Annotated in this window: 48 protein-coding genes (1 of these 48 running past the window's edge); 34 read left to right on the top strand and 14 right to left on the bottom strand. The window is 37.5% G+C overall.

Translation table 11 applies throughout. The features are described 5' to 3' along the window. Positions 1 to 224, top strand: partial view of a DNA polymerase II gene (locus H5084_RS13165; RefSeq protein ID WP_182690762.1) — the 3' end only. It extends 2191 nt beyond the left edge of the window; only the last 224 of its 2415 coding nucleotides appear in the window; its start codon lies off the left edge, out of view; the stop codon is at positions 222 to 224. 264 nt (positions 225 to 488) lie between these two features. On the opposite strand, the gene H5084_RS13160 is transcribed toward H5084_RS13165, so the two are convergent. Continuing rightward, the gene (locus H5084_RS13160; protein ID WP_182690761.1) at positions 489 to 1541 is read right to left on the bottom strand and encodes an aldo/keto reductase; all 1053 of its coding nucleotides are present in this window, start codon (positions 1539 to 1541) and stop codon (positions 489 to 491) included. A 363-nt stretch (positions 1542 to 1904) separates the two neighbouring features. On the opposite strand from H5084_RS13160, the gene H5084_RS13155 reads away from it, so the two are divergent. Both H5084_RS13155 and H5084_RS13150 read left to right on the top strand, forming a co-directional pair. Continuing rightward, the gene (locus H5084_RS13155; protein WP_028870257.1) at positions 1905 to 2141 is read left to right on the top strand and encodes a PA3496 family putative envelope integrity protein; all 237 of its coding nucleotides are present in this window, start codon (positions 1905 to 1907) and stop codon (positions 2139 to 2141) included. A gap of 528 nt (positions 2142 to 2669) precedes the next feature. Beyond that, on the top strand, positions 2670 to 3221 hold the full coding sequence (locus tag H5084_RS13150; protein WP_028870258.1) for an NADPH-dependent FMN reductase: 552 nt from the start codon (positions 2670 to 2672) through the stop codon (positions 3219 to 3221). Between the two features lie 147 nt (positions 3222 to 3368). On the opposite strand, the gene H5084_RS13145 is transcribed toward H5084_RS13150, so the two are convergent. Beyond that, positions 3369 to 3935 carry a hypothetical protein gene (locus H5084_RS13145; RefSeq protein WP_028870259.1) on the bottom strand — a complete coding sequence of 189 codons (567 nt, stop codon included), beginning with the start codon at positions 3933 to 3935 and terminating at the stop codon, positions 3369 to 3371. 279 nt (positions 3936 to 4214) lie between these two features. On the opposite strand from H5084_RS13145, the gene H5084_RS13140 reads away from it, so the two are divergent. After that, entirely contained in the window at positions 4215 to 6173 is a 1959-nt protein-coding gene (locus tag H5084_RS13140) for a DNA topoisomerase III (RefSeq protein ID WP_182690760.1), read from the top strand. 175 nt (positions 6174 to 6348) lie between these two features. Here the strand turns inward: H5084_RS13140 and tcuB are convergent, their stop codons facing one another. After that, the gene (gene tcuB / locus H5084_RS13135; RefSeq protein WP_182690759.1) at positions 6349 to 7536 is read right to left on the bottom strand and encodes a tricarballylate utilization 4Fe-4S protein TcuB; all 1188 of its coding nucleotides are present in this window, start codon (positions 7534 to 7536) and stop codon (positions 6349 to 6351) included. Then, on the bottom strand, positions 7523 to 8908 hold the full coding sequence (gene tcuA, locus H5084_RS13130; protein ID WP_182690758.1) for an FAD-dependent tricarballylate dehydrogenase TcuA: 1386 nt from the start codon (positions 8906 to 8908) through the stop codon (positions 7523 to 7525). The genes tcuB and tcuA overlap by 14 nt, the downstream gene beginning before the upstream one ends. Positions 8909 to 9059: 151 nt before the next feature. Here tcuA and H5084_RS13125 point away from each other — a divergent pair, with 151 nt between their 5' ends. The 9 genes from H5084_RS13125 to H5084_RS13085 all read left to right on the top strand — a co-directional run bounded on the left by H5084_RS13125 (position 9060) and on the right by H5084_RS13085 (position 20003). Further along, a complete protein-coding gene (locus H5084_RS13125) occupies positions 9060 to 9728 on the top strand; it encodes a GntR family transcriptional regulator (protein ID WP_182690757.1) in 669 nt (222 codons plus the stop codon). A 382-nt stretch (positions 9729 to 10110) separates the two neighbouring features. Continuing rightward, a complete protein-coding gene (locus H5084_RS13120; RefSeq protein ID WP_182690756.1) occupies positions 10111 to 10779 on the top strand; it encodes a response regulator transcription factor in 669 nt (222 codons plus the stop codon). Positions 10780 to 10797: 18 nt separating this feature from the next. Then, positions 10798 to 12255, top strand: a complete 1458-nt coding sequence (locus H5084_RS13115) for a sensor histidine kinase (RefSeq protein ID WP_220485963.1) — start codon at positions 10798 to 10800, stop codon at positions 12253 to 12255. Then, positions 12252 to 13349 (top strand): ABC transporter substrate-binding protein, encoded by a 1098-nt coding sequence (locus tag H5084_RS13110; RefSeq protein ID WP_220485962.1) that lies wholly within the window; start codon positions 12252 to 12254, stop codon positions 13347 to 13349. The genes H5084_RS13115 and H5084_RS13110 overlap by 4 nt, the downstream gene beginning before the upstream one ends. A gap of 109 nt (positions 13350 to 13458) precedes the next feature. Next, entirely contained in the window at positions 13459 to 14529 is a 1071-nt protein-coding gene (locus tag H5084_RS13105) for a 4-oxalomesaconate tautomerase (RefSeq protein WP_182690755.1), read from the top strand. Between the two features lie 378 nt (positions 14530 to 14907). Next, positions 14908 to 16032, top strand: a complete 1125-nt coding sequence (locus tag H5084_RS13100; RefSeq protein WP_182690754.1) for a tripartite tricarboxylate transporter substrate binding protein — start codon at positions 14908 to 14910, stop codon at positions 16030 to 16032. Positions 16033 to 16180: 148 nt separating this feature from the next. Beyond that, positions 16181 to 18172 (top strand): tripartite tricarboxylate transporter permease, encoded by a 1992-nt coding sequence (locus tag H5084_RS13095; RefSeq protein ID WP_182690753.1) that lies wholly within the window; start codon positions 16181 to 16183, stop codon positions 18170 to 18172. 15 nt (positions 18173 to 18187) lie between these two features. After that, a complete protein-coding gene (locus tag H5084_RS13090; protein ID WP_182690752.1) occupies positions 18188 to 19039 on the top strand; it encodes a universal stress protein in 852 nt (283 codons plus the stop codon). 181 nt (positions 19040 to 19220) lie between these two features. Further along, the gene (locus tag H5084_RS13085; RefSeq protein WP_182690751.1) at positions 19221 to 20003 is read left to right on the top strand and encodes a TSUP family transporter; all 783 of its coding nucleotides are present in this window, start codon (positions 19221 to 19223) and stop codon (positions 20001 to 20003) included. On the opposite strand, the gene H5084_RS13080 is transcribed toward H5084_RS13085, so the two are convergent. Together H5084_RS13080 and H5084_RS13075 are read right to left on the bottom strand one after the other, a co-directional pair. Next, positions 19954 to 20799 carry a LysR family transcriptional regulator gene (locus H5084_RS13080; protein WP_182690750.1) on the bottom strand — a complete coding sequence of 282 codons (846 nt, stop codon included), beginning with the start codon at positions 20797 to 20799 and terminating at the stop codon, positions 19954 to 19956. The two genes, H5084_RS13085 and H5084_RS13080, sit on opposite strands and share 50 nt — an antisense overlap. A gap of 113 nt (positions 20800 to 20912) precedes the next feature. Next, complete coding sequence (locus tag H5084_RS13075; protein ID WP_182690749.1) at positions 20913 to 21827, bottom strand: LysR family transcriptional regulator; 915 nt, start codon at positions 21825 to 21827, stop codon at positions 20913 to 20915. Between the two features lie 291 nt (positions 21828 to 22118). Here H5084_RS13075 and H5084_RS13070 point away from each other — a divergent pair, with 291 nt between their 5' ends. Both H5084_RS13070 and H5084_RS13065 read left to right on the top strand, forming a co-directional pair. Further along, positions 22119 to 22568 carry a DoxX family protein gene (locus H5084_RS13070; RefSeq protein ID WP_182690748.1) on the top strand — a complete coding sequence of 150 codons (450 nt, stop codon included), beginning with the start codon at positions 22119 to 22121 and terminating at the stop codon, positions 22566 to 22568. A 217-nt stretch (positions 22569 to 22785) separates the two neighbouring features. After that, positions 22786 to 23595, top strand: a complete 810-nt coding sequence (locus H5084_RS13065) for a class III extradiol ring-cleavage dioxygenase (protein ID WP_182690747.1) — start codon at positions 22786 to 22788, stop codon at positions 23593 to 23595. Positions 23596 to 23960: 365 nt separating this feature from the next. Here H5084_RS13065 and H5084_RS13060 read toward each other — a convergent pair whose 3' ends face one another. From H5084_RS13060 to ylqF, 4 genes are all read right to left on the bottom strand, one after another. Further along, positions 23961 to 27572, bottom strand: coding sequence for a PAS domain S-box protein (locus H5084_RS13060; RefSeq protein WP_182690746.1), 3612 nt, complete (start codon positions 27570 to 27572; stop codon positions 23961 to 23963). Beyond that, positions 27569 to 27733, bottom strand: a complete 165-nt coding sequence (locus tag H5084_RS13055; protein ID WP_156916163.1) for a hypothetical protein — start codon at positions 27731 to 27733, stop codon at positions 27569 to 27571. Before H5084_RS13055 ends, H5084_RS13060 begins: the two co-directional genes overlap by 4 nt. Positions 27734 to 28357: 624 nt before the next feature. After that, positions 28358 to 30763, bottom strand: coding sequence for a diguanylate cyclase (locus H5084_RS13050; RefSeq protein WP_182690745.1), 2406 nt, complete (start codon positions 30761 to 30763; stop codon positions 28358 to 28360). A 351-nt stretch (positions 30764 to 31114) separates the two neighbouring features. Continuing rightward, positions 31115 to 32056: a ribosome biogenesis GTPase YlqF gene (gene ylqF / locus H5084_RS13045; RefSeq protein ID WP_182690744.1), complete on the bottom strand. Its 942-nt coding sequence runs from the start codon at positions 32054 to 32056 to the stop codon at positions 31115 to 31117. Between the two features lie 418 nt (positions 32057 to 32474). Here ylqF and H5084_RS13040 point away from each other — a divergent pair, with 418 nt between their 5' ends. The 6 genes from H5084_RS13040 (at position 32475) to cyoE (ending at position 38112) form a co-directional block, all read left to right on the top strand. Then, entirely contained in the window at positions 32475 to 32900 is a 426-nt protein-coding gene (locus tag H5084_RS13040; RefSeq protein ID WP_182690743.1) for a hypothetical protein, read from the top strand. Between the two features lie 316 nt (positions 32901 to 33216). After that, entirely contained in the window at positions 33217 to 34167 is a 951-nt protein-coding gene (gene cyoA / locus H5084_RS13035; RefSeq protein WP_182690742.1) for a ubiquinol oxidase subunit II, read from the top strand. Positions 34168 to 34169: 2 nt separating this feature from the next. Further along, positions 34170 to 36158, top strand: coding sequence for a cytochrome o ubiquinol oxidase subunit I (gene cyoB / locus H5084_RS13030; RefSeq protein ID WP_182690741.1), 1989 nt, complete (start codon positions 34170 to 34172; stop codon positions 36156 to 36158). Continuing rightward, the gene (cyoC, locus tag H5084_RS13025; RefSeq protein WP_028870269.1) at positions 36155 to 36766 is read left to right on the top strand and encodes a cytochrome o ubiquinol oxidase subunit III; all 612 of its coding nucleotides are present in this window, start codon (positions 36155 to 36157) and stop codon (positions 36764 to 36766) included. The genes cyoB and cyoC overlap by 4 nt, the downstream gene beginning before the upstream one ends. Beyond that, positions 36766 to 37095 carry a cytochrome o ubiquinol oxidase subunit IV gene (gene cyoD / locus H5084_RS13020; protein WP_028870270.1) on the top strand — a complete coding sequence of 110 codons (330 nt, stop codon included), beginning with the start codon at positions 36766 to 36768 and terminating at the stop codon, positions 37093 to 37095. The genes cyoC and cyoD overlap by 1 nt, the downstream gene beginning before the upstream one ends. Before the next feature lie 132 nt (positions 37096 to 37227). Continuing rightward, a complete protein-coding gene (cyoE, locus tag H5084_RS13015; protein ID WP_182690740.1) occupies positions 37228 to 38112 on the top strand; it encodes a heme o synthase in 885 nt (294 codons plus the stop codon). 248 nt (positions 38113 to 38360) lie between these two features. On the opposite strand, the gene H5084_RS13010 is transcribed toward cyoE, so the two are convergent. Further along, positions 38361 to 39731: an MFS transporter gene (locus H5084_RS13010; RefSeq protein WP_028870272.1), complete on the bottom strand. Its 1371-nt coding sequence runs from the start codon at positions 39729 to 39731 to the stop codon at positions 38361 to 38363. 320 nt (positions 39732 to 40051) lie between these two features. Between H5084_RS13010 and H5084_RS13005 the strand changes: the two genes are divergently transcribed. The 10 genes from H5084_RS13005 to H5084_RS12960 all read left to right on the top strand — a co-directional run bounded on the left by H5084_RS13005 (position 40052) and on the right by H5084_RS12960 (position 47453). Next, positions 40052 to 40489 carry a GNAT family N-acetyltransferase gene (locus tag H5084_RS13005; protein WP_051369280.1) on the top strand — a complete coding sequence of 146 codons (438 nt, stop codon included), beginning with the start codon at positions 40052 to 40054 and terminating at the stop codon, positions 40487 to 40489. A 107-nt stretch (positions 40490 to 40596) separates the two neighbouring features. Beyond that, on the top strand, positions 40597 to 41043 hold the full coding sequence (locus tag H5084_RS13000) for a GNAT family N-acetyltransferase (RefSeq protein ID WP_028870273.1): 447 nt from the start codon (positions 40597 to 40599) through the stop codon (positions 41041 to 41043). Between the two features lie 183 nt (positions 41044 to 41226). Further along, a complete protein-coding gene (locus tag H5084_RS12995; protein WP_028870274.1) occupies positions 41227 to 42111 on the top strand; it encodes a chemotaxis protein in 885 nt (294 codons plus the stop codon). 127 nt (positions 42112 to 42238) lie between these two features. Beyond that, positions 42239 to 42766: a hypothetical protein gene (locus H5084_RS12990; protein WP_220485960.1), complete on the top strand. Its 528-nt coding sequence runs from the start codon at positions 42239 to 42241 to the stop codon at positions 42764 to 42766. Positions 42767 to 42874: 108 nt separating this feature from the next. Next, positions 42875 to 43621, top strand: a complete 747-nt coding sequence (locus tag H5084_RS12985) for an SDR family oxidoreductase (protein WP_028870275.1) — start codon at positions 42875 to 42877, stop codon at positions 43619 to 43621. Positions 43622 to 43717: 96 nt separating this feature from the next. Continuing rightward, entirely contained in the window at positions 43718 to 44293 is a 576-nt protein-coding gene (locus H5084_RS12980; RefSeq protein ID WP_211235696.1) for a DUF924 family protein, read from the top strand. A 112-nt stretch (positions 44294 to 44405) separates the two neighbouring features. Further along, complete coding sequence (locus H5084_RS12975; protein ID WP_084296346.1) at positions 44406 to 45170, top strand: DUF3047 domain-containing protein; 765 nt, start codon at positions 44406 to 44408, stop codon at positions 45168 to 45170. Positions 45171 to 45320: 150 nt separating this feature from the next. After that, positions 45321 to 46229, top strand: a complete 909-nt coding sequence (locus H5084_RS12970; RefSeq protein WP_182690739.1) for a DUF6279 family lipoprotein — start codon at positions 45321 to 45323, stop codon at positions 46227 to 46229. Positions 46230 to 46316: 87 nt separating this feature from the next. After that, complete coding sequence (locus tag H5084_RS12965) at positions 46317 to 46637, top strand: DUF4144 domain-containing protein (RefSeq protein ID WP_182690738.1); 321 nt, start codon at positions 46317 to 46319, stop codon at positions 46635 to 46637. A 204-nt stretch (positions 46638 to 46841) separates the two neighbouring features. Continuing rightward, on the top strand, positions 46842 to 47453 hold the full coding sequence (locus H5084_RS12960; RefSeq protein ID WP_028870280.1) for a glutathione S-transferase N-terminal domain-containing protein: 612 nt from the start codon (positions 46842 to 46844) through the stop codon (positions 47451 to 47453). 153 nt (positions 47454 to 47606) lie between these two features. Here the strand turns inward: H5084_RS12960 and H5084_RS12955 are convergent, their stop codons facing one another. The 3 genes from H5084_RS12955 to H5084_RS12945 all read right to left on the bottom strand — a co-directional run bounded on the left by H5084_RS12955 (position 47607) and on the right by H5084_RS12945 (position 54061). After that, positions 47607 to 50720: an efflux RND transporter permease subunit gene (locus H5084_RS12955; RefSeq protein ID WP_182690737.1), complete on the bottom strand. Its 3114-nt coding sequence runs from the start codon at positions 50718 to 50720 to the stop codon at positions 47607 to 47609. A gap of 4 nt (positions 50721 to 50724) precedes the next feature. Next, entirely contained in the window at positions 50725 to 51900 is a 1176-nt protein-coding gene (locus tag H5084_RS12950) for an efflux RND transporter periplasmic adaptor subunit (protein ID WP_182690736.1), read from the bottom strand. Between the two features lie 292 nt (positions 51901 to 52192). Beyond that, a complete protein-coding gene (locus H5084_RS12945; RefSeq protein WP_182690735.1) occupies positions 52193 to 54061 on the bottom strand; it encodes a DUF294 nucleotidyltransferase-like domain-containing protein in 1869 nt (622 codons plus the stop codon). Positions 54062 to 54446: 385 nt separating this feature from the next. On the opposite strand from H5084_RS12945, the gene H5084_RS12940 reads away from it, so the two are divergent. The 3 genes from H5084_RS12940 to H5084_RS12930 all read left to right on the top strand — a co-directional run bounded on the left by H5084_RS12940 (position 54447) and on the right by H5084_RS12930 (position 57307). Further along, entirely contained in the window at positions 54447 to 55763 is a 1317-nt protein-coding gene (locus tag H5084_RS12940; RefSeq protein WP_028870284.1) for a CinA family nicotinamide mononucleotide deamidase-related protein, read from the top strand. Positions 55764 to 55799: 36 nt separating this feature from the next. Continuing rightward, the gene (locus H5084_RS12935) at positions 55800 to 56132 is read left to right on the top strand and encodes a hypothetical protein (RefSeq protein ID WP_028870285.1); all 333 of its coding nucleotides are present in this window, start codon (positions 55800 to 55802) and stop codon (positions 56130 to 56132) included. 209 nt (positions 56133 to 56341) lie between these two features. Beyond that, a complete protein-coding gene (locus tag H5084_RS12930; RefSeq protein WP_182690734.1) occupies positions 56342 to 57307 on the top strand; it encodes an endonuclease/exonuclease/phosphatase family protein in 966 nt (321 codons plus the stop codon). The last annotated feature ends 364 nt before the right edge of the window (positions 57308 to 57671 follow it).

Raw genomic sequence — 57671 nt, 5'->3', positions numbered from 1 at the left:
ATCAACAAAATGCAGCGTTAGGGTTACCACTGCGCTATCAGCAACGCGGGCGCATTGGTTATTTATTAACAGTAAATGGGCCAGAACCGCAAGAATATTGTCATTCTGATATTGATTATCAGCAGTACATCGATAAACAACTAAAACCTATTGCAGAGGCAATTTTGCCTGTATTAGGTAAAGATTTTAATATGATAACGTCGGATCAAATGTCTCTATTTTAACCAACGAGAATGATCAGCTATTTAGCTTAAATGGTATTCTTAGGCCTATTAGGTTGTGCTTAACACAACAGTTATCAAGACTAAGTGCCAACGTTAAACATCAAAAGTAGAAGGTGAGCTATCCCGACTATTATCAAATACAGTGAGAAGTGAAGTGATAAAAGTGCCGAAGTGTTTGCGTCAGCTTCGGCACTGATTTAGGCATGTTTAATAGGCTAATTTAGCCTACTTATTTGTTATTATAGAGGCTGGTGTTATTCATTCTTAATAAGGCGCTGGGTACTTTTTAAATACCGCACTGATATCACTTAACGCTTGTTCAGATAAAGGCGCTTTAAATGCTTCGATGTTCTCTTTTAATTGCGTCATTTTAGTCGCGCCAATAATGGTCGACGTTACACCATCTATTTGGTCGCACCATTTCAAGGCCAATTGTGCCGTGGTTATGCCATTCTGATGGGCAATGTCTTGATAAGCTTTCACCGCTGCTTCACTTTCAGGCGTATCTCTAAATAAACCATTACGTTGCTTAATGCTCCAACGGCTGCCTGCTGGACATTGTCCATCTAAATATTTGCCACTTAGCATGCCTGTTGCTAATGGTGACCAAGGTAAGTACGCGATATCTTCATGTACACAGTTTTCGATTAAATATGGCCAATCTTTGGCATGTAATAAATTGAACTCATTTTGAATAGATACCATACGCGGTAAGTTATGTTGCTCACTAAGTTTTAAGAAGCTATTAATGCCCCAAGGTGTATCGTCTGATAAACCGCAGTATCTTATTTTCCCAGCTTTAACACACTTATCTAAACCTTGAAGTATATCGAGCATCGAATCTGTTTGTCGTGCTGTCTCGCTATCAGAGAATTTAAACGTATTAGGTATGTGACGTCCAAAATGAGGAGACTGACGATTTGGCCAATGTAATTGGTAAAGATCAATGTAATCCGTTTGTAAGCGTTTTAAAGAGGCTTCTACTGAACTGATCACTGCTTCACCGGTTATATCGCCGCCATTTCTTACCCAAGGTAGTCCTGATCCGGCAATTTTTGAAGCTAAAATGATATCTTTACGTTGACTGGCATTATTATTTAAATAATGGCCTATGATTGATTCTGTTTTTCCATATGTATCAGCAGAAGGAGGCACTGCGTACATTTCTGCGGTATCGATGAAATTAATACCCTGTGTTAATGCATAGGCTATTTGTTGGTCTGCATCTTGTTGATTATTCTGCAAGCCCCATGTCATGCTTCCTAAACAAATTCGAGAAACTGATTCATCACTACTGCCTAACGTTGAAAACTGCATACTCACCCTTTTATATCTTGAAAAAAACTCTTAATGTAACTGCTTATGAAGCTGTTGTATATTATCGAATAGGTGAAAAATAGAGTGATAATTATTATCGTCAATATTTTTTTATCATTAAATTGACTTAATAATCAAAAAAATGACTGATTAATCTCATATTTTATAGAAAATGATTTTTAATCTTATTTTTTATGTAAATTTTTATCGAATTATTTTAAATAATGAGTTAAAAAGAGTAGGTATGGTTTTTTATTTAATCGTAGATAAAAGTCTCCCGTACTTAATATTTAAAATTAGTTTTTTGTAGTTATAAATAAGCCTATAACGGCATAGCAATACTGTCATGATTGGAGAATTAAAATGGCACACTCAAATAGAAACTCTCTACAAACTGAAGATGAGACTCAAGATATCACTGATTTTTTTCCTGAAGATGATTGGGATGAAGAAAATGCATCGATGAAGAAAAAACAAGCATTATTAAATGATAGAAAAAGAGGCAAAGTTCGCCGTAGTATTGAAGAGTTAAAAGAAAGAAGACGTTTAAAAGAACTATTAGGTGATGATTACGACGACTTAGATTACTTAGATAGTTAACATATTTTTATAGATAAATTAATAATGTTGCTTTGTAACTTGCTTATAAAAAGTTAACTTCATTAAATACTAATGTTAGTGATTTAGCTTAGGTCAAAGTACGGGGCATATTATCCTTTTATCTGTTAAAAAGGGTTGATGGAAACATCAGCCTTTTTTTTACATTTTTCCCACTTGTTATGAGAATCTAGGATTCAATTGATTTCACAAACACCATTCTATGGTATTGAACTATTCCAGCACATTTTTCCATACCGCTTTGTTCTGCTTTGTTCTGTTTTCTTACTATTCATATGATTCTGCAATTGATGTCACTAAACCCGAGAGTAATTAGTATCAATCAGCCATACCAATTTAGCGCTGAATATGATCTAATATTGTTAGGAAAAAAAATCAGTTAGTTATATATGAAAGAATAATTTATTAATAAAATTAATATACCTTAGCCTATTCCATTAATAGAGTCATTTTCGGTGTATTTTAATTATTATCCTCATTTAAAAAGTGATCATCAGTAAGGGATTCCGCATGAAAGTATTAGCATTGGCAGCCAGTAATTCAAAAAACTCAATGAATCGGAAGCTAGCAAACTACACCGCACATTTAATAGAAGGAGCTGAAGTTGAATTATTGGATCTTAATGATTTTGAAATGCCAATTTATAGTATTCAACGAGAAGTAGAGTTAGGAAAACCGCAACAGGCACAGGACTTTTACGACAAAATTACCGAAGCTGACGCCATTGTTATTTCTTATGCAGAGCATAACGGGTCATTCACAGCAGCTTATAAAAATCTTTTTGATTGGACCTCACGTATCGACATTAAAGTGTACCAAAATAAACCGATGTTAATGTTATCCGCTTCTCCTGGTCCTGGTGGAGCGGCATCAGTATTGGCCTCGGCGGTGGGATCTGCTCCTTATTTTGCAGCTGATCTAAAGGGTTCGCTGTCTATGCCAAACTTTTTTGATAACTATAATATTGAAACTCGTTCGGTAAAGAATAAAGAAATTGATGCCAAACTAAGAGACTTAGTCACACTGTTAGTTAATGATATAGGTGTTAGCACAGTAATGTGATTTTTATGTTTTGTTCCTGATAAAGATGCATTAATTTAATGCATCTTTATTGTGCTTATAATCTGAATAAGTACAGGGGTAAGTTATCTGTTTGTTGTGTGATCTTTGGGCTTATTTAAATTTTCGCATCGTAAAATTTTTATATCGTTAAATTTCATCAGACTCAAAAGCTTGATTTGCTTTATCAAAAGCATCACCTTTTTCTGGTGCATCTGACTCTTCAAATAATTTATCTAGCTTTTCACTGCCTTTTTGCCATAACTCTTTACTTGATTCTTTACCATCTTCCCAAAGGCCTTTACTGGTTTCTTTACTTTTATCCCAAATTTCTTTACTTTTTTCTTTGCTAGTTTCCCACATTTCTTGGCTTGATTCAGTGCCTTCTTTCCATGCTTTGCTGGTGGTTTCTTTACCCGTCTCTAATGCATCTTGGCTTATTTTTTTACTTTTATCCCAGATCTCTTCACTGGACTTTTTAACTTCGTCCCAAGATTTAGTGGGCTCAGTTTTTTTGGCTGCAGAAGTTTTATATAGCGTCTCTGCGTCAATTACAGTATCCACCGTTGCTTTTGCGTGGCTTACTTGTTTGGTGCTTAATGGAGCGTCAAGCACTGCTACTGCAGAATCTTGGTTGATTTCATCGGCATTACAGGCTGCAACAAATAACACACTACATAGACATAATGATGATGTTACTTTTTTGGTTAGTTTCATATTTGGTTCTCTCGTTAAATTCGTTATCAAATATACTATTTCAATGTTTTTTAAAAATCTGTTTGGTTCATTCAAACAATGTTATTTAATCAATCTGGTGTTTTATTAAGGTAAGCATATGGCGATAATGCAAAGTAATACCAATATTATAAAAGACACCTAGTTAAAAGTATTGCTTATTAGTCAAGCAATAGTGGACATAGTTGCAAATAAAAGCGACCAAGGCTTGAATTATGGGAACAGATAAAATACTGTCTATAAAAACAGTTGGAGTAAACGTTGAAACTATATATTGCTGAAAAACCTAGCCTAGGGCGTGCGGTTGCAGATGCATTACCTAAACCACATCGTAAAGCTGATGGTTGTATTTATGCTGGTAATGGTGATGTGGTGAGTTGGTGTATCGGGCATTTATTAACTCAAGTAGATCCTGAAGCCTATGACTCGAGCTTTAAGCAATGGAAGTTTGAACATTTACCGATCATTCCTGAACAATGGAAATTGAAGTCTGTTGCCAAAACGAGCAAGCAATTAAGTATTTTAAAAAAGTTAATTAAACAAGCTGACCAACTAGTGCATGTTGGGGACCCTGATAGAGAGGGTCAACTGTTGGTCGATGAAGTGATTCATTTTAGTGGTGTTAAAGGCAATAAATTAAAACAAGTTGAGCGTTGTTTAATAAGCGATTTAACCGTTAATGCGGTGAAACGTTCCATTCAAAATTTACGTTCAAACCAAGATTTTATTCCACTTTCAACTTCGGCATTAGCAAGAACGCGTGCCGACTGGTTGTACGGTTTAAATTTAACCCGTGCTTATACTTTATTAGCCCAAAAATCGGGTTATAAAGGGGTTATTTCAGTGGGGAGAGTACAAACGCCATTGTTAGGGTTAGTGGCAAAGCGTGATAAAGAGATTGAGCAGTTTGTTAGTAAACCTTTTTATGAAGTATTAGCGCATTTGATGGAAAATAAAAATACAGAGCAGGTATTTACGGCTAAATGGCAACCTAGTGAGGCTTGCGCTCCCTACCAAGATCCAGAAGGCCGAGTGCTGATCAAAGCATTGGCTGAAAATGTAGCGACTAGGATCACCGACCAACCTGCCACAGTATTAAGCTTTATTAAGAAAAATAAAAAACAAGTTGCTCCATTGCCTTACAACTTATCTGGATTACAAATTGATGCCGCAAAACGTTTTGGATACAGTGCGCAACAAGTCTTAGATGCAGCGCAAGCTCTCTATGAGCGCCACAAACTAATTACTTATCCGCGTTCAGATTCACGTTATTTACCGCGTAATCATCACCAACAAGCTAAATACGTTACTCAAGCTGTTGCAAATAATGAACCGTTATTGCATCAAGCTGTGCAGGATGCAAATCTGTCGATTAAAGGGCGGGCATGGAATGACAGTAAAGTAGATGCACACCATGCAATTATTCCAACGGATACTAAAAAATCCACTAGTTCGTTAGATATTGTTGCTAAAAATATTTATCAATTGGTTGCTCGTCAGTATCTCAGTCAATTTTATGATGATTATTGTTATGCTGAATGTGTTGCTGAGATTGAGATCAATAAAGGCCTGTTCATTAGTAAAGCCAAATCAAAACAAAGCGATGGTTGGAAGGTATTATTTCCCCAAAAAGAAACGGAAAATTTTTTACCGACATTAAAAAAAGGGCAAATATTATACTGTCAACGTGGTGAAGTCATTGATAAAAATACACAGCCTCCAGCTCATTTCACCGATGCAACTTTATTAGCCGCAATGAGTAATATTGCACGTTTTGTTAAAGATTCAGAACTTAAAAAAGTGCTTAAAGAAACCGATGGATTGGGTACTGAAGCAACAAGAGCTGGGATTATAGAACTATTGTTTAAGCGTCAATTTTTACAGCGAATTGGTAAAACGATTCAGGCAACAGAGGTTGGTCGTAAGTTAATTGAGAGTTTACCGGATAGTTTGACGTTACCCGATATGACTGCGTTATGGGAAATGCAGTTAAATGCAATTAGCCAAAAGCAACAAAGTTATCAAGGGTTTGTCTCTCCATTGCAGGAGCAGCTTGGTGAAATTATTAAAAAGGCGATCAGTGATGGCCCTCAATCACTGGTTAATTTACCGGTAACGGGCCAAAGTGGGTTTAAAAAATCATATACGAAAAGAAAAGCGACGACTAAAAAGCCTGGTTTAGTTAAGAAAGTATCTAAAACTAAAAGAGTAGCAAAATAATTATTGAAGGGCGCCTAGCTTATAGATATGGAGGACTGTTTAGGTAGATGAAATGACCGAGTCGACTTATGGTATTAATATAAGTCGATTGAATGACTGATTAATTCAATACTCAAGGCCCGTTAAGTAGAGACCTTAAGCATGCTTGGTTTATCCAAAATTAAGTAACTGCCTACTAGTTGGGCTTTTGCATCGCTGCGGTGGCTTTTTGTGCCTTTACTGAGGCAGTATCAATATTAACCACGTTAATTGTTTCAACACCAGCTATTGCTTGGTGCTTATCTTTTTCAATCGCAAAAACAACCAAAGCAATTAAACGATAAAAACCATGGATAAATTTACCATAGGGCATGGAAAGAAAAAATGTCATGACAATACCTAAATGTAAGCTTAATACCAAACCTACCCATTGTGTATCTCTTAACAACATCAGTAAAAGTCCAGAAATACTCGTTAATAAAAGTAATACTAAAAAAATCACATCCATGCCTTTATTGGTTTTTCCTTTCACTTCATTGGGCGCTCTATATTTGATCGAGAGCAAGCCAATCGGCCCTACAATTAATCCTATGCCACCCAGGATCCCAAATAGCTTTGGTAAGCTAATGTAGTGATAGGGTGCTGGTAAATTAAATCCATAATGCATGACTGTCGCCGTTGATGTCGCAGCAAAGCACAGCATAAAACCCCAAAATGTCATTTGATGATACCAGCGGCGTGCCATGGAAGGTTGTTCAGTTTCGTGAGAGCAACCTTGATCATTACCCCCATCTAAATATTTTAATGTTAATGCATCTTTCACACCTTGTCTTACCTGTTTCCAGTTCAAGCTAAACGGAGAAGGCAGGCACATGGTTTTCCAGAATTTGATGACCGAGGCAAGCATTGCAATCGCTACAAAAGCGGAGACAGTGGAAAATATAAATGCCATTGTATTGTGCGAAATTACGCCGTAAAAGGCCTGCTCTTGTACATCCCAAAAACCATCCCCAGTCAATATCTTGGTGATTATAAAGAAGCTTGTAATTACTATAATTGATAGTAACGACATCCATAAACCATTATTAGCAAAAAGCTTACCCATAAATCCTGGCCATGCATAGACACCATAATTTTCTTGTCTCAGTTCCGCCATAGCAGCCGGTACGTTAAGGTCAAATTCATGTGGAGCAGTGTATTGACAATTGTGATAACACGAGCCGCAGTTATGACAAAGGTTGGCTAAATAATCTAAATTATCTGCGTTAAATTCTAAACGTAATTCCATCGCTTGAAACACTGCGCAATGACCTTCGCAATAACGACATGCATTACAAATGGTCATGACTCTTTGTGCTTCCTTTACTTTATTAGTTGTTCGCATAATCAGCCGCCTCGCTTCCTGCAATTCTTCCAAATACATTCCCAATGGTCATACCTATTCCTGCAAGGTAACCTTGTCCGAGTATATTTCCGGCCATTATTTCTCCTGCTGCAAAGATATTTTTACTTGTTTTTCCATCGGACATTTTCATTTTAGCTTGTTCATTAACCTCAACGCCTAGGTAAGTAAAAGTAATACCGGGGCGTAATGAGTAGGCACTGAAAGGCGGTGTATCAATAGCTCTCGCCCAATTACTTTTGTTGGTCTTTAAACCTGCGGTATGAACACCATCAAGTTCGGTATGATCAAAACTTCCTGGTTGAACTGCCGCATTATATTCATTAACGGTCTCTTCTAAGGTAACAGGAGAGACACCCATTTTTTCAGCTAGCTCGGCAATTGTATTTGCCGTTTGTGCGGGAAATACAGGAGGCATAAATGAACCTTTTGCTTTTTGATCAATAATGACGTGTGCTACTTGGTCGGGTTGTGCTGCAACTAAGCGCCCCCATATAGCATAACGTTTAGGCCAAAAGTCTTCGCCTTCATCGTAAAAACGTTGCGCATCTTTATTAACGACAATACCTAAAGAAACACAGTCAACGCGAGTACATATTCCGCCATCAAATTTTGGTGCGCGACCATCAATCGCTACGGCATGGCATTGATTTGATTCGCCAACTTGTTGAGCGCCTGCATTAAGTAATAGCTTCAGCACTGCGCCTTTGTTGTAGGGGGTACCTCTAATAATAAAGTTTTCAGCAACGTCTCCCCACGCTTCCTTCAGCCAGTCTATATTCGCTTCAAACCCACCACTGGCAGCAATCAAAGATTTACCTGAAATCTGCTGATCACCTACGGATAAACTTTTAAAAACACCGTCTTCTATGTTTATATCCGTCACCATTGCATCGTAATGTACTTCAACTTTTAGCTGCTCTGCATAATGGTAAAGTGCATTTATTAATTGCTTACCTCCGCCCATGAAAAATGCATTGGTACGGCCTAGGTGCAGAGTGCCGCCTAAAGGTGGTTGAAACTGAACTCCATGCTGTTCTAACCATTGCACAGATTCTGACGATCGCTTAAGGGTCATCCTTGCTAAGTTCTCATTGGTTTTTCCTTGTGTTACACGCATTAAGTCTTGCCAATATTCCTGTTCGTCATAAGTACCACTTAATATCGAAAGTGGCCCAATGTGCATAGGACGTAAATTTCTAGTGTGGCGTGTATTACCGCCTCGGTATGAGCGCGGCGCTCCCTCTAATAAACAAACTTTAGCTCCCTTTTCTGCAGCGACTATTGCAGCCACAATGCCCGCCTGCCCTCCGCCTGCAATAACAACATCATAGTGTTCATGCTCTAACTTCATTTAACCTCCTCTATGATAAAAACTAAAGAATACTCTTGTATACAATTGCATTTAAGTTGAATGTTTTTATTATTTATGTCAAGTTATAATGTAAAAAATGTTTAAACAGATCACGACAATCGAACGCTTCGTTCATCAATTAAGGCAACTAATGGCAGATACAAGTAGTGAAAATAAATCTCGTGGTGAGGTTGCATACCAGAAGTTACTGACTGCAATTAAACAAGGTGAATTAAAACCTGGGGCGCGAGTAAGGGAAGTCGAAATTGCCGAAAGGTTTGGTATCAGCCGTACTCCTGTGCGTGATGCTATTCGCCGTTTGGAAAGTGATGGTTTATTGATTCATGTTGCAAGGCAAGGCGCGGTAATAAAAGAACTCTCGGATCGTGAAGTGATTGAACTGTATGAGACACGAGAAGTACTTGAAGGTACTGCTGCATTGTTTGCAACACGCCATATTTCAGAAGCAGAAATTACCGAATTAGAAGATTTAAATGACATCATGTTGGAAAATGCAGAAGATGCGATTAAAGCGGCAGCAGCCAATCGACTTTTTCACCAAGCGTTATACCAAGCTGCTAATAATCGTTATTTAATCGACGCATTAAATGCACTCACTAATGCGATGACCTTATTAGGGGGAACAACTTTAAACAAACCTGAACGCATAACATTAGCCCATGCTGAACATAAAGAGATTATTGCTGGAATACGAGATAAAAATGCAGAAGCTGCAGAGCAAGCGGCTCGTAAGCACATTCGCCATGCACAACGAATGCGAATGCGAATGATCCGTGAGGCGCAAGTCGCAAACTGTTAATATTGTTAGTATTTTCTTCAAGCAATGTTTAAAACTGTTAACATTGCTATTGTGATTTACATTTGATTTACCAATACTCAACATTTACATACATCTCCATATCATTTAAGTAAATACCTATGTAATTTCCATATCATTTTAGATGATCTGGTTGGTTAGTTCTTGAAAATAAACTCAAGTTGCAGGTTGTTTAGTTTCAAATTGATGTGACACTGGGTTGTAGGGCTGAGTTGAATGATGTTTTCAGATTTGGTTAATGTAGCTCTGTTTACGCTTGTAATGCTGAATCAATGTGTGCTCGCGCAAGGAAGTGCAAGCTTATTAACAACCGGCGTTGTATAAAAATGAGTATAAAAGTAAATTTATCAGTTGATGGCAGAATATGAGAATTTTAATTGTAGAAGATGATCGCCTAATAAGTGAAGCCCTTGAGTCTCGTTTTAAGGACCTTGGTCATGGTGTAGATTGTGTTTACGATGGCGAAGTTGCTTTTTCTATGGTTACTCATACCCAATTTGATCTGATCATACTGGATTTAAATTTACCCAATAAATCTGGAGAGCAAATTATTAAGCGTATTCGTCAACATTTCAACACCCCTGTATTAATTCTTACTGCTCGCAGTGAAATATATGATCGTATTCAATTGCTTGATTTAGGTGCGGATGATTATTTATCTAAACCCTTTGATTTTGGCGAACTTGAAGCGCGTTGTCGTGCAATTGTAAGGCGCAGACAAGGCAGTGATCATAACGATATTACTTATGGTGATATCGAGTTTAATACTGCCAATTGTAGCGTTCAGGTGAAGGGGGAAATTATTGAATTAAAGCAGCGTGAATATCGTTTATTAGAAATCTTTATTACACATCCAAACCGAGTGATGAGTAAAGAGGAGATCATTGATCATCTTTATGGTTATGATAATCCACCGAATACTAATGCCATTGAAACCTATGTAGGGCGTTTAAGAAAGGCAATAATTAACAGTAATGTGGAAATAAAAACACTGCGCGGATTAGGTTATTTATTTAACCAAGTTGAAGCTTAAGAGATAGGACACTATAGATTGTCAAACACATTCTTTTCAAATAAATCAATCTCAACAAAATCATTCTCTACTCGTTCATTACGTTTTCAATTAATTTTTTCTGCTTCTGTTTTAATGCTACTGATAAGCTTAATCGCGTTAGTTGCGGTAAAACGGTATGCCTATCAAACCGCGCAAATATCCTATGATCGTTATCTGAGTAATTCTGCGCGACAAATCATGGATCAGGTACGTTTTAATAATCTGCAGTTTAGTGTGGATATCCCATTCTCTGCCTTTAAGTCATTAACTAATTCGCCTCGAGATAAAGTGTATTATCTAGTGACTACCCAGGGACTTAATTATATTACTGGGTATCAGAGTCTACTTGAGCAAAAAGAGGTCATTAATACTATTCGAAATTATCCTATTAAATTGGAACCAGAAGCCGAGTTCTTTCACCTGAAGTTTAAAGATAGCTTAATACGTTTTTCCATTGTTAGTCGTGCCATTAATACCAGTGAAGGGCCCAAAAATGTGTTTATTTTAATCGGGCAAACAACCGAATCTCGTAAAGCTTGGGAAACGGAGTTGTCGAATTTTGCTGCAAAATTGATTCTCGCTTTTGTCGCATGTGCATTATTAGTTATTGTTATACTGATTAACAAAGTACTGAAATCCGTGAACACAATAAATCAAAAAATAGCAAAACGTTCTAATGTCGATCTCACACCTATTCGCTTAGATGCACCCCAAGAGATTAATCATCTTATTAATACTATTAATCAATTTATGGCGCAGTTAGATAGCACCTTAACGAATTTAAAAAACTTTACTAGCGAGGCCGCGCATCAATTAAATACGCCGTTAGCAGGGCTTAGAGCACAACTTGATTTAGCACTTAATAAAAGTAAAGAGCCTGAAACGCTTGATTCCTTAAGAAAAATTTCTTCTGCTTGTCATCTCTTAGAACGCACCATCTTACAGTTATTGAATCATGCAACGATTAAACACCGATACCAAAGTATTGAGCCCGAAGCGATTCATATCAATCAGCTAGTGAAAACCGTTTGTCGCGATCTTGCCATTAATGCGTTGCAGCAAGAGATAGAATTAAGCTATCAAGATAGCTTACAGTTTAGTATTCAAGGCGATGAATTTGCATTATCGCAAATGTTAAAGAATTTGATTGAGAATGCGATTAAATATTCATCTGAAGGAGGGAAAATAGACGTTGAGATTTGTCAACAGGGCAGTAAAGCTGTCTTGTTCATTCGTGATTATGGACCTGGTATTGATGCTGCAGACAAACCCTATGTTTTTGAACGCTTTTATCGAAGCCCTAATGCTAACAGCAATGGCACCGGTTTAGGTATGAGTATTGCTTTAGATGTTGCGCGAAAATCAAATGCCATCTTAAGTTTAGAAGATTCTGACCCACACGGTTTAACGGTTAAAGTACAATTCCCACATAAATTTTGGCAGGCAATAATATGAAGCATAAAACAGCTCAATTTAGTTTTGTTGATTGTTTGTTTATAGTCATCAGTTGCTTTGGTTTTGTACCTAAAGCGGTCTCTGCGATGGTTGATTTTAATTTACCTAAAGTCGTTGAGTTGTCAATTTATGGCGCAGCATACTTATCGGAAATGCAACCTCTACTTGATGATTTTCACAAAAAAAATCCAAACATATCCATCCAATATTATCCGGCCAGTAGTAATCAACTTGTTCGCCATATCAGAGAAGATAACAAACCGAGAGCGGATCTTACCATTAGCTCTGTCATGGACTTACAAATTCAGTTAGTCAATGATGGTTATGCCCTGCCATATAAAATGGATATGCTTGGTAGTGACTACCAATCTGGCATCATTCCGCATTGGAGTCATTGGCGGGATGAATTATTTGGTTTCAGCTTTGAGCCTAGTGTGATGGTGTTTAATAAAGCATTTTTAGCGGATAAAGAAGTACCAAGTGACCGTATTAAATTATTAAGCTTTATCCGTCATTATAGTGAACAGTTAGTGGGAAAAATAGGTGTCTATGACATCCGGACGGTAGGAATAGGGTACTTGCTATGGTCTTTTGAACGAGTGCAAGCAGCAAATAATGGTCAATTTTTAGAGTTATTTAATCATCACAATGCACGTACTTTTGAGAGTACTTCATCTATGTTACAAGCGCTTAGCAACGGTGAAATTCTAATGGCTTATAATATTATGGGGTCTTATGCTAAATCTTGGCAGGAAAAGCATCAAGATTTGGTGGTTATTACAGCCAATGATTACACCCCAGTGGTGATACGAAGCGTCTTTATCAATAAAACAACAACTCATCCAAAACAAGCTAAACAATTTATTGATTATCTGTTGTCGTATTCCGGGCAGATGTTGATGGCAGAAAAAACTAATATGCCTCCTGTCAGAACAGATATTCGTTCAGAAAATTCTGCTTATTTCATGCGTGAGCAGTACGCCAATCAATTAAAACCATTACCTTTAGACGTGAGCTTATTAATATTTTCAGACCATAGTAAAAAGGAAATTGTAATAACTGAGTGGGAGAACGCATTAAAGCAATATGATTAGCAAAACATGCGATATTTAATGCTTCAGTCAGCTTGTTGACAGTTTCATTTCTTAATCTTTAGCGGTGCTTGATTTAGTACACAATCAAATTCGCTTAAGGAGTAGAGGGATGACACAAACTAGTTATATTGCTTGCATGATGATTCGTGGGGGAACCTCAAAAGGGGCATATTTTCTTTCTGATGATTTACCTAAAGATGAGTCACAAAGAAATGAGTTCTTAGTGGATGTAATGGGTTCTGGCGATAATCAGCAGATTAACGGTATTGGTGGAGGAACATCCTTGACCAGTAAAGTTGCCATTGTATCTCAGTCATCTGAAGTAAATGTAGATCTTGATTATTTATTTGCGCAAGTGGGGGTTGAAGAAAGAACCGTTGATACAAAACCATCCTGTGGCAATATTTTATCTGGTATTGTTGCCTTTGCGTCAGAAAATAATTTACTGCCATTAACTCATCCCTCAACGACTATTCGTGTCAAAAATATCAATACCAATACCATTATCGAAGTTTCAGCAGAAACACCTCAAGGCGTACTGCAATATGAAGGTGATACCACTATTGATGGCGTGCCTGGCAGTGGTTCGCCTATTTTATTGAATTTTCTTAATGTTGGCGGCGCTAAAACAGGTAAATTATTTCCGACTGGACAACCAAGTGACATTATCGAAGGGGTTGAAGTGACTTGTATTGATGCCGCGGTTCCTATGGTTCATATTGTTGCCAAAGATTTAGGTATTGCAGGCAATGAAAGCAAACAAGAATTAGATGAAAATGCACTTTTGTTGGCTAAAATTGAAACCATTCGTATCATTGCTGGTGAGTTAATGGGCCTTGGTGATGTCCGCGGCAGCGTGCTTCCTAAAGTCTCACTTTTGTCGCCAGCAACACAAGGCGGGCACATTACTTCACGATATTTTGTTCCTCAAAATTGCCATGCTAGCCATGCTGTTACTGGTGCTATTTGTATTGCGGCTGCATGTAATTTAAGTGGGACAGTTGCTTCTAAAGTTGTGGATACCATAACCTCTGAGACGGTGGTGATTGAACATCCAAGTGGAAAAATTGAGGTTAATATTCAAATTGAACAAGGCCCTAAAGAACCAATCATCAGTCAGGCTGCTTTGGTGCGTACTGCGCGACCTCTTTTCAAAGGAAATGTTTATAGCAAAGCCTAGTAAGTTAAGTAATATTTTATAGGAGTGATGGATGGTTTACTCCTATTAAGTATTTCAAAGTGATTGGTAATGGGTCTATCTCCTTACCAATCAACATTCATTATTGTTGCTGCGAGGCTCTCACTTAAATTTAAACTACTTCTCATATTGATCAAATATCCCTTTGTTATAGCCTTTCTTGATACTTTTTATCTGCTCCATTGCTTTGTAATTTATAGCATCAGTTATCACATTAAATATAAAAGCACGATCTATGTAACGCTTTTGTTAGCGAGTTGTTACGTGTCAGTTTGATGACAGTTTCAGTGGTTAGTTTAGTCGAAATAGCACAGTGAAGTGTTATTCCAAATTATTGTGTAAATGAAACTAGGAGGCAATATGCCGAGCAATACATTACGTAATCACAAAATTTCGACGAAATTAACTCGTTTATCAGCACTATTCGCAATGACAATAGGTGTATTTTCAATTTCTACTAATACACAAGTACAGGGTGTTTCTTTTGAAGGAGAACGTGTTGAAGTTATTGTTCCTTTCAAAGAGGGTGGCGGTACTGATACTTGGAGTCGTTTTTTTGCACCTTACTTGGGTAAAGCGTTACCTGGCCAACCTGTAGTAGTTATTAAAAACATCCCTGGCGGAGGCTCGACCAAAGGTGCAAACCAATTTGCTCGTCGTGGTAAAGATAATGGTTTAAATCTATTGGCAACTTCTGCATCAACGCAGTTTCCTTATCTACTTAGTGACCGCCGTGTTAGATACGATTACAACGATTGGAGTGTGATCTTGGCTTCATCAACAGGTGGCGTTGTTTATGTATCACCTTCTACTGGGATTACTTCAGCGGCAGACCTAGTTGCTAAAAAAGATAAGGTGTCTTTTAAATATGCAAGCCAAGGCGCTGCATCAATTGACCTTGTTGCTTTGTTAGCAATGGATTTATTGGATACTGAAGTACAAGCTGTATTTGGTATGAAAGGACGTGGAGCAGGACGTTTAGCCTTTGAGCGTGGCGAAGTGAATTTAGATTCTCAAACTAGCTCTTCATACTTAAAAAAAGTGATCCCTCTGGTGGAAGAAGGTAAAGCGATTCCTCTATTTAGCTTTGGTATCTTAGATAAAAATGGCCAGTTACAAAGAGACCCTAACTTCCCTGAATTACCTAACTTTGCTGAAGTTTATAAAATGGCTCATCCAGATAGCACGGTAGAAGAAGGTTATAAAGTATGGCGTAAATTCTTTATTGCAGGATACGTAGCTCAAAAAATGTTTTTTGTGCCTAAATCAACGCCAGAAGATATTGTTCAAACATGGCGTGACTCTGCTACTAAATTGGTGACAGATCCTACCTTTTTAGAAAAAGCAGAAGAAGTACTAGGTAATTACCCGCAGCTAACTAATGAGCAAGCTGAGCAGGCATTACAAGCAGTACTAGAAGTTGATGAAAAAAGCCAAGAGTGGATTCGTCAATGGTTACTTAAAAATTACAACGCTAAATTATAACGTTATTGATTGGCAAACGGCTTAGTCAAATCCGTTTGCCATGAACATTTTGTTTATTGCTTTATTTGTAGACGACTTAAGTACTGATAACAGTCACCAGCCCCTAGATATAAAAATATAAACATGCCTGCTATAAAAGGATTATATGATGTTTAATGAACTTTTCTCCGCTTTGCAGACTGTACTGGATCTGCATCATTTAACTTATATGCTCGGAGGTGTACTACTGGGGTTAGCCATTGGCATTTTCCCCGGCTTAGGTGGCATCGCCGGTTTATCTCTGTTATTACCATTTTTGTATGGAATGGACCCAACTTCCGCTCTTGCTATGTTGATCGGCTTGGTTGCGGTTATCCCAACCTCTGATACTTTTACCTCCGTCTTAATGGGGATTCCTGGGTCGAGTGGTTCTCAAGCTACGGTATTAGATGGTTTCCCAATGGCCAAAAAAGGTCAAGCGGCAAGAGCGCTATCTGCAGCTTTTACTTCTTCTTTATTTGGCGGCTTATTTGGTGCTGTTGTGTTAACTGGCTTTGTATTAATTGCTCGACCGGTTATTTTAGCATTTGGCTCAGGCGAACTATTTATGCTGACATTACTTGGCTTAAGTATGGTCGGTGCATTAGCGGGTAAAAGTTTGGTTAAAGGTTTGAGTGCTTGTGGTATGGGGATCATCTTAGGTAGTGTTGGTGGTGCACCTGCGACGGGTGAATACCGAATGTCCTTTGATAATTTTTATTTAATGGATGGTATTCCACTGGTTGTAGTGGGCCTAGGTATATTTGCATTACCTGAAATTATCGATTTATTACGACAAAATAAACCGATTGCCAGCACCAGTTCGCTGGGTACAGGTTGGTTAACTGGAGTGAAAGATTTTTGGCAGAATAAATGGCTAGCGGTACGTTGTAGTGTGATTGGATGTATTGTTGGTGCCTTACCAGGTCTTGGTGGTAGTGTTGTGGACTGGATTGCCTATGGTCATGCAGTGCAAACAACCAAAGATAAACCTAACTTTGGTCACGGTGATGTGCGTGGTGTAATTGCGCCGGAGTCATCAAATAATGCTAAAGAAGGTGGTGGATTAGTACCTACATTACTATTTGGTATTCCGGGTTCTGGCAGTATGGCGGTATTTTTAGGTGGTATGGTGCTGGTGGGGTTAGAGCCTGGACCTGCGATGGTGAGTACTGATTTAGATATCACTTATACGATTGTATGGTCGTTAGCTCTAGCGAATGTATTAGGTGCTGGTGCATGTATGTTGATTTCACCATGGGTAGCTCGTTTGACCACGGTTCGCTATGCATTGCTAGCACCCTTTATGGTCATGGTTATCTGCTTTGCTGCGTTCCAAGCAACACGCGACCTGGGTGATTTAGTGACTTTACTTGCGATTGGTGCTTTCGGTGTGTTGATGAAACGTTTTGATTGGCCGCGTCCTGCATTCCTTATTGGTTTTGTATTAGCCAGTGGTATGGAAACGTATCTTTATCAAGCCATTCAGTTTGATGGTGTTGCTTTCTTACTTCGTCCAGGTGTAATGATTATTACAGCAATAACGATATTTTCTTTGGTATTTACAATACGTCAAAGCGCTAAGAAAAATAAACAAGCAGTACAACCAGAAGCAACTAGAGAGGCTCGCTCAGCGGATCGCCGTCCACAAATAGCCTTTGCAGCAGTGATTAATTTGGTTTTCCTTTACGCTGTTTATGATGGTTATCAGCAAAGCTTCCTAGGCGGCATATTTACTATCATTATATCCATTATTATGTGGCTAATTTCTGCAGTGGTTTTATATCAGCTACTCACTAGACCTGCTAATGATGCAGTATATTTTGATAATGAACATGAGCAAGGTTATGCCTATGACAGTAATACCACGAGTATGATGCATTACCTGTATTGGTTAGGTGCATTGATTGTGGGGAGTTATCTAGTCGGCTATGTCATTTCAATTAGTGTGTTCTTCTGTGCATTTTTAGTTAATAAAGCAGGCCTTAGTCTACTTCGGTCTGTGGTTATAACAATACTTGCGACAGGTTTCTTACTCGGGTTAACTGATTTGATGGTGTTAGATTTACCTATTGGCTTACTGCAAGAGGCAGTGTCATTACCATGGCCGATAGGTCAATAAATAGGAGAATATTTTATGTCTATAAGAACGATTATCATGCCATTTGCAACCTTAGAAAATGCGCAGGAGCGTATGCAAGGTGCTTTAAATGTGGCTAAATATTTTCAGGCTCATTTAGAGGTGCTTCATTCTCAAGTTGGCTCAAACCAATTATTACCGGAAGAGATTCGATTATTATCAAGCAAACTCTATAGTCGAATTGATCAGCTAGTGAGCAACTATATAGAAGAAAGTATGGTGGAATCAAAAGTTGAGTTTGAACAGATTTGTAATAAATTAGGTGTCACCACTGGTGAAGGTAATGGCAATGAAGCGAGTGCAACCTGGCTTGATATGTTTGGTTACCGTGCCGAAACAGTGGCTGAACGAGGTAAAGTCTCAGACCTTATTATTATTCCTAAATCTATTGATGGTAAGAATAGTGTCAGCTTTCAAGCGGCTATCGACCATGGTTGTAACCCTGTTTTGATCATGCCACGCACACAAACTGAGTTTTCGCCTAAAACGATTGTAATTGCTTGGAATGGAGATGATGCAGGGGCTCGTGCTGTCAGTGCTGCTATTCCTGTTTTACAAAAGGCAGATAGAGTTGTCATTGTTACTAGCGAGCGATCATTATTGAAAAAGCCAACACAGCAAGATTTACAGGTGTTTTTAAAACGCCACCTAATCGACTCTGAGTGTGTTTCTTTTTCCACCAGCCGCCTAAATACACCGCGTAATATTTTAAAAGTGGCGCAGGATCAAGAGGCTGATCTCATTGTCGCAGGTGCGCTTGTACATCAAAAGTTACATAAACAAATGTTTGGTGGCGTAACGCAAAAATTATTACGCCACACTCATATTCCACTGTTTATGATGGCATAATCCTCGATCCCTAAATCAATCCAATAGCCAATGTATTAGGCTTATCTGGAAGATGGTGAACAGTACTAGTTACTATCACCATCACCTATGAAAAATAGGAATATATTAATTTCCATGCTTTTGCTCATCTAACTGCCTGCTCAATGTTATAGTCGCGGCCTTGATAATGATAAGGAAAAGTATGGAAATTTCACTAGAGGTCATGGCGTTTCTCGTCGCCGTTGCAACATTAGCCGGATTTATCGATGCGATGGCTGGTGGCGGGGGATTGTTGACCGTTCCAGCTTTACTCGCTGCGGGTATTCCACCTGCACAGGCATTAGCAACTAATAAACTACAAAGCTCTTTTGGAAGTTTCTCCGCAAGCTTATATTTTGTACGTACAGGCATTGTGCAATTAAAACCGATGCGTTTACCTATTTTGTGTACCTTTGTTGGTGCCGCAATCGGGGCTGAAATCGTACAGCATGTAAAAGCTGATTTATTACTAAGTATTATTCCAATTATTCTGATTGCGATTTCAAGTTACTTTCTTTTCTCTTCTTCAATCACGCCACATCCAGACGATAAACCGAAACTGTCAGAAACTGCCTTTGCTTTTGTGATTGGTGGAAGTGTCGGGTTTTATGATGGTTTTTTAGGTCCAGGCACGGGCTCTATTTTTACGGTCTGTTTTGTTGCACTAGGGCGTTACGGATTGATCGCAGCAACGGCTCGTACCAAAGTGTTAAATTTCACTTCAAATATAGCAGCGTTGCTGTTTTTTATCATTGCAGGATTACCAATATGGGAGTTGGGATTACTGATGGCAATAGGCGGCTTTTTTGGCGCGCGTTTAGGGGCAAAAGTGGTATTAGGCAATGGTCAAAAAATCATTCGGCCATTGGTGATCATTATGTCAATGACCATGGCGATTAAGTTGTTATGGGAACAGCATTCATTATGGCTTTTATCAATGTTTTAACTCTTTGATTTTGATAATTATTAGGCCGTAAGCAGATGTGTATTGGGCGATATAAAGGCTTTAACTGTTCAAAGGTAAAACAATGCTTAGCCTCTATTTTCATGGTTTTTACAATAGAAAGTGGCACTAATGCAGGGGCGATACCACCGAGTGCAAGTTGTGCTGAAGCGGTATAAGAGTCCATCTCCATTAATGGCTCAATACCTAATGTCGTTAATATATCTAATTGGTAACGGTTAGCTGGGTTCGATAGGTCATTGGTTAATATTTGCTTAGGCAGTGTTAATAATGCGGACTTGCTGACCAATACAAAAGGCTCTTGCCATAGACAAATCATTTTTAGTCCATGGTGTGCAGGGATCTGGCCTGCACAAAAGCCGATCGTCGCTTTGCCCGATTGCACGCGTTCAATAATCCTTGGGGTATGGTGGGTGCTAATACGAATCGCGGCATCCTGTTGACAATAATCCCCCATAATACTGGCAAGGTATCCTGCGACTAAGGTTTCCGAACAAGCAAGCGAAATAATTGTTTCATCCTTTAATGTATGTTGTTCGTAAATACGGCCTTGTAATTCTTGAAATGTAGGGCCAATACTAGCGATCAACTCATTGGCGGCTGGTGTTAAGCGTACATGTCGGCCATCAGGGGTGATCAATTTTTTACCTAACTTCTTTTCTAATAATGCAATACGTTTACTGACTGCAGACTGGCTAATATAAAGCTGACTACCTACTCGACTCATGGTTTTTTCATGGCTGAGCATTAACAAAGTTTCAATGCCTTCAAGTAACATAAGATAAAGGGACCTAATATTTATACAATAAACTATCAATGCTTATTTGGAATAGGTTGGAATAATATCGTAAAAAATAGTAACTAGCGAGTACGACAGCAATGTCTTCTGGCTTATTGACTTATCGTTTGATCCCAATACGGTGGTGTTCCATAATAACCTTCCATAAAATCAATGAAGCATCTGACTTTATTAGGTAATAATTTTCTGTGTGCGTAGACTGCATATAAACCAATCGATTCGGGTTCAAATTCCGGTAATATTTGAATGAGCTCTCCACTTTGCAAGGCTTTGCTGGCGATGAAGGTTGGTTGCAATACGATACCTGCACCGGCAATGGCAGCTTCAACTAATACGTCTCCATTGTTACTGCGCAATTCACTACTCTGGCCACTATTTTGTGCTTTTAACCATTTAAAAACCTCATTATTAGCATCTATTTCCATGTAACTATAATGCAAGTAACGGTGTGTTTTAAGGTCTTCAGGATGAGTTGGAGTGCCATATTGTTTTAGGTATTCAGGTGATGCACATAAAATCACGCGGATCGGGGCAATATGTTTAGCAATTAATGATGAACTTTTGAGCTGCCCGATACGAATTGCAATATCAAAACCTTCATCAACAATATCCACTTTACGATCGTTGAGTTGTAAATCGATATTAACTAAAGGGTATAGTAACTGAAATTTTGCCACTAATTTTGCCATATGTTTTAATGCAAATGAAACAGGGGCACTGATCCGTAAGGTCCCTTTTGGGTTTTGTTGTAATCCACTTAGTTGCGAGTCCATTTGATCAATGCTTAGCAGTATTTGTTGTGCATGTTGGTAGTAATGCGTACCCGCTTCAGTCAAACTTACTTTACGTGTTGTACGATGCAATAAGCGCACATCAAGCTGCTCTTCCAACTTCGATACATACTTACTCACCAGTTGCGGCGACAATTGTATGGCAGACGAGGCATTACTAAAACTACCTTCAGCGACTACAGCAACAAATGCGCGCATTGCATCAATTCTATCCATCACACCCTCTATTTATTATTGCCTTACTTGATTGTTTTAAGGCTCGGTTTATTCGATTGAAATTGCTAAGGCATACTTTGTTAAATGGTTTTGTAACGACTCTATTGTTCGAACACTTCAAAGCTACTATGAAGATAACCGTTAAAACAGATCCTATTGCATATTATCAACGTTTTGTTGTTAATTATTCCTTATTACAGATATTACTCTTTTGTTTTGTTGATAGTAAAGTACATACATCCCACAACAGGGCCAACAACAATAATTATTAATTTTATCAAGGAAAAAACCATGAACTCAGCATTGTTAAACAAAGTACTGTCATCTAAAGCAGGCGTTGCTGCATTAATATTACGTGCTCCAATTGGACTTATTTTAGCTGCTCACGGTGCGCAAAAATTGTTTGCATGGTTTGGGGGCTATGGACTAGAGGGGACTGGACAGTGGATGGCAAGCATAGGAATGACTCCGGGTTACCTAATGGCATTACTTGCTGGGAGTGCAGAGTTTTTTGGAGGAATAGCTATACTATTAGGTTTGCTAACACGCCCTGCAGCAGTGGTTGCGGCTTTTACCATGGTTGTCGCTATATTCTCAGTACACATTAATAATGGTTTATTTATGGCCAATAATGGATACGAATATGCGTTAACACTTTTGGTTGTCCTGGTTGCTATCGCCGTACAAGGTGGTGGTAGTTACAGTTTGGATAACTTACTAAGTAAAAAGTTGAATAAATAACTTAATTATTCCTTCTTTCTTACTTTATTCATTCGTTGTCGCGACTCAGTGCGTGACAACGATCTATTAGTCAGTTTTTTGGTCTGCGTATTACTCTTATTAGCCTGCCTAAGCACTTGAATATTTTGGGGTTAACAAGTTATTACCTATGTAGATCATAGTCGTTACCTAGTACTCAATTGAATATATAAATCTAATTTATTGTTTCGGAGTTAATATGAACAACGTAAATATCGCTTTTATCTCTCATGGTGGTGGTCCTATGCCACTGTTTGGTGACCCTGCGCACGCAGAAATGGTGACTTATTTAAAATCGTTATCCAAAAAAATGCGTAAACCAAGTGCTATTTTATTGGTTAGTGCACATTGGGAAGCAGAGCAGGTGACGATCACTGCGCAGGCAAACCCTGAATTGATCTACGATTATTATGGCTTTCCTGCATCAGCATATGAAGTAAAATATCCAAGCCCGGGAGAGCCTAAGCTTGCTAAACAAGTACAACAGGTATTAAAGCAATCCGGTATAGCAGCTAAACTTGAATATAATAGAGGTTATGACCACGGTGTATATGTCCCATTGACGCTAATGTATCCCGCTGCTGATATTCCTGTCGTTCAGCTTTCATTGGTGAATAGTCTAAATCCTGCACAGCATATAGATATTGGGAAAGCATTACAGTCACTTGATTATGATAATTTACTAGTGATTGGATCAGGCTTTTCATTTCATAATATGAAAGCATTCTTTGCGCCTAATACGGCTGATAGCCAATTAAAAAATCAACAGTTTGAAGATTGGCTAGATATAACCTTGAATGACAAAAATATTAGTGAAGAGGAGCGTAGGGAGAGAATGATAAACTGGGTTCAGGCGCCACACGCTCGCTATTGCCATCCACGTGAAGAGCATTTACTACCCTTACATGTTTGTTATGGCCTAGCAGGTAAAGCAAGTGATGAACATGACAATATAACTATTCTTAACAAACAATCGAGCGCCTTTATATGGCATAGCCAAGTAGAATAATGAAGTGGAAGAATAAAATTTTAGGCTTTGATTTCTTTATATTATTGCTCAATAGCTTACTGGTGTTTTTTAGCGTCATATCAAGGAAATTAGGTCAAATTACAAAAGTATAATGGTCTATTAAAATGAGTTGTTATTACCTCGGATAGCCTATTAATATGTTTCATTACATAACTTCAAATTGATTTTATTCCGTATTTGTATAACCGGTTGTCACTTTACGTAAGTGACTATTGATTTAGGTGATATTACTGGCGCTATAAATCTTTTTTATTGAAAACCTATGAATAAAAGTTAATGATGATATTAAGGTAGAATATAGGTAAAAATTAATTTTAAAGTAAGGGCTAACGAACCAATAGCTTCTATAAGCCGATCGTATTGTTCATTTCAATAAAGGCTAAATCAAGTCCAGCTAAATCAGCTCGTGCGCTCTCTAGCTCCCCGGCTTGATATTTAAGCTGCAACGAATAAGCTACTTTATGGATTTTATCATGAGCATTTTCCAGCTGTTGCATTTCTTCTTCTGTAAATAACTGCTCTTGTTTCCTTAGGCAAACCCAGTTACCACAATGACATAGTTGATTGTCAAGTATTGGCCAAACTATTTTGTTATTAGGGGGTAATAAAATCTGTTTCCTTAGTTTATTTTTCCACTGTGTAGTAATTAGCTTAAATATTTTCAGATTTTTTTGTTTATTATTGTGCTCTTTTTTACTACAAGTGATCCAGTCTTGATTAGGAATATAGTCGCTTAACCATTTGGATAGGGCTGCTGCTGACATCGGTTTCGCTATTCCATAACCTTGAGCTTGTTCGCACCCCATCAGCAATAACAGCAATCCATGCTCATTAGTTTCAACGCCTTCAGCAATAACATTACGATTAAATGATTTTGTTAATGAAACCACACCATCAATAATTGAGTAATCACTTGGGTCATCTAGCATGTCTCTGACGAAGCTTTGATCAATCTTAATCGTTTCCGCAGGTAAACTTCTTAAATGAGTTAATGATGAGTAGCCTGTACCAAAATCATCCAAAGCAAAACTGACACCTAACTGCGTTTGACATTCTTTGATAATATGAGTAATCGTTTTGAGATCACCTAAAGTAGAACTTTCCAAAATTTCTAATTGTAAACATTTAGGTTTAATTGCAGGGTGTTCAGCTAAGCACTGTTCAAGCACAACAAAAAAAGAGGAAGATAGCAGGTGATATGAAGCAATATTAATACTAACTTCAAGTTCAATGCCTTGCTGCTGCCAGTTTTCAAGTTGTTGCATGGCCTCATTGATAACCCATTCTCCAACTTTAATTTCTAATGATGTTCCGTCGATAAATGGTAAGAAGTCTAGTGGTGGTATCATTCCTCTTTCTGGGTGAAGCCAGCGGATTAAGGCTTCGGCTCCAAACACCTCACCTGTCGCCATATTAACCTTAGGTTGATAGTACAATTGAAATTCATTATTGATTAAAGCGCGATTAATTTCTTCTAGCTGCAGGTTCTGTTGAATTATACGTTGGTCTGAATCTGGGCTATATAATTGAGAACGATTTTTACCCGCTAATTTAGATTGGTACATTGCATGGTCAGCGTGACGTAATAGAGTATCTATATCAGCATTATCCGATGGATAAAGTGTCACACCACTAGATACAGTAAGCTTGTGCTCAATATCATCAATAATATAAGGTAGGGCTAATACTTTATGAATACGTTTGATGGTTGCTTCATATTGTGAAGGCGATTTAATATCATTTAGTAGGATGGCAAATTCATCACCACCTTGGCGGGAAACCGTGTCTTCTTCTCTGATACACCCAATAATACGTTCAGAGACTTCAATTAATAAACGGTCACCTGCTTCGTGGCCATAAGTATCATTCACAGGTTTGAAATTATCTAAATCTAGAAAGCACACCGCTAGTTGATGACCTGTACGAATACTATGGGCTATAGATTGATGAAAACGATCTATAAATAAAGCTCTATTCGGTAATTTAGTCAGTACATCATAGTGAGCCATCAGGTTAAGTTTTTCTTGTTGTTGCTTAATGCTGGTGATATCGGAAAATACACCTATATAGTGAGTGACTTGATTTTGTTGATTGATTAGTGATGAGATATTGAGCAGTTCAGCGTAGAGTTCTCCTTTTTTTGTTCTGTTCCAAATTTCTCCTTGCCAATGCCCGTGGGCTTTAATGGAGCGCCACATCTCCTCATAAAACTGAGGGCTTTGCTGACCTGAACCTAAGAAGCTTGGTCTTTTACCCATAACTTCCTGTTTGCTATAGCCTGTTATTCTAACGAAGGCTGGATTAACATCAACAATAAGTTGCTGAGCATCTGTGATCACAATACCTTCATGAGTGTCACTAAATACTTTAGAAGATAGTTCTAGCCTTTCTTCAGCTACTTTACGTTGGCTAATATCCTGAGCAACTACAATAATCGTTTTAGGTAGGCTACCGACTTTATGGGTAGGAGAAATGGTTAGCTCAACCCAAACAATATGCCCGTCTTTATGAATATAACGCTTATCCAGCGTTGTTGATCGTGCTTTACCTTTTAATACTTTATTTCGTTTATTTAAATTGCTTTTTAAATCATCAGGATGTGTGATTTTTTCAAACATATTAGGATCTGACATTTCTTCTTCACTGTAACCAACCATATTGCAAAACTGTTGATTAATACGAATAACTTTTTTGATGTCAAAACTGACTAATGCAACGCCAACCGAGGCTTGTTCAAAAATAGTACGAAATAGTTGTTCACTAACTTCTAAAGATTCCCTAGATTCATATTGATCAGTAATATTACGAACAACACACACAAGTTGGTCGTTCAAATGAATTTTATTAAGTCGAGCTTCTAAGTGAACTACTTGCTTATTAGTGGCCAGTTGATAATTAAAAGTAACAACGTTATCTGTCTGTGTTGTCTGATCTATTTTTGATTGGAATAGTGCTCCTGTATCTTTTGGTAAAATATCTTGTATGCGTTTACCAATAAACTGTTCAGGTGCTTTAAAAAGTTCGCCTTTATTTTGTGTACGATAATCGAGAATTTTTCCATCGGACTGCATACGAAAGTAAGTATCTGGTAGTGCGTTAAATATACTTTGTAGCTCTGCACTATGGTGTAATTTAGCGTTCTCTGCTATTTTTAAATCTGTTATATCCTGTACTATCCCGACCATTAATTTTGACTGACCAGGTGCATCAATTACATGCCCACCTGAAGCTAAAATCCAACGAATCTCACCGTCTTTTCGAATAATTCGGCACTCAATTTTCCAATTTACTTTATTTTCAATAGCTTGTTTAAGTTTGTTGGTTACTTCTATCTGTTCTTCTGGGATGATGTGTTGAAGAAACGTATCTGAGGTCCAATGCGGTACCAATGAGTCGTAACCAAATATTTGGTCGTGTATCAGGGAGCGTTGGGAACTGTGGTTAGCTAGATTAAGAGACCAATTACCTATCTTGCTTTGTTCTAGAACAAGCTCTAAATCAGTATCATCTTTTTTTGTTTTTTCTTCTACCTTTCTATATTTTTGTCTATATTTTGTCGTATCAATAGCTTGGATCATGTAACCCGAAAGTTCGCTATTAGGGGCATAAATAGCAGTTGTCGATACATCCGTATAATAAATAGAACCATCTGCAATTTGGTAACAATCTTCCGTTATTACCGCTTTTTGTTGACTAGCAGCTTTAGCCAACCGTTTTATCCAAAGACTTTCCCATTCAGGTAAATTAGACCATGCTGGCGACTTCCAAAATAGCTTGCCAATATAATTTTCTTTATTCACTCCCTGTGATGTTAACGCTAGGTCGTTAACGTCTAAAATATTTCCTTCTGGTGAAAGTATCGCCATTAAATAAAATGGTTGATTGAAAGCTATTTTAAATAATAACTCCGTATCATTAATAAGTAGGTCAGATGACTTTGAATTGTTTAATTTCATAGTGCCACATCATACAAAGTTGGTAGACAAAACAGGCTTGCTAAAGTTGGTTTTTTTAAAGAAAGTTGAATGTTTGCTAATTTTTTGTATTGATAGAAAAATAACGAATTTTTTGGATAAATTGCAGTGCTTAGCAGTGAATCATGATCAAGATTTGTCATTTTCTTTGTCCTTACTATTTTAGCGGAGTAGTTAATATAAACTTACTATTGATAGAGCACTTCGAAGACAATTTAAATGGTCTGATAGAGAGGAGATAGACCTAATATTAGATGAAAATGGTACATAAATTTTACATTTAAATTAATATAACTCATAAATGTATATCAATATAAATTATTGATCACACGTTAAAAAAATCATTCAATAAACTTAGATAATAACTATTTTGAATCGATTCCAACTCTGAAAGTGATACTACGGCTATTAGCATTAAACAATATATTTAGCGCTATTGTGTGAGGTCACCTACTACAACCTTTTTACTTCTGATGGTGAGATATTTAAATTTAGCAGGGGTATATTCAAAACTAAATTAAGATAGTTATGATTTGAGTTTAATATTTAAATAGAAGCGCCTTAAATTCAGGCTATAAAAAGAGTATTAATGAATACAGAGTCCTTTTAAAGTTTAACTTAATGGATAATATTGCCCCCACTGTCGCTTTACTAAGTTCTTAACCGAACAATGCAAACCACATATATTGTTGGCTTCATGTTTGATTGCTTGTTCGCATTTCAATTATGACTGATAGATGTCGGTAAATAGACTCTGTATTTTTATTTTATTTTTTCGTGATTGTTTGTACTTGATTTCTACCTTTATCTTTGGCGGTATATAATGCTGAATCAGCTCTGCCGATGAATTGTTCTAAAGAATCGCCTGTTTCATATTGCCCAACACCGACGCTGATTGTGATATTAATTAAATTATTTTCTTTGTCTAATTGATAAGGGTGCAACTCTATATATTGACGTAGTTTTTCTGCAACGATTAAACTTTGTTGCAAATCCTCTTTAGGCAGAAGCAAAATAAACTCTTCTCCGCCATAGCGCACTAGTAAGTCATCAGTTCTTAAGGTTTTTCGAATATTGTTCACAAAATGAATTAACACTTTATCTCCAACAATATGCCCATGAGCATCATTTACTTTTTTAAAATAATCGATATCAATTATTAATAGAGAGAGAGGTTGATTAAGCGTATCGGCTTGTTTAAAAAAGCAGATCGACTTTTCAATTAAATAATGTCGATTAAAAACACCGGTTAGATTGTCTCTGTAAGCAACGTCTTGTAATAGACGTTTTGAATGTTCGATTTGCTCAGTACGCTGCTTTATTTTTAGCTCTAAGCTTTCATTTAGTTCCAGTAAGGCTTTGGTTTTTTCTGCAACTCTTTCATTCAACTTATTATTTAAATCTTTCAACAAACTCTGTCTGTATATAAAGGCCGCAATAATGGCTAATACGATAAACAATAACCACCATAATAATTGATAGTTAAATTTATCAATATATTGAATGGATGCATTTTTTTCGGTAATGGTCTTGATTGATTTTTCTGACAAGTTGTCGATCAGTTTGTTAAATATACTTAATAAAAGAGGGTGGTCATTTCTTACCCCAAGGCCAAGCTCTGTTTTTTGGTCAAATTTACCACTGACTTTTAGTTGCCCTAAAAAATCGTCTTGTAAAAAATAGCCAACAGAATCTAAGGCATCAATGAAACCATAGAGTTCGCCTTTAGCTACTTTGTCAAGACCATCTTTTATTGACTTAACATCTACCACGATAATATTGGGGTAGGTATTTTTAATCATATCTTGTTCTGCGTAGCCTTGAACCATGCCAATTTTTTTATTTATTAAGAGATTGAAATTATTAACAAACGGAAGGTCTGGTTTAGTCACCAATACACGAGTAAAAGTTAAGTAAGTTGAAGTAAAGTTAAGAAACTCTTTTCGTTCTTCAGTAACACGTGCAAGTGATAAAAGGTCACACTTCCTTTGTTTGGCAAAAAATAGCGATTCAGTCCATGATTCAGTTCTCACGGTTTCTAATGGAATAGGTAGGCGCTTTCTGAAGATATCAAGAAACTCAGTATGCAACCCAATATGCTCACCTGTACTATCAAAACCATCATAGGGTAACCAGTTAGGATCAATACATATTGTTATCTTTTGCTTATTCTTTAAATAACTTTTCTCCTGCGATGTTAAGAACAAAAAAGGGTTTGTTTCATCGTAAATGAATTGACTGAAATCAATTGACCCTTTATCAACCCCTAGCACCTTATATAAATCAAAGCTCTTTTTAAGTTTATTTTCGTCAAGAACACCCAGTATTGGCGTATTGAGGTAGGCTAATTTTTTAAGTGCTTTTGCTTCAAATAAAAGGGCTGATTTACTTATGTTTTGTTCATTATATTTTTCAAATATTATGTCAACGGTTTCAACTATATTATCAAATGCATATTGCCAACCTTTTAAAGATGCGGATCTAAAGGCTTCGGCCTGTAGTTTATTATTTGCCATAAAGTTTTCACTGGTATACAAAAAATCGCTATACAAATCAAAACCATAATCTTTGGGTGAGAAAGTATTAAAGGGCACTCCCAGTACTTCTAAATCATGTGGGGTTTTTGATACATAACCAGAGATTAAGTCTGTTTTATTATTGATGAGGTCTTTGATATCGTGCGTATGAGGTAAATAAGTTAAGTCTGATTGTTGCACATGGTGTGAACTCAACATGGACTTCAATGATACTTGCTGAGCATCTGCCTGAGTGGTCATGAGCCGTTTACCCAGGAAATCTTTGAACGTATTAATATGAGATGTTTTAGTGCTAAAAATAGCCAAGGGACTAGATTGAAAAAGGGCATACAAAGCGATTATTTTTTTATGTTGGGCTTGTTCTAAAATGAGATTTTCTTTACCAACTGCAAAATCAACTTTGCCATCGGTGACTAATTGCGCAATGTCATTTTGTATCTCAATGCGAAAAGGTTTTATGGTCAGTGCCAAACCCACTTCATTATAAAAGCCTTTTTCTTGGGCCATGTAGTAACCAGCAAATTGAAATTGCTCAAACCAAGAAGCTTGCAAAGTTATTTGCTTGAGTTCATTTGCATGCAATGTATTAACAAACAATGCAGAAAAACAAATACATGCTCTGATACTGATGGGCACTCAGAATTCCTTTTTTGACGATGCAAATTTATATATCAGATATTAAATAAGACTAATGCTTAAAAATTAATCATAACAGATATTTATGAGCGCATATAAACATTTTTTTGACAAAGGAGTTATATAAATAGATTTAAATTCTATACTATGAGTTATCGATCACTATTTTTGTTAAAAAGGAAGGGAGTGAATGAGTGTTGTAACTATCTCATCACATTAGCATTATTTACAGTGTCTACAAAAAATGTACAAAGCCAATGTGATGTTTATCTAATACTTATCTTATGCCTATATTTTCCTGCCCTATGCCTAAGCATAAGGGATAATTAGCATAGCAAGCGGTTATTAAGGTTATCTATTTTTCTTGTATCTCTTTCTTCTTGCTTCTTTGACTTCAATTTTCTTTTTCAATTTTTCTGCCATGATCACTTCCACTTCTAGCTTTTCAACCGCCACCATTTCAGGTATTTCTAAACTTAATAAGCCTAATGCGCCAGAACGCAGCTCATTTAACAAAATTGTTGATACTTTGTAGATATCAAAATGCCCACCTGCGCGCAATGCACCACGACGTTTAGCAATCAGTTCCATTAATTCATGGTCTGATTGCGGTGTTTCATCAAACTCATAACGCTGTTGTAAACGAGGCAAATAATGTTTTATTAAATATTCCGCTGCGTAATATGCAATATCTTCATATTCGATAGCGGTATCTTTAATCGCTCCCGTTACCGCTAAACGATAACCAGAATTTGCATTCTCAATTTTAGGCCATAAAAATCCCGGTGTATCGGACAACATAATGCCACTCGGTAAACGGATACGTTGCTGATTTTTAGTCACCGCAGGTTCATTACCCGTTTTGGCAATAATGCGATCAGCTAAAATATTAATGATGGTGGATTTACCTACATTTGGAATACCCATGATCATGGCACGAATTTGCTTATCTTGCCCTAAGCGATTAGGTAACATTTGCTCACAGAGTTTAGTAATTTGATGAACTTGCTCTGGTTTGCTAGTAGTGATAGCAATTGCTTTTATATCTTGATCTTGTTCTAAATACTCAATCCATCTGGCGGTAATTTCTGGGTCAGCAAGGTCCGCTTTGTTTAATACTTTAATACAAGGCGTTTTCTTTCTGATAGCTGCTATTAGTGGGTTCTCACTACTGTAAGGGATACGTGCATCAACAACTTCAATAATAATATCAACTTGCGGAAGTACTTCTTGAATTTGTTTGTGTGCTTTGTGCATGTGTCCTGGAAACCACTGGATATTCGCTTTGCTCATTTGATTTTACTGCCTTTGAAATTTTTATATCATGACTGATATTTAAGCTTAACATGACTTGAAACCTTGCTTGAAAATTAAATTTGTTAATCGGGAGGAAGGTTTTTAAGTACCATGTTGATATTTTGTTATTTTAACTGATGATCGAATAGATAGACATGTAATTAATGGTTAATAATAAGGATGGTGCAAAAAAATATCTGAAGCTGGTGGCAACAAATTTTTATAGCTCTATTGAGCATTCGAATTAATTCATTTATTACTTAAGGTCTTTTCTACTTGTCGCGCTCAATGACTTTGTTATACTGCCGAAAATTCTCTTACTTTTTGCTTGTTTGTTGATGTATGTCATACAAATATATCTTCAAATGAAGTAGGAGGTTTAATTGATTTTTACGAATCATTAAGGTAATAACTTTTGAGTGTAAAGCTTCTTCTTCAATATTGTCAGCAAATTAAATTGCAATCTACAGTTAGTGGATCAGATTTTAGTGCGCGCACAATGGGAGTGGAGGGTAAGTTACTGCCTATTTTATCGCTACTATGCATTTATACATTCATGTTGTTGAATGGGTTAATTGAAGATATCAGCGAATTAAATCATCTATTAAGTGAAGGGGCTTTTTCTGAGTCTATGTCGGTTAATAGTAGTAGCTTTTTCGATGACCCACTAATGTCGAGTCAATTATTAATTGGTTTATGCTGGTTATTGTTTTTATACTTTCCTGCACGCCGAACGGCGATGGTGTTACGTAAAACAGCGTTGGCTTTTTGCGAAACGCTAAAATCTTTTATTTCCTTCAGTATTCACGGCTGCCGTGCCCCCCCTTTTGTAAATGGTTAATCGCTGCCTGTAGCTTAGCTGTTTTAGTTTTATTGATCTTTGCTTTTTTGTAGCCGCCTGTGCTTGCGATTCACCTCCCTTATTCAATTTACTGATATTTTTTTGGCACTCATTTTTTGTTTTGAGTAAAAAAATACCAGAGGATTTCTAGTCCGTTGTTTTTATGTACCGCCTTTACATTCGCTGTGGTGCATCAAATAACATCTTTTAAATTTTAGGTTATATCTGTTTACTTAATTACATGTGTTTAGTTGATTTATGTCAGTAAGTCATCGTTTTCATTAATTACGTGAATTGGTATGAGTAGGATAGTCCATTGTTAATTCGCAACCTTTGTAAGATAGCTTTAGTGAGTGCAGTGCTCGCATTGTCTGGCTGTTCAGGTGGGATACTCGACCCAAAAGGGCAGATTGGTATTGATGAGAAAAATTTAATCATCATTGCTACTGTGCTTATGTTACTTGTCGTGATCCCCGTTATTGTAATGACTTTATATTTCGCGTGGAAATATAGAGACACACAGACCCATGAAATTTATGCGCCAAAATGGGCACACTCAAATAAAATAGAAGCTTTTGTTTGGGCAGTTCCGATCCTTATCGTGATTATTTTAGGCGTTATTACTTGGCAGTCGACGCATCGTTTAGATCCTTATAAACCGATTGAAGGTAAGGGGAAACATCTGACTGTTGAAGTCGTTTCCTTGAACTGGAAATGGTTATTTATTTATCCGCAACAAGGTATTGCTACGGTCAATGAGTTGGTGTTTCCAGCTAACGTACCGGTTGAATATAAAATTACCTCAGAAAGCACCATGAATTCGTTCTTTATTCCACAGTTAGGTAGTCAAATTTACTCAATGGCCGGTATGCGAACTAAGTTGCATTTGATCGCTAATGAACCAGGTACCTTCAAAGGTATTTCTGCTAACTACAGTGGCGCTGGTTTCTCTGGTATGAAATTTAATGCGATTGCAACGCCTACACAAGCTGACTTTGATCAATGGGTGAGTGATGTTAAAGCGCAAGGGGGGTCATTAACGAAAGCAAATTATGATCAATTAGCTCTAGCCAGTGAGAACAATCCTGTGACTTATTACGGCCGTGTTGATAAAGGCTTGTTCCATACCATTATCATGAAATACATGGCGGGTATGAACGGCATGGGTAAATCGGATAAAAAGAAAGAGATGGGAAGTATGAAAAATTTGCATCATGAAATGGCTGAACATTCAGTTAGCTCAGCTAATAGCCAAGGCGAGGAGTAATTATGTCGTTTTTAGGTAAATTATCGATAGATGCCATTCCGTTCCATGAACCTATTTTAGTGTTCACTATGGGGGCCATTGCTATCGGTGGTATTGCACTTTTTGCACTCATTACAAAGTATAAAAAGTGGGGCGTTTTATGGACTGAGTGGATCACCTCCGTTGATCATAAACGTTTAGGTATAATGTACATCCTTCTTGCTTTAGTGATGTTATTTCGTGGTTTCAGTGATGCGATAATGATGCGCTCACAACTTGCATTAGCAACAAGTGGTGCACCGGGTTATCTGCCACCTGAACATTACGACCAAATATTTACGGCACATGGTGTGATTATGATCATCTTTATGGCGATGCCATTTATGGTGGGATTAATGAACATTATTTTACCGTTACAAATTGGTGCGCGTGATGTTGCTTTTCCTTTTTTAAATAATTTAAGTTTTTGGTTAACAGCCAGCGGTGCCATTTTAATTAATATGTCGCTGATTTTTGGTGAATTTGCTAAAACAGGCTGGGTTGCTTATCCACCACTTTCGGAGTTGACATTCAGCCCTGGAGTGGGAGTAGATTATTATATTTGGGCGCTACAAATATCCGGGCTCGGTACGTTATTAACATCCGTTAACTTTTTAGTGACGGTCTTTAAAATGCGTGCGCCAGGTATGACATTAATGAAAATGCCTATTTTTACTTGGACCTGTACTTGGGCAAATATTTTAATTGCCGCATCTTTCCCAATTTTAACCGCAGTGTTAACAATGCTAACTCTTGACCGTTATCTTGGTTTCCACTTCTTTACTAATGATGGCGGCGGTAATGCCATGATGTACATCAACCTGTTTTGGGCTTGGGGTCATCCTGAAGTTTATATCCTAGTGTTACCTGCTTTTGGTATATTTTCTGAAATTATCTCGACCTTTACTAGTAAACGTTTATTTGGTTATACGTCAATGGTTTATGCAAGTGGTGCTATTTCAATTTTAGGCTTCATCGTGTGGTTACATCACTTCTTCACCATGGGATCAAGCGCTAATGTTAATGCCTTCTTTGGCATGATGACCATGGTCATTGCCGTGCCAACTGGCGTTAAGTTGTTTAACTGGCTGTTCACTATCTATCGTGGTCGTTTACGTATTACCGTACCGGTGCTATGGACCCTTGGTTTCATGGTGACCTTTACGGTTGGTGGTATGACAGGCGTACTTTTAGCGATTCCTGGTGCGGATTATGTATTGCATAACAGTTTATTCTTAATTGCACATTTCCATAATACGATCATTGGTGGTGCGGTATTTGGTTACCTTGCTGGTTTCTCTTTCTGGTTCCCTAAAGCGATGGGCTTTAAGCTTAACGAACGTTGGGGTAAAGGCGCATTTTGGTGCTGGATCATTGGATTCTTTGTTGCCTTTATGCCGCTTTATGTACTTGGTTTCTTAGGCATGACACGTCGTTTAAATCATACCAATAATCCTGATTGGAATATTTGGTTATACATTGCGATGGTGGGTGCTGTGATCATTATGTTCGGTATCATTTGTCAAGTAATTCAATTGTACGTGAGCTTTAGAGACCGTGAAGCGCTTGATGATAAAACAGGTGATCCGTGGAATGGCCATACACTTGAATGGGCAACCTCTTCTCCTCCACAGTCTTATAATTTTGCCGAAATTCCGCACATCGATGACATTGATGCATGGACGGATATGAAAGAAAAAGGCCAAGTTTATCAAACCCAAACGAGCTATGAACCTATCCACATGCCTAAAAATACAACGGCAGGCGTGTTTATGGGGATCACTTTAACGGCATTCTGTTTCGCCATGATCTGGCATATTTGGTGGTTAGCGATTATTGGTTTAGTGGGCGGTATTGCTGTCTTTATACAACGTTGTTATAGCAAAGATGTTGATTTTTATGTGCAACCACAAGAGATATTAGCAACAGAAAAAGCCCATAATTTAAGCGCAAGTAAGGGGAACAATGCATGAGTACTGTTAGTGCACAAATAGATACTAAAGTAGTATCTCATGAGCATCATGATGCTTCCGGAGATACGATTTTTGGCTTTTGGTTATACCTAATGACTGACTGCTTGTTATTTGCCTCGTTCTTTGCAACTTACGCGGTGTTATTTATGAATACTGCGGGTGGTGTATCGGGTAAAGATATTTTTGAACTAGATTTTGTGGCAGTAGAAACTGCCGCATTATTGATCAGTAGTATTACTTTTGGGTTTGCCATGATTGCTGCGCAAGGGCAAAAAAAGGGTTGGACCTTAAATTGGTTATTGATTACTTTTTGCTTAGGCGCTTCATTTATCGCGATGGAACTTTATGAGTTTACTCACCTTATCGAGCATGGTAACGGCCCTCAAGGGAGTGCTTTCTTGAGTTCATTTTTTGCCTTAGTCGGATTACATGGTTTACATGTAACAGCTGGTTTGATCTGGATGACGGTAATGATGATAGAGGTTGCTCGTCGTGGTCTTGGTAACGCAACTGTGACACGTTTGAGTTGCTTAAGCTTATTCTGGCACTTTTTGGATATTGTTTGGATCTGTGTCTTCACGGTTGTTTATTTAATGGGAGCAATGTAATGAGCCATAACGAAATACAGCATGATGCCTCTCATGGTAGCGTCAAAACCTATCTAATTGGTTTTCTATTATCTGTTATTTTAACTGCCATTCCATTTTATGTGGTGATTAGTGGAGACTTTTCAAAAGCCACTACGCTGTGGAGCATTGTTATTTTAGCAATAGTACAAATTTGGGTGCATTTGAAATACTTTTTACACCTTAATTTTATTACCGAAAGCGGTCGTGCTAACAGCTTCTCATTCCTGTTTAGTGCGCTCATTATTATTATGGTCGTGGGATTATCTGTTTGGATTATTTATGCATCAAACGCAATGATGATGTATTAAATTAATCAACCTTGCGACAATCGTTTGTCGCAAGGTTATTTTCAATCAGAGTTGATACAAGGATACGTAAAAGTTTGTAAGCTTAGTAAAGCGTATTAAACCGAGTTATAAATGGCAAAAAAGAGGTTAAAGATGTTTCGTCGTTATTGGAGTGTGACCAAGCCGGGTATCATTATGGGTAATTTTATCAGTGTAGCGGGTGGTTTTTTACTCGCTTCACGTGGTGATATTGATCCATGGTTGATGATCGCAACGTTATTAGGTTTATCTTTTGTGATTGCTTCTGGGTGCGTCATTAATAATGTGATTGATAGAGATATTGATATCAAAATGGCGCGCACACGTACGCGAGTGACGGTAACTGGCGAAATGTCTGCATTGACAGCTTTATGCCACGGTGTTGTATTAGGGATCATTGGTTTTGGTTTATTGATTACTTATACGACGTCGGCTGCTGTATTTTTTGCTGTATTTGGTTACGTTATTTATGTCGGTGTATATAGCCTATATATGAAACGTAACTCTATTTATGGCACATTTATCGGTAGTTTATCCGGCGCGGTACCACCTGTGGTCGGCTATTGTGCAGTAACAGGGCGCTTTGATATGGAGGCGTTGATATTATTAGTGATGTTTAGTTTATGGCAAATGCCACATTCTTATGCGATCGCTATTTTTCGCTTTAAAGATTATCAAGCGGCTAATATTCCAGTGCTACCAGTAGCTAAGGGGATTGATAAAGCAAAACGCCATATTGTGCTTTATATTGCCATCTATGCGTTAGTAGTCATGCTATTGCCTATTGGTGGCTATACTGGCGCGGCCTTTATGGCGGTTGCTTGTACGACTAGTTTTTGGTGGTTGCTAATGGCATTGCGCGGTTATCGCCGTGATATTGATGTGGTTGGTTGGGCTCGACAAGTGTTTGGTTTTTCTATTGTTAATATTACGGCATTGAGTATTGCGATGGCGATGGATTATCAAATGATTGCTCCGCAATTCGCACTATTGAATTGAATTGAATTAAATTAAAGGAGGTTTTGATAGTGCTAGCTAGTCGTTACTTTTGCTGGTAATTAACACTCCTAGTAATTGAATTATTGGCTATTAATATCATCCGCAACTAATATCATTCATGACTAAATTGATTGATAGCTATGGTTATTAAAACTTGGATTCAAATAGTAAAGCTTAAACAGGCAAACTAAAAAAGGCGTTAAGTTAATACTTAACGCCTTTTTGTTTTTATTCAACCTTTTTTGTATTTATTCAACTTGGTTGAGCAGGCTTTTAATCTTGGTTATGTTCACTATTTTTTCATCTACTTTTAAATAAGCAATTGCTTCAGTAAATACCACCGTTGCTTCAATGACACCGGGCATATTAATTAATTGCTCTGCTACTTCTCCTGCTTGTTTTTCATTTTCAACATTAATGGTAAAGCTTAAGTTTTTAGATTTTTTAAGTGGGCTCATTCCTAAACTAATGATTAACCATATACAGCAGATCACTGCCATCACTAAGAAAATAGATTGTTCACCAAAACTGCTAGCAATGGCTCCTCCTAGTACGCCGCCGCTAAAAGCACCTAAAAATTGGCTACTAGAATAGATACCCATTACACTGCCTTTCACACCAGCTGGGGCAAGGCGCGATAATATAGAAGGCATTGTTGCTTCTAAATAGTTAAATGCAGTGAAAAACATGATCACTGTGATCACTAGGCCGGTAAAACTTGTTGGCAAGTACCAAAGTAGAAATAGCGCGAGGGTAAGTAATAAAACCGACGCGGATAACATTTGTTTTTCTTTTTGCTTTTTAATCGCAAAAATCATAAATGGCACCATCAAAAAGAATGAGCCAATTAATGTGGGCAAGTACAATTGCCAATGATCTTCAAGCAGTAAACCACTTTCAACGAACTGTTTAGGTAATGTAATAAAACAAGCGGTCATTGCCATGTGAAGCGCAAATACACCAAAATTTAAGCGTGATAATTGTGGGTGGCGAATTAAATTTTTGAGTTGAGCTGGTAAAGCAACACTATCACCACGTGGGGCTTTATTGACAGAATGAGGCACTAGAAATTGAATTAATAACATTGCAAAAATAGTTAACAGTGCAATAAACCAGAATAGCCCGCTTAACCCAAAGGCCTCTGCCACAATAGGGCCTATTATCATCGCAATAGTAAATGATAAACCAATAAACATGCCAATGGTTGCCATCACTTTAGGGCGTTGTTCTTCACGGCTTAAATCTGCGGCTAATGCCAAAATAGCACTCGCAATTGCACCGGTTCCCTGTAATGCTCGGCCCAATACTACACCATAGATAGTGTCTGACATGGCAGCCACAATACTACCTAATAGAAAAATTAATAAACCAATCAAAATAATGGGTTTACGGCCATATTTATCAGATAAAATACCCATGGGAATCTGTAACATAGCTTGAGTCAAGCCATAAGCACCTATCGCTAATCCGATCCAGATTGGGCTATAGCCTATTAACTGTTCGCCATAAATAGCAAAAACAGGCAGGATCATAAATAAACCCAACATACGCAGACCAAAAACAGCAGCTAAAGAAAAAGCCGCTTTTTTTTCAATACTATTTAAACCGTTAGAACTCATAAAATATCTTAATGTTGTCTATACCCTAGATGGGCGAAGTGTTACAGAGGATGTGATGATTATTTTATCACGCTATTAAGAGGACACAACCCGCAAAGCTAAGTAATACCGATTTCGCTAAAAGCTGAAAAATCTTGCTAGTTAAGATGCGCACTTCTGTGTTAGACATTTTGTAAAGGAAAAATCATTTAACGCAATTACTTAATGGAATGAATGGTATAAAATCTTCGACACTAGATATTCGAATTATTTATTGTTAGTGATAAGCTAATTCTTATTACTTGAATTCAAGATCGTAAATAATCTAAAGGAAGGGATAAATGCCAATTCGTAAATATAACGACGATGATTTTGAAGCATTACAGAATATTTATAATATCGCTAGACCCGATGAGTTTTATGCAGAGCAGGGGTGTTTCAACTTTATACCTTTAGCGGATGATGAATATATTATGTTCATGTTAGGTGAATCAGAAGTGTTTGTTTATGAACAAGGCGGTATATTTGGTTTTTGTGGTTTTACCGGAAATCGTATCAATTGGCTTTTTGTCGACCCTAGCCGTAGAGGTTATGGCGTAGGCTATAAACTACTACAATATGTTTTAAATAAACTAGAAAAAGGGGCCACATTGTCGGTGTGGAAATCAAATCAACGCGCGCAATCGCTGTATAAAAAGCTTGGTTTTCGTATAGATGATGAATTTCAAGTCGGCTTTCAAGGCCATAAAATAATGGTGAATACCATGGTTTACCCTTAAACGAATCGTGCGATACCGCCTGTATTGGTTATTCGTATCCAAGCATAGGTGATCACTTAATCTGCTAACATAGACTTATAATACAAATGATAACAGGCGAAACCGTGATGGATTTAATAATAGAAATAGGAACTATTGATGATGTGTTACTCGTTAACGCTTTTACTCCTGAGTTTGGACAACGCCATACGCAGCAATCAATCTCTGCTAGATTAAATGCAAAAAACTCGCTCATTTTAGTGGCAAAAATAAAGGGGATTGCCGTTGCTTACAAAATTGGCTATGCGCTATCGAAGAATGCATTTTATAGTTGGTTAGGTGCTGTAGCTCCCTCATATCGTCGACAAGGCATTGCCAATCAATTACGGGTTTATCAAGAGCAATGGGCAGTCAACGCGGGGTATAGTTGCATCAATGTCAAGTCCATGAATCGTTACCCTACGATGTTACAGTTGTTAATTAATAGTGGTTACCAGATCCATGGATATCAAGCGAATGAAGATGATAAATATGGCGAAAATGGTAAAATTTTATTTATAAAAAAGTTGATATGATATTTAAGTCAACGGGGTGGTAACAGCTATATACCTTGAAGTATCATGTGGTTGTATTGTGCAGATAAGATCACATTTTTTACATTAAACTTTAAACAATAAAAATTAAAATATATCGTTGTTGTTTGCAGATTGAATATTGCTTTAAAAACAGCACTCAGAGTCAGTTAATAAGGATTTAATATGCAATCAACATCTAGTCAATCGCAAGGGTTATTGCTTTTTAGGTTGTCTCAGCTTCAAAATTTTGCGCTAGGCACCTTAAAAATAAAAGAACTTGTTCCTTATATGCCACTTACTCAATTACCTAATGCTGATGCCAATATATTAGGTGTGGCTAGTATTCGAGGACGAACGCTACCTATTATCGATATGGCCGCTGCGGTAGGTTACCCGGCGATGAGCGAAGCTGAAAAAAAACAAGCAACCATCATTATCACCGACTGTAGCCGCATGCATATTGGATTTTTGGTGCGAAAAATAGAGCGTATTGTCGAATGTAATTGGAAAAATATTGAGCCACCACCTAATTCATTAGGGCATAAAACCTATATTACCGGTATTACTCGTTTTGAAAATCAGCTTATTCAGCTATTGGATGTAGAATTATTGCTGGCTGAGCTGTTCCCAGATAATGATCAAAAAGCGGTGGAAATCACTGGTGTACAAAAAGGGCTATTGCAGAATTCTCACATTTTATTAGTTGATGACTCTTCCGTTGCACGTCGTCAATTAGAAAGTGCATTGACCAAAATTGATGTACCCTTTAAAGTTTGTAAAAATGGTAATGATGCCTTTGCCGTCATGAAGGAATGTGCTGCAAAAGGCAACCCCATTGATATATTGGTCAGTGATATTGAGATGCCAGGTTTAGACGGCTATGAATTAACCTTTGAAGTACGAAGTGAGTCTGCCATTGCTGATACGTATGTAATTCTACATAGTTCGCTTTCTAGTGCAATGAGTGTGGACCGTGCAACTCAAGTTGGTGCAGATCAAGCCTTAGCTAAGTTTGATGCAAAAGAACTGGTTAATGCGATGTTGATAGGCGCTAAAAAGAATCAATAGTAAGTCGCTGAAGTGACCGTTTATTAGGAGCTGACTGTATTAATTACTATGTGACTCTCGCCTGGAAATGGAAATGATTAACATACGGGCAATTGTTTCATAAGTACTTTATTAGGAATAACAAACAGTGAATAAAATTATTGTACCGGTGTTAACGGCGTCACTCATTCATCAATGTGACCAACAATCTAGCGCAGCCTTAAATGAAACAAAAGTAAGCAATACTGAATTAAGTACCAAAGAAATAAACACTGTCGAATTACAGGTAACTGAGCAAGCAAGTTCGGTTAAAGGTCGTTACAAAACTGGATCTTCGTTCTTTAATGATATGGCCTATTCAGTGGAAGATTATAATGGCTTGTTTATTACCGATAGAATAGAGGCGCATAATTTCCGTCATCGCATTAGTCAACCGGGTTACATTAGTTCATGGCATGTCGCTGGTGACCCTACATTAATCATTATCCGTTCAGGCACATTACGTATTACCTTACGTAGTGGAGAATACCGTGATTTTAGCGCTGGAGACCTGTTCGTCGCCGAGGATCGTTTACAAATTAATGAAGCATTCGATGACCTCGTTCATGGCCATCGTGCGGAATTAATTGGTGATCAAACGCTAATGGCCGTTCATATCAAACTCGCTTCTATATAACAGCACCCGTAATTAAACCCATATAATATTAAAAATAAGACCATGAAAATGGAATAAGCCAACATGTTTAAGATTAAACGATTAAGGGTAAATAATAAGAGGTTATAGATGTCAAAAATAGCATTAATTACGGGTGCAAGCAGAGGTATTGGCGCTGCCACCGCAATAAATTTAGCGGCTAAAGGTTATGACATTTGCATTAACTATAAATCAAACGACGTTGCTGCAAATAAAGTGTTGTATGAAATACAGCAATTAGGTAGAAAGTGTATTGCTGTAAAAGCAGATATTTCTGATGAAGATGACGTTGTTCGTTTATTTAAAATCATAGATGAAAAGTTAGGACGATTATCGGTACTGGTAAATAACGCGGGCATTCTATTACCTCAAAGCCGTGTTGAAGATTTAACCGCTGAGCGTATCAATACAATATTAACCACTAATATTACTAGTTACTTTTTATGTTGCCGTGAAGCCATTAAGCGGATGTCTACTAAACACGCAGGAAAAGGGGGCGCTATTGTCAATGTATCTTCTGCAGCCGCACGTTTAGGAGGAGCAAATGAATATATTGATTACGCAGCGTCAAAAGGAGCGATAGATACATTAACGACGGGGTTATCCATCGAAGTGGCTAATCAAGGTATTCGCGTTAATGGTGTCAGGCCAGGATTTATTGAAACTAGTATGCACGCAGATGGTGGTGAACCAGATAGAATAAACAGAGTCAAAAGCAGCATACCTTTGGGACGTGGCGGCCAACCTGCTGAAGTCGCTTCGGCTATTGCTTATTTGTTAAGTGATGAAGCTTCTTATATTACCGGCTCATTTTTAGAGTTAGCGGGTGGTAAATAGTAATGCTTTTCTGAGCCAGTCGCTAATGAAGTTGTTGTTCAAGTTGCCTATCAAGCAAAGGTCCAACACCCCCTCAAAAAAAACCAAGGGTAAATGATGAGTCGAGTAACCAATAATACAAACAATGATGCGATCACTGCTGATGATGTTTTATCATTTTGGTTTGAGCAAATTGAGCCGTCAAAGTGGTGGGTTAAAGATCTGCAATTAGACGTGCAAATTAAACAACGATTCTTAACTATACATCAGCGAGCAAAGCAGTGTGAATTATTCGATTGGCGACATTCTGCGAAAGGACGTTTAGCTGAAATCATCATCTTAGATCAGTTTTCTCGGAATATGTTTCGAGATAGTGCTGATGCTTTCTCATCAGATCCCTTAGCGTTGGTATTAGCGCAAGAAGCGATTGCATTAGGTGTAGAAAATGAGTTAACAGCCGTTGAGCGTTGTTTTTTGTTTATGCCCTTCATGCACAGCGAATCTTTAAAAATTCATGATGTTGCCATCACATTATTTGAGGGCAATGGCATTCAATACAATCTTGATTTTGAAATACTACACCGCGATATCATTGCTAAGTTTGGACGTTATCCGCATAGAAATTCAATTTTACAGCGACAATCTACAGCTGAAGAAATAGTCTTTTTAACACAACCTAATTCATCTTTTTAATTGCTAGATTGCTAGCTGTTATATAGCTGAAGCATCATTATTAGTACTTAATACTTCGCACATCATATTTTACGCGAGTCTAGTATTTTACAATTATCAATAGGCTATTTATATGCACATTCATTGTTACCTTCTAAAACCTTTATCTCATCGCTTCAATGATCGCCTCAATCGTTGGTACTTGAGTTTCTTTAAAGTATTGCTTTGTGGTTTTTTAGTGCTGAGTTTCAACGCCAGTGCTGCGCAACCCGTTAACGAGGCTGCAATAAAACTTATTATGGGTAACTTTTCACAAGGCGACCTTAAGGGGTGGGAAGAGAAAATTTTTTCAGGTAATACTAACTACGTACTTGTTGTTGAAGAGGGTGGAGATAATGGCATCACTCAGGAAAAACTTAAAAAGAGATTAAGAGCAAGCAGTGATAATAGTGCTTCAGGACTCTTTAAAGAGCAACGTATTGATTTGCACAAAACACCTTACCTGCATTGGTCTTGGAAAACAGAACATTTATATTCTGGTTTGAATGAACTTAAAAAAGCAGGGGATGACTTTGTAGCACGTATCTATATCGTTATAGATGGTGGTATGTTTATGTGGAAAACAAAAGCCCTAAATTATGTTTGGTCGTCCGCTTTTAAGCACGAGCAATTTTGGCCTAATCCTTACACTTCCAATGCGACTATGTTTGCCGTTGAGTCAGGCCCTAACAATCTAGGTAAATGGATGAACTATAAACGTAATGTGCGTGACGATTTAAAAACTACTTTAGGAAAAGAGGTACGTTATATCGATGCAATTGCAGTGATGACTGACAGCGACAGTTCAGGGCAAAAGGCGATCACTTATTATGGAGATATCTACTTTACTGCGCAGTAACAGCGATTATTGCTAGACAATATTGAGAGACAGTATTGCTGTCGTTACCGTGAGCGTACTTTAAAGTGTAAAAGGCTGATGTTAAAAGAAGTTAGTCATTTAAAAAAGCTGTTTAATAAACGAGATGACGACTGAACAGGAGTACATTTTATGATCTTTAAAAAGTATATTAAAAAATATAAGTACTTTAAATTTAAAAAGTTAAGTGTTCAATGGTGGCTACTGATTTCGTTGATGTTTGGCATGACAGCTTGTTCAACTAAAATAGCTTATAACAATCTAGATTGGATAGCCTCTTGGTATATAGACGACTATGTTACGTTAACTAATACACAAGAAAAACAACTTGATAACAGCGTTGAATCTTTGCTGTTGTGGCATCGCACGAGTGAACTACAAAACTACGTGGTGCAAATTAAATATATCAAGATTGACCTTAAGAATGGCATAAAACCTTCGACCATCAAACAGTACATTACTTCTTTAAAACAATTTGTAGATGTGATGCTCCTTAAGGCTGAGCCTGAGATAATGCAATTGGCTTATTCATTATCAGATAAACAAGTCACTGAGTTTTTGTCTGAAATAGAACAGCAAAATATTAATAAAATAGAAAAACATAACAATAGTAATGAACAAGAGCGCTTAACTAATCGTTTCGATCGTATAGAAGGGCAAGTCACCTCATTTACAGGGGCGATCACTGAGCCACAAAAGGTACTACTGAGTGAATTAAATCAGTCATTATTATCTGCTTTTTATCTACGTATTCAGTTTCGTCGGGAGTGGGCAAATTTAATCGCCTCGGCTTATCAAGTTCGCGGCCAGGCTAATGGTGATAGCGACAGTCAACGTTTGGCATTTGAACAAGCATTAAGGCCGGCTCTCATGGATTCGAATAGTATTCGTTCCGAGGCTTATTTAGCTGTATTCGAGCATAATCAGACAGTATGGGCTGACTTTCTTAGTCAATTAATTGCTTCATTAAATACAAAGCAGTTAAGCAGTGTACAATCAAAACTGGATGATACTATTGCAGATTTAGAGGCGTTATATTAAGCCTTATTAATTAGCTTTTACATTTTTTGTATTAGGTAGTAAGCAATGTTTTTTTATTTTTAGTCTTTTATTGAATGGGGTATATTGATGGTTTGTTGGCCATGTTTGTTAACATTAGAAGGGGATGACGAGCTTATTTATTTAGCTGATGAATCCGAGTTTATTAACGAATGCCAAGAGTTAATTGTGAGTGATGATGACGCTGTCGTTGATTCAAACGGAATGACCTACTTGATCAAGGCAGTGGAGAGTGATCTGCAGTTGGTGAAAACTGAACGTGTTTTTTCTACGCAAGAAGTGACACAATTAATACGAGATCATGAATTTAGTAAAGCAAATGTTTGCCTGACTAAAATTGAATTTATCAATATACCTAGTGCGATTCAATCTTTGGTTTATTCTGCATAAGGTAACAAAATCGACACAATATAAGTTGATACTGTAAGGTAGTAATGCAACACAGCAACACAATATAAAAACCTTGAGAGCTGATGTTATGCAGTAATATTACAATGCAGAGCAGCAATAAGCGCAATAAAAACGACAAAATATAAATAATGATTGATGGTGATAGAAAATAGACGAGTGAATTTTTAATAGTGGAGCAATAAAATGAAATTGATTGTAGGAACGGGTTCAACATGGTCACTAAGAGTGTGGATATGTTTACAGCTAATTAAAGTAGAAGCATCTGAGCAAGTGATTGATTTAAGCTGTACTGATCACCAAGCAAAAATTTTAGAGTATTCACCAAGTGGACTTGTACCTGCCTATATTGATGGCAACATTGTGATTAATGATTCGCTAGCAATTATTGAGCACCTAAATGAACATTCACATGGTGCGCTTTACCCTATTAGTGTTAAACAGCGAGCCTGTGCACGAAGTTTATGTGCAGAAATGCATGCTGGTTTTACCTTATTACGCGAACAGTTGCCTTTCATGTTAAAACCTATAAAAACACCGGTAATATTGAATGAACAAATTCACCAAGAGTTAGCCCGTGTGGAGACTATTTTTGAAAGTGCGACCTTGCCTTATATGTTTGAGCTTGCCGGTGCAGTCGATGCCTTTTATGCCATTTTAGCATTTCGTCTTAATAGCTATGGGATTACATTGCCAGGTAAAGCAGGAGAGTATCAGCAAAGCCTTTTAGAGTGGGATTTATTAAAAAATGCTATTAAACAAGCTGAACATTGGGAAAGTATGTGTGCAATTAGTTAACGGGTTTATCGACGTTATATAGGCAGTTAAATAAACGGGCAGAGAAAGTTAACATTTAACTTCGATTATAACTTCATTGCTTACGGGCTTGCACCTATAATAAAAAGGCTAACTCACGATAAGTGAATTAGCCTTTTTAATGCTGATATCACGCTATTTGTTTGTTAGGACCGAGCGCGTTTTTTTAACCATCTTCAGAATTAAAACAAAGAATAAAGGTGCAAAATAAATCACTAAGCAGGTTGCTGCAATCATACCACCAAGCACTGAAGTACCAATCGCATTACGGGCATTTGCACCAGCTCCGGTACTGATCACTAAGGGTAAAACACCTAAACCAAATGCTAATGATGTCATAATGATCGGACGTAAACGCATTTCACAAGCTTTGACTGTAGCATCAATTAAGTTCATTCCTTTTTCATATAACTCTTTGGCAAACTCGACAATCAAAATGGCATTTTTAGCAGTTAATCCGATGGTGGTCAGTACGCCTACTTGGAAATAAACATCGTTTTCAAGACCTCGTACCATAACAGCTGCTAACGCACCCATAATACCTAACGGTACAACTAAAATGATCGCGATTGGAATACTCCAACTTTCATAAAGCGCTGCCAAACAAAGAAATACCATCAATAGCGAAATACCATACAAAATAGGTGCTTGGTTACCTGCTTCTAACTCTTGATATGACATACCTGTCCAACTAACTTGTACATCACTAGAAAGCTCTGCTGCTATTTTATCAACTTCAGCCATTGCATCACCGGTGCTATAGCCTGGTGCTGCTTCACCTAATATTTCGACTGCAGAGTTACCATTAAAACGTGATAATTGCGGGGATCCTGTTCCCCAATGCGAGGAACTGAAAGCTGACAATGGCACCATTTCACCTTTATCATTACGGATAAACCAAAGATTCATGTCTTCTGGTGTCATACGATATTCAGCATCTGCCTGTATATAAACCTTTTTAGATCGACCTCTGTCTATAAAGTCATTTACATAAGAAGAACCCCACGCAATAGATAATGAGTTATTAATATCATCAATATCGAGACCTAATACTTTGGCTTTTTCATAATCAATATCGAGGTAAAATTGTGCCGTATCTTCTAAACCATTTGGTCTTGAATTTTGTATCAATGGGCTTTGTGCTATTTTTTCCAATAGTTGGTTACGTACTTCAATGAGTTTTTCATGACCAATACTACCCACATCCTGAAGATAAAAGTCAAAACCAGTCGCTTGCCCTAACTCTCTAATAGCAGGGCTACTAAAAGCAAATACAGATGCTTTTTTATAACCTGAAAAATGCTTCATCGTACGTGCAATAATAGCGTCTGCATCCGTACCTGGTGCAGTTCTTTCTCCCCAGTCTTTTAAACCAACAAACGCCATGCCGGCATTTTGGCCCGTTCCAGAAAAGTTGAAACCTGCAACGGTAAAAACAGAAGTGACTAGATCTGGCTCATTTACTTTAAAGTATTCTTGTACTTCGGTCATGACGGCATTAGTTTCTCTTAACGTTGAGCCCGTTGGCGAAGACACCATGACCATAAATGAACCTTGGTCTTCATTAGGCAAAAAAGAGCTTGGTAATGAGTTGTATAAGTAAACAGTACCGCCGAACAATAGGAAATAGATTAAAGAAAAACGAATCGGACGCAATAATAAGTGTTTAATAGATGTGTTATATTTTCCTAATAATTTGTCAAATAAACGGTTAAATATTTCGAATACTTTAAGGTTTTTTTCTTTATCAACCGGTTTTAGCAAAGTCGCACACAGTACCGGTGTTAATACTAAAGCCACTAATACTGATAATCCCATTGCAGATACAATAGTCAGAGAGAATTGTTTATAGATAACACCCGTAGAGCCTGACATGAAGGCCATGGGAATAAAGACCACCATCAATACCATAGTAATACCGACTAACGCGCTGGTAATTTGTCCCATTGATTTTTTGGTTGCTTCAAATGGGGACAGTTTTTCTTCATGCATGATTCGTTCGACATTTTCGACAACAACAATCGCATCATCAACCAACAAGCCAATGGCTAACACTAACCCAAACATGGTTAAGGTGTTGATAGAGAAGCCCAATACCGACATGATGGCAAACGTACCCAGTAATACAACAGGTACCGCAATGGTTGGGATTAACGTTGCGCGAAAATTTTGTAAAAATAACAGCATGACTAAAAACACTAATACGATTGCTTCTATTAATGTTGTGACTACTTCACTAATAGAGATTCGAATAAAGGCATTGGTATCGACTGCTTTCGCAATCTCTAAACCGGTAGGAAATGACTCAGATAATTGTGCTAATTTTTCATCTACTCCTGCTTGCGTATCTAATGAATTTGCACCTGAAGCAAGTGTTATTGCTATACCTGAAGTTGCGTAGCCATTAAAAGTAGGGATAACACTCGAACTTTCACTTGCAAGTTCAACACGAGCAACATCTTGAAGCCGGACCTGAGAACCATCTGAATTAACTTTAAGGTAAATATTTTTAAATTCATCTACCGTTGTTAATAAACTTTGTGCTGTGATAGTGGCATTAATTAATTGTGACTCTGTTGAAGGTGTGCCGCCTAATTGTCCTACAGTGACTTGGCTATTTTGTGCTGATACTGCAGTAGAAATATCTACTGGTGTTAAGTTATAACTATTTAATTTAGCTGGATCTAACCAAATTCGCATGGCGTAAGATGGACCAAAAACAGTCACACTACCCACACCATTTACACGGCTAATAATGTCTTTAATGTTTGAGTTTGCATAATCTTGAATGTCTCCTGCACTCATCGAACCATCTTCTGAATATAAGGTAGTCACAGAGATAAAACCAGACGTACTTTTAGTGACAGATGTACCTGCATTTTGTACTGCAGTAGGTAAGCGACTGCTGACTTTTTGTAAGCTATTTGATACTTGCACCTGTGCAGTATCGGGGTCGGTATCTGCACTAAAAGTTAATGTTATTTTTGCGCTACCAGAAGAGTCACTGGTTGATGACATGTAGAGTAAATTATCTAGCCCTGTCATACTTTGTTCAATAACCTGGGTCACAGTATCTTCAATGGTTTTAGCTGATGCACCCGTGTAGCTTGCCGAAATAGATATTGCTGGTGGTGCAATAGTAGGGTATTGCGCTACGGGTAATGTCAAAATAGAGGCTATACCCGCCATCATAACAACAATGGCAAGCACCCAAGCAAAAATAGGTCTGTGAATAAAAAAGTTAGACATGTAATTAATCCTGATCTTTTGATTGATTGTCAGTTTTTGTTGTTGCAGTGTTAGAGGCATTATCAACAATGACTGTTAAGCCGTTTTTAACTTTAGCTAAATTGTTAATGACGACATTATCACCTGCTTTTAATCCCTCTTTAACAACCCATCCGTTATCTACTTCATTACCCAATACGATAGATTTTTTTACAATTTGATTGTTATCATCAACAATAAATACCGAAGGTAGTCCTGACTGGCTTCTTACAACAGTTGATTGTTTTACAATAAGGTAGTCACGCGCTTCTGGCATTGAAATTTTAGCTCTAACATACATTCCAGCTAACAGGGCATTATCTGGATTTGCAATAATTGCACGTAAAGCGACTGTGCCCGTTGAACCATTAGTTTGAGTATCTGTAAATTCTAAGTGGCCAGTTTGATCATAAATAGTGCCATCTTCTAGCGTGATAGAAACAGGGACAGTTGGGTTTTTAGTCGTAGCATTTTTAAATTCTTGTTGTATTTTATAAAAAGCAACTGCAGATTGTTGCATATCAATATAGACATTATCAGTTTGAATAACAGTGGTAATGTAGTCTGATTGGCCTGATGTTAATAGTGACCCTTCTGACACTTGAGAGAAGCCTGCATTACCTGATATAGGTGCTTTAATTTTGGTGTAAGATAATTCTATATTTGCGTAATCTAACGTTGCTTGGCGAACTGCTACTTCAGCTTTGGCCTCTAGGTATGCGGCTTCTGCAGAATCAAATAATTGTTGGCTACTTAGTTTTTTCTTTAATAGCTGGGCATAACGTGCCATTTCTTTTTTTGCATTTCTTTCACTGCTTAAAGCTTTTTTTAGTTCAGCATTAGCACTGTTAACGGTTGATTGATAAGTCGTTGGGTCTATTTGAAAAAGGACATCTCCCTTTTCTACATAGCTGCCTTCTTTGTATAAGCGGCTTTCTATTATACCAGTGATTTGTGGCCTTACTTCAGCTTCCTTAAAAGCGGTAATCCGCCCTGGTAATTCGGTAGTTAAGCGTAATGTGGAATAGGTTAACGTTGAAGTATCAACGTGGATACTCTGCACCGGCCTTTTATTAGTCTCAGTTTGGTCACTACACCCCAATAAACCCAAGGGTAGGATTAATAAAAATAAAGAGTATTTAACTTCGCGAGTAAAAAACATAGATCAACCTTAAATGACAAATTTAGTATCAATAGATACGGATTTTTCAATAATCTCATAGTGAGGGTTAAGAGGAAGTTAAGGTTTAATTGAGGAAGATATTTAGTTGCAATGATGGTTGTTATTTTGACGACTATTGTCGTTTTTGTTGTGCTGTTGTAGATTATCTTTAAAGCATTTACTTAATAAGTTCGGAGCAAGCTGCTCTTTATCGATTAGCTTATCTCAAGCTGAGGTTATTTAATAAGTGCGAAGTAGCTTTCCTACTTATTAAGTAACCGTTAAATAATGGTTACTTAGTGAATTTCATAAATTTCATTTTAATCTGGTTCTGAAAACTGCTAACAATGCGAAAAGAGTCTTTTAAATGCTGTCGTTCAAAACTGCCAAATAAATTCGGCTTTAATAGGTTATCAATGGTTTGATTATTCTCTATTGCTTGCTGTTGGTGTCGATACCTCAAATGGCAAACGTATTGGTAGGTGCCTTTCAAATCTTGATAAGTCACTTTATTGAGAATTTTTTCTTGATATAACCATTTGATACGTTCATTAGTATTGATATAGCGACAATTATTCATGATGGCATAAATACGCACGACGTCAGAGATACAACTGATCGCTGCTTTTTTGATGTTTAAAACACGATTATTATGGCCGTCTTTCTCCAACACTAAGTTCTGAAAAATACCTAGTGGAGGACGAGTTCTCAGTGCATTTTTAACCAAAGCCAAGGATAATTGAAAATTATTACTGATCTGCTGCTGACGATATTCATTGATACCATCAAACAAATTTTTATCCCCGTAAATATGGCGAATTTCAATAAACACATTTAGGTTAAGCAGTGAATCATACTCTGGTTTATCACTCCATTTCCGATAATACTCTTTCCAGACTTTGCTATTTTGGCACCATTTGGGTGTTGCTGCCATAAATCTACCGGTACATAAAGTGTAACCAAGGTTAGATAACCCTTTACAGATATACATAGCCAGATGATTAAAATACATACGGTCAGCTCGCGTTGCATCCTCAGCTAGAATAATTGCGTTATCTTGATCTGAAGCTAAATGAACTTCATTACGAGCATGTGAACCGGCGACCATCCAAGAAAAAGCGCAGGGTGGTTTACCAAAGGCTTCAATCGCTAATTCAATTAAGCGATGGGTAAAAGCATCATAAATAGTCGTTAGTGTTTGTCCGACTAAACTAGGTGACGAAGTACTTTCCATTATTTCTTGGAAGGCCTCATTACGTTGCTCCGACAACTCAATTAAATGCGTAATAGAATGCGCATGGCGAATTTTATCGACTAAGTAAATACCTTGAACACCACTGTTTTGGATTAAATCTTTGGGGGTAATATAGCCAATCACTTGATGCTTATTATCCACCACGGGAATGTGTTGAATATTGTATTTAGTCATCAAGCGTATTGCTTCCATCACCAACTCATTACCAAAAATAGTATAAGGGTTGACGGTCATTACAGTACTAATTGGTTTATTTATATCAACGCAATCAGCGACAACACGGTGGGTGATGTCTTTATCGGTGACCACACCAATTAATGTGTTGTCTTTGGCAATAATAAACGCACAGGAAACACCTACCGCATCGCGCATTTGATTGGCAACACTTTGTATGCTGTCATCGGCTGATACCAAGGCCATTTTAGAGGTCATTAAATCAGCGCAGGCTCGCATATATTGATGTGACGATTGACGTGACTTATTGGGATCGGTGATGCTGGCTTTTAAACGGATTTTTAAGCTTAAATTCAACTGTGACTTAATGTCAGGATAAGCTTCAATTTGTTTCATCAACACACGGTAATTGAATTGATAGAGTAAGGTCTCTTCAATAGCAGTCGTTGAATAGGTTTGTTTAGCATCATCGGGCTGCAGGTTAAATCCAAAAATATCATCATTACTTAGTTTTGAACGTAGCGAACCATCTGGATTATTTTGTTTAATAACACCATTTTTAATAATATAAAGGTACGATTTTTCAAGATCTTGGTTTAGTATTTCTCCTCCATCAAGCACAATAATATCAACGGCTTCAGCAACCTCTTTGAGTGTATTCCTTGGAAGTTCACTGAAGGTAGGGATGGTCTGCAGAAAAGACAAAATGTTGGGAAGTACTTGATTATCCATATTAACCATGCTTTTTGTATTGAATGTTGATCGTTGTGTTGACCGAGAAATTAAACCTATTCTTAAATTGTACTTATAGGGTAGTCTACGTTTTTGATCGGTGAATTGAAAGTCGCATATTATTTGTACTTACTCGATAAAATCAGCTTTAATTGTTAACTGTGAACGATAATAGATATAGATAAATTAACAGCCCTAATGCCTTGTCGGAGCCGCTTTGATTAATCAAATATAGATAGAATATTTTTTATTTGAACATGTTAAAGTAAACCAACAATCAAGGCGTTATTACCAATCCTAATGGGCGTACTATCTTTTAGTCAGTATAGATGAGTACGCTAGCATTGTTTTATGTAAGTAATCAAACAACTAATAAAGAGAGTTTATGAAGCTAGAAATGATATGCACTGGTGAAGAAGTATTAGCAGGACAGATTGTCGATACTAATGCTGCCTGGTTAGGTAATCAATTGATGGAACATGGTTTTGAAATGCATCGTCGTACCACAGTTGGTGATCGTTTAACGGATTTAGTGGATGTGTTTAAAGAGCGAAGTGTTTGTGCTGATATCATTTTAGTTAATGGCGGGTTGGGGCCGACGGCGGATGACCTATCTTCTCTGGCAATGGCTAATGCAATGGGGGTTGAATTAGAAGAAAGTGCGGAGTGGCGTGCAACATTAACGCAATGGGCAAAAGGGCGTAATATCACCTTAACTGCTAGTAACTTAAAACAAGCTTTATTGCCTAAAGGCGCGCTAGTGGTTGATAACCCAGTGGGCAGTGCTTGCGGGTTTAGAGTCAAATTAAATCAAGCTTGGTTCTTTTTTACACCAGGTGTCCCCCATGAATACAAAACAATGGTCTTAGAGCAGTTTATCCCCTTTGTAAAATCCCAAGCAGGAAAACAGAGTAAAGTTGAAGTGACTAAACTGTTGAGTATTGGTATCGGTGAATCTGACATGGCTGAACGTTTAGAAAAACTATCTTGGCCAACGGGGATTACACTTGGTTACCGCTCTTATACCCCTTATTTAGAATTAAAATTGATTGCCCGTGATGTTAGTAAAGAGCAGCAAGCGTTAGCAATATCGCAAGCAGAAACTTTGTTAGGCGATGCGATTGTTGCTCGAAATAAAGATACGTTAGCGGCAGAAGTGCATCGGCTTTTGAGTGAAGGTGATAGCACCTTAGCCATTGCTGAATCCCTAACAGGTGGTGAAATTTGTAGTCAATTAGTTGCTTTTTCAGGTAGCTCTCATTACCTTAAACAAGGTGTTGTTAGTTATTGTAATGAAGCAAAAATAGGTTTGCTTAATGTACAAGCAAAAGATATTGCTGAGCAATCTGAAGTGTCATTAATTTGTGCTGCACAGATGGCTGTCGGCGTAGCTTGCGCTAATTCTAATATTACAACGCCTGACTTTGCGATCGCGACTACCGGTATTGCTGGCCCTAGTGGTGGAACAGAACATCGTCCAGTTGGCACCGTAGTAATAGCCGTTAAAGCGAAACATAAAATTTATTGTCAAAGTATCAGTATTAGTTCAACCCGTAGTCGAGATTATATACGTGACTTAAGTGTTGCTATTGCTTTTGATATGTTACGCAGAGCTATTTTAGAGTTATCACCGATTGCGGATTATAGTTATATTAAACGGACTGACTCTGCGGTTTATAATTTGCGAGATCTATTAAATTAACCTAAAGACTATGATTAACTCAAAAGGAGTTATTTAATGAAAATTAAAAGACTTATTAGTATCGCTTCATTCACTTTGGCTATGCTATTTAGTTCATTGTCTTATGCAGAACCGGTGTGGATTGATGTCCGTACCTTAGTGGAAAATCAACGTGACAATATTGCGGGAGACTTACGTATTTCGCATTCTAATATTGTTAGAGAAGTGATTAAAATGTTTCCCGATAGAGAAACAGTTTTCTATTTTTATGATAAAACAGGGGGAAGGTCGGATATTGCCATTTCAGCGTTAAAACTAGAAGGGTATAAAAATTTACACAATGCTGGCAGTATTGAGGAAGCGCGAAAACAAAGAGGGATCTCAAAGTAGAGTGCGAATGGAGACACTTGCGAAAAGTCAAGATACACAATCAACCTTAAATACAAAGCATCGATATTGGTTGCTGAATTACCTCGATGATCTTGCCTTTACAAGATTGTCTCTTCATTACCCTAGCATTAATCAAGATACACGTCATTAGAGTATAAATAAGCCATATTAATACATAATTAGAAAATAGTTATGCTGAGGAATTGAAGATGTTTGAAATTGTTATTACCCTATTAACTTGCATCATGTTGTGCGTGACACTGGTCCCTTTATTGCCGAGTAATCATTGGTTATCGAGAGTCTGGGAGTTTCCGCGCGTACAAATTGCCGTCCTCACGGTGAGTCTTGCTATTGCCAGCTTCTTCCTTTCTTCTCCTAGCATGGCAATCGTTCTGGTTAGTATTAACGGCTTGTTATCTGTGTATCAAATCGCTTGGATTTTCCCTTATACAAGGCTATATCCAATACAAGTAAAAAAGGCTGTCGCACCGTATCAACAATCAATAAAAATAATGACCAGTAATGTACTGATGACCAATCATTCTGCTGATAAGTTAATTAAGTTAATTCGGTTACATCAACCTGATGTAGTGGTGACCTTGGAAACAGATCAATGGTGGGAAGATGCATTACAACCCATCCATAGCGAATATCCACATCGCGTTAATAGCCCACTAGATAATTTATACGGTATGCACCTTTACAGTAAGTTTGTATTAGAGGACGTACAATTGTTAGACCTTATCGAGGAAGGGATCCCTTCAATACACTGTTATTTAGTATTAAAGAATAATATTAAAGTTAAATGTCATTTTCTACATCCTGCGCCGCCAAGTCCAACGGAGAATACAACTTCAACGCCGAGAGATCAGGAGCTATTGGTAATTGCAAAGCAAGTTGCAGGACAAACGGAGCCTATTATAGTGACAGGTGATTTAAACGATGTTGCTTGGTCGCCAACTACGCGTGCTTTTAGGCGTATTAGTGGACTTAAGGATCCAAGGATGGGCAGAGGCATGTTTAATACGTTTCATGCCAGTTATCCTATTATGCGCTGGCCTCTAGATCATATCTTTCATAGTGAGCATTTTGAGTTGGGCACAATTCAAAGAATGCCGTCTATCGATTCAGATCACTTTCCTTTACTTAGTGAGTTAGTTTACGTTAACAAATAATTAGTCCAATTCTGCTAAATAGCTGATGAGTTTTATTGCTTAAAATACATCACTTCTGTGTTAGACATTTTGCAAAGAGAACAACTATTTGACGCAATTTCAGCCTTAAATTGATGCATATTTACTTGCCAATAATTGATCATATATTTAATGACATTAATGGTATTACTACGGCGTTGTTAGATTCAACTACTGGTGTAAGACATTATTCGATAATGTAACTTGTTGATTATCTATTTTCGTAACTACTCAGCACTCATTAAAACTGAGTGCTTTTTACCAAAATAAAAACGTAAATGCTCAGGGCTAAGCTATTTATGCTTAGTTCAAGGCGAAAAAGCGCAGTTTAGTGGTTTAAATGAGC

Origin of the sequence: Psychromonas sp. SR45-3 (assembly GCF_014163575.1) — a bacterium.
GTDB classification, from domain to species: domain Bacteria; phylum Pseudomonadota; class Gammaproteobacteria; order Enterobacterales; family Psychromonadaceae; genus Psychromonas; species Psychromonas arctica.
Note: the sequence above shows the minus strand (reverse complement) of the source record. Positions and strands in the feature narration are given on the sequence as shown.

Bases quoted from the DNA above. Each gene is read 5' to 3' on its own strand.
- cyoD (WP_028870270.1), top strand. From the start codon at position 36,766: ATGAGCCATAACGAAATACAGCATGATGCCTCTCATGGTAGCGTCAAA.
- H5084_RS13000 (WP_028870273.1), top strand. From the start codon at position 40,597: ATGGATTTAATAATAGAAATAGGAACTATTGATGATGTGTTACTCGTT.
- H5084_RS12940 (WP_028870284.1), top strand. From the start codon at position 54,447: ATGAAGCTAGAAATGATATGCACTGGTGAAGAAGTATTAGCAGGACAG.
- H5084_RS12965 (WP_182690738.1), top strand. From the start codon at position 46,317: ATGGTTTGTTGGCCATGTTTGTTAACATTAGAAGGGGATGACGAGCTT.
- H5084_RS12995 (WP_028870274.1), top strand. From the start codon at position 41,227: ATGCAATCAACATCTAGTCAATCGCAAGGGTTATTGCTTTTTAGGTTG.
- H5084_RS12945 (WP_182690735.1), bottom strand. From the start codon at position 54,061: ATGGATAATCAAGTACTTCCCAACATTTTGTCTTTTCTGCAGACCATC.
- tcuB (WP_182690759.1), bottom strand. From the start codon at position 7,536: ATGCGAACAACTAATAAAGTAAAGGAAGCACAAAGAGTCATGACCATT.
- cyoC (WP_028870269.1), top strand. From the start codon at position 36,155: ATGAGTACTGTTAGTGCACAAATAGATACTAAAGTAGTATCTCATGAG.
- H5084_RS13010 (WP_028870272.1), bottom strand. From the start codon at position 39,731: ATGAGTTCTAACGGTTTAAATAGTATTGAAAAAAAAGCGGCTTTTTCT.
- cyoE (WP_182690740.1), top strand. From the start codon at position 37,228: ATGTTTCGTCGTTATTGGAGTGTGACCAAGCCGGGTATCATTATGGGT.
- H5084_RS13160 (WP_182690761.1), bottom strand. From the start codon at position 1,541: ATGCAGTTTTCAACGTTAGGCAGTAGTGATGAATCAGTTTCTCGAATT.
- H5084_RS12930 (WP_182690734.1), top strand. From the start codon at position 56,342: ATGTTTGAAATTGTTATTACCCTATTAACTTGCATCATGTTGTGCGTG.
- H5084_RS13105 (WP_182690755.1), top strand. From the start codon at position 13,459: ATGACACAAACTAGTTATATTGCTTGCATGATGATTCGTGGGGGAACC.
- H5084_RS12960 (WP_028870280.1), top strand. From the start codon at position 46,842: ATGAAATTGATTGTAGGAACGGGTTCAACATGGTCACTAAGAGTGTGG.
- H5084_RS12985 (WP_028870275.1), top strand. From the start codon at position 42,875: ATGTCAAAAATAGCATTAATTACGGGTGCAAGCAGAGGTATTGGCGCT.
- tcuA (WP_182690758.1), bottom strand. From the start codon at position 8,908: ATGAAGTTAGAGCATGAACACTATGATGTTGTTATTGCAGGCGGAGGG.
- ylqF (WP_182690744.1), bottom strand. From the start codon at position 32,056: ATGAGCAAAGCGAATATCCAGTGGTTTCCAGGACACATGCACAAAGCA.
- H5084_RS12950 (WP_182690736.1), bottom strand. From the start codon at position 51,900: ATGTTTTTTACTCGCGAAGTTAAATACTCTTTATTTTTATTAATCCTA.
- H5084_RS13085 (WP_182690751.1), top strand. From the start codon at position 19,221: ATGGAAATTTCACTAGAGGTCATGGCGTTTCTCGTCGCCGTTGCAACA.
- H5084_RS13060 (WP_182690746.1), bottom strand. From the start codon at position 27,572: ATGAAATTAAACAATTCAAAGTCATCTGACCTACTTATTAATGATACG.
- H5084_RS13070 (WP_182690748.1), top strand. From the start codon at position 22,119: ATGAACTCAGCATTGTTAAACAAAGTACTGTCATCTAAAGCAGGCGTT.
- H5084_RS13110 (WP_220485962.1), top strand. From the start codon at position 12,252: ATGAAGCATAAAACAGCTCAATTTAGTTTTGTTGATTGTTTGTTTATA.
- H5084_RS13150 (WP_028870258.1), top strand. From the start codon at position 2,670: ATGAAAGTATTAGCATTGGCAGCCAGTAATTCAAAAAACTCAATGAAT.
- H5084_RS13090 (WP_182690752.1), top strand. From the start codon at position 18,188: ATGTCTATAAGAACGATTATCATGCCATTTGCAACCTTAGAAAATGCG.
- H5084_RS12935 (WP_028870285.1), top strand. From the start codon at position 55,800: ATGAAAATTAAAAGACTTATTAGTATCGCTTCATTCACTTTGGCTATG.
- H5084_RS12980 (WP_211235696.1), top strand. From the start codon at position 43,718: ATGAGTCGAGTAACCAATAATACAAACAATGATGCGATCACTGCTGAT.
- H5084_RS13145 (WP_028870259.1), bottom strand. From the start codon at position 3,935: ATGAAACTAACCAAAAAAGTAACATCATCATTATGTCTATGTAGTGTG.
- H5084_RS13125 (WP_182690757.1), top strand. From the start codon at position 9,060: ATGGCAGATACAAGTAGTGAAAATAAATCTCGTGGTGAGGTTGCATAC.
- H5084_RS13065 (WP_182690747.1), top strand. From the start codon at position 22,786: ATGAACAACGTAAATATCGCTTTTATCTCTCATGGTGGTGGTCCTATG.
- H5084_RS13080 (WP_182690750.1), bottom strand. From the start codon at position 20,799: ATGTTACTTGAAGGCATTGAAACTTTGTTAATGCTCAGCCATGAAAAA.
- H5084_RS12975 (WP_084296346.1), top strand. From the start codon at position 44,406: ATGCACATTCATTGTTACCTTCTAAAACCTTTATCTCATCGCTTCAAT.
- H5084_RS13075 (WP_182690749.1), bottom strand. From the start codon at position 21,827: ATGGATAGAATTGATGCAATGCGCGCATTTGTTGCTGTAGTCGCTGAA.
- H5084_RS12955 (WP_182690737.1), bottom strand. From the start codon at position 50,720: ATGTCTAACTTTTTTATTCACAGACCTATTTTTGCTTGGGTGCTTGCC.
- H5084_RS13095 (WP_182690753.1), top strand. From the start codon at position 16,181: ATGTTTAATGAACTTTTCTCCGCTTTGCAGACTGTACTGGATCTGCAT.
- H5084_RS13120 (WP_182690756.1), top strand. From the start codon at position 10,111: ATGAGAATTTTAATTGTAGAAGATGATCGCCTAATAAGTGAAGCCCTT.
- H5084_RS13055 (WP_156916163.1), bottom strand. From the start codon at position 27,733: ATGACAAATCTTGATCATGATTCACTGCTAAGCACTGCAATTTATCCA.
- H5084_RS12970 (WP_182690739.1), top strand. From the start codon at position 45,321: ATGATCTTTAAAAAGTATATTAAAAAATATAAGTACTTTAAATTTAAA.
- cyoB (WP_182690741.1), top strand. From the start codon at position 34,170: ATGTCGTTTTTAGGTAAATTATCGATAGATGCCATTCCGTTCCATGAA.
- H5084_RS13005 (WP_051369280.1), top strand. From the start codon at position 40,052: ATGCCAATTCGTAAATATAACGACGATGATTTTGAAGCATTACAGAAT.
- H5084_RS13100 (WP_182690754.1), top strand. From the start codon at position 14,908: ATGCCGAGCAATACATTACGTAATCACAAAATTTCGACGAAATTAACT.
- H5084_RS13155 (WP_028870257.1), top strand. From the start codon at position 1,905: ATGGCACACTCAAATAGAAACTCTCTACAAACTGAAGATGAGACTCAA.